Genomic DNA, 41,526 nt, shown 5'->3' with positions numbered 1-41,526 from the left:
TGTGCAGACAAGTGGTAGAGCGATCGGGCGGTTAAGATGAGCAGGGATTTCGCCCCTCCGAAGTATGCCCAGGTGATGGGCACGATTCAGGAGCGCATCGAGGCCGGGCAGTACGCGGCCGGCGACATGCTGCCCTCGGAGACGCAGTTCGTCCGGGAGTTCGGGGTGGGCCGCACGACGGTGGTGCGGGCGCTTCAGACGCTGGCCATGCAGGGCTGGATCGAGCGTGAGCATGGCCGCGGCTCGTTCGTGAAGGGCCGTCCCGAGAGTGCCGCCGATCGCGTTCGGCCGGGCTTGGCGGTGACCGAGCAGGCCGAGAACGGCGAGACGGTCACCGACGTCGCCCGGGTTCCGGCTCCTCGTCACATCGCCCGCCTGCTCGGTGTGGAGGACAAGACACCGGTGATCTCACGTCGACGCGTGGCCAAGCAAGGCGGCCGGGTGTCGGCGGTGGAGACCCTGTGGTTCCCGCTGGAGATCGCGTTGGGCACCGACGTCGACAAGCCCGAACCACTGGCACGCGGAGTGCGCCATCACCTCCAGGCGGTCAAGCACCTGCGGTTCGATCATGTCACCGAGCGGCTGACCGCGCGCAACCCCACCAAGGAAGAGGCCGAGTTGCTCGGCTCTGCCAAGCCTGTCCTTGGGGTGCTGGCCACCGTGCATGACGCTGCGGGGGCGGTGCTCCTAGTGATGAGTGTGGCTCTCCCCGGTGACCTTCACGAACTCCAGGACGTCTACCAGGTGAGCTGACTAGGCGTTGTGCCAAGCATCTGTGACACAGGAAGCCTCGAAGTGCCACCAACCGTCTTCCTCGCCATGTGTCAGTAGCGCCTTTATCTGGCCGACTTCTGCGTCGGCCGGCACGTTGAAGGCAACCAGCGGTAGTTCCGTACTGAAGACCTCTCCGCCCAGACCGAACGGCGCCAACCGCTCGTGCACTGCCTTGGCGCTTGGCCCGAGCGGACCGCTGGGAACGGGCAGGACCCGCACGGTGCAGCTTCCCGATGCCTCCACGCGCTTTTTGGCCCAGTGGAGACCGTCGGCATCGGTAGCGAACCGCACGATATCTCCCTCGGCCACCCCCTCCTGTAGGAAGGGGACGTTCTCCAGACGGGCGGTGTCCTCGCTGAGCCGTGTGGCCCAGAGCCCTTCGGTGCTGTAGGGAAGCCAGCCCTCTCGCGGTATGAACCGGAACCAGACCTTGATCCGGTTGTTCTCGGCGGTGTTGTGCTCCGGCGAAGTTGCAGAGGTCATGAGCGACATGATCGTGCATTCTCCTTGAGCGCTGAGCACCGTTATGGCACCGGATGGGGCGGGCTGGAACATCCGGCTAAGCCTCCATCTCACTCAATCACTTGTGCGGACGAGTGAGAGAAGCTAACCTCAACTCAGTCGGACAAGTGGACGACCGAACATCGGACTGTCCCGATCGAAAGGACTATCGACATGGCCATCCAAGGCCCCATCCCCGTCAGCTTCACGCAGGTCTTCCCGCATGGCTGCTTCGTCGTCGGCGAGGTCGAGCAGGTCAAGGACTTCGACGCCTCGTCCAAGGGACGCACCGTCTATGCCAAGGACAAGAACACCGGCGAACTCGTCTGGCAGGTCGCGGTCATGGACGCCGATCCGACCGTCAAGGCCGGACAGAAGACGGTGGCGGTCAAGATCCTGTCCCCGACTCAGCCCGTCGTCCCGGCCGCGCTGCCGGGCCTGCCGTTCGTGCCGGTCGAGTTCGACGGCATGACCGCCACCCCCTACGTCGGCCAGAACACCGGTCGCCTGGCCTGGTCGATCCGGGCAACGACGATGCGCGCTCCCCGCTCGGTTGCGGCTCCCGCTCGGCAGAGTGCTCCGGCCTCGGCCAAGGAGACGGCCGGTAAGGACGTGGCCGCGTGAGTGAACACCAGCCCTACACCCGTGCCTCGATCTCGCTCGATGCAGACGGTACCCGGCTCGACATCTCGTTCCGTACCCCGGACCTGTCGGTCATGGCGCTGGGTGCCAAGAGCGGGCGGCCGTTCCTGAACCTGTCCACCGCACAGGCACAGGTGGTGATCTCCACCACCGGCGGCGGACCGGTCACCGAACGGGACGTGACCCTCGCCCGGCAGCTCGCCGACGCCACCGCGCGCTACCTCGCCGACTGCGAGCGCCTGCACACCGAACAGCCCACCAACCCCGACCAGGCCGAGCAGGACAAGGCGGCCTGACACGTAAGCGGGGCCGCCAGAAGCGCCAACTTCCGGCGGCCCCTCGGTTCTCCCTCTCACGCGAATTCAAGGAAGGCCCCCAGCCTAATGTTCAAGAAACTGCCCGGCGACGAGGCACAGAACCTCGTCTCCACCACCCCCGATACCGCCGTCGTCTTCCGCCCGGCCGTCCTCCGCACCCCGGCGATCCTCACGATTCTGATCTTCACGTGGCGGCTGCTGGCCGCTGTCGTACGACTGCTGTGGCGCCACCCCATCGCCTCAGCCGTCGCCCTCACCCCCGGTGTGCTCACCTACTTCTACGGCTGGCGCTGGGGCCTTGGCCTCGTCGTCCTGGTTCCGCTCGGCCTCACCGCGTGGTGCCTCCTCGCTCGTCCGTCGTTCCTGCGCCTGGTGGGCTGGCGGCTGCTGGCCTGGTGGCGTCGGGTGTGGATCTACCGGCGGCACTGGCAACCAGTGATGATCATCTCCGGACTCGGACGACACTTACGCGGCCGGGACTACCTTCCCCGTATCATCCGCGTCACCTGTACCTCGTGGGCCGACCTGGTCACGGTGCGGATGCTCACTGGGCAGTCGGTCAAGGACTGGTCTGACCGCATCGACCACCTCGCCCATGGGTTCGGTGCTCAATCCTGCCGGGTCTCCATCGCAAGAGCTGGCCGGCTGCTGCTCGTCTTCCCTCGTCGTGATCCCCTCGCCACACCACTTCCCGCCGTACCGGTCCCGGCTGAGGCGTCGGTGGGTCCGGTGGAGGTCGGCACGTGCGAGGACGGCAAGCCCTGGCTCCTGAAGGTCCACGGCACTCATGTCCTGGTCGCCGGGGCTACCGGGGCAGGCAAGGGCTCGGTCATCTGGTCGACGATCCGCGGCCTGCTACCCGCCACGCGTGCGGGCCTGGCGCAAGTGTGGGCGCTGGATCCCAAGCGGATGGAACTGTCCTACGGGCGTGACCTGTTCGGCACCCGCTACGCCGCGAGCCCGGCCGACTGCGCCGACCTCCTGGAAGCCGCCGTGCAGATCATGCAGGAGCGGGCCGACCGCTACGCCGGACTTCAGCGCTCCCACACCCCCACCGTCGATGACCCGTTCGTCCTGGTGGTCGTCGACGAGGTGGCGTTCCTGACCGCCTACCAATCCGACAAGGGCCTGAAACTGCGCATCTCCGCTGCCCTGGCCACCCTCACCACACAGGGCCGCGCGGTCGGCTTCGGTGTGATGGCCGCTCTTCAAGACCCGCGCAAGGAGGTCATGAACATCCGCAACCTGTTCCCCGACAAGATCGCGCTCCGGCTGGATGAGTCCGAGCAGGTGGACATGGTCCTCGGTGACGGCGCACGGGATCGGGGCGCGCTGGCCGATCACATCTCCCCGATCCCAGAGCAGGGCGCCGGTATCGGCTACGTCCGGTTGGAGACCTCACCCGACCCGATCCGGGTCCGCGCCGCGTACGTCTCCGACAGTGACATTCGCGCGATGGTGCTGGGGGTGGCCGCGTGAGGGTCTGCTTCTACGGCACCGACGAGGAGATCACCCGCGTGTGCGAGCGGCCCATCCTGGCCGTCCTGGGATCGCACCACGCCCAACCCGTCCTGGCCTTCGAACTGCTCAACATCCGCGTCACCACCGACCCCTACCAGACCACGTTCCGGCTGTCGGCCGACCTGTCCGAAGTGGAGAGGGGCGAGCGTGACTGAGCTGGCCTACATCCTCGACGGTCTGCACTGTGCGACCTGCGGCGCGGTCAACACGCTGTGGCTGGACCTGATCCGCAGCCTGGTCGAGTGCCGCGAGTGCGGACAGGGCGCACTCCTCGACCCCGACCACGAGCAGGAGGCAGACGCGTGAGCAACCCCAACGACCGCGGCCTGTCGCGCGCCGAACGTCAAAGGATGCCGCTCGCGCTGGACGTGGCGGTGGAGATCGCCAAGCACAACGGGGTGTGCATCCGGCCGGTGGTCCTGCGGCGGCTGGACACCCGCACCGGATTCACCGAGGACGTCAACGTGCCCTGCGGGGCCACCATGGACGCCAAGTGTCCCTCTTGTGCTCGGCGCAATCGCTACCTGCGGATGGCCCAGTGCCGGGAAGGCTGGCACCTGGAGGCCGAACCCTCGATCACCCCTGATGAGCCCAACGAGGAACAGCTTTGGCTGGTGGAGTTCCGCGCGGACATGCAGGCTCAGCGTGATGCCGCGGAAAAGGCCGGCGACGACACCACCGACCTGGACGCGATCCTCACCGGGCTGGATGCCGAGATCACCGCGGCCGGGATGCGCGGCACTCTGCTCGGCCGTACCACCGCCAAGCGCAACCGCTCGACTCGGCGACGCCAGGACGCCCCCGACCTGCCCAGGAAGGTTCGGCAGAACACCACCCTGGGACGAACGTTCACCAGTTCCGACGGGATGGTCTACCGGCCGTCGCTGTTCGTCACGCTCACGCTTCCCTCCTACGGCAAGGTGCGCAACGGCGTGCCCGTCGATCCGGACGGCTACGACTACCGGCGGGCGGTCCGGGACGCGCTGCACTTCTCCAAGCTCGTCGACCGCTTCGTGCAGAACCTTCGCCGGGTCGCGGGCTATGACCTGCAGTACTTCTCCTCCGTCGAACCGCAGAAGCGACTCGCGCCGCACCTGCACATGGCCATCCGGGGCACCATGCCGCGCGCTGAAGTCAAGGCGATCGCGGCGGCCACCTACCACCAGGTGTGGTGGCCATCGGTCGACGAAGCCCGCTTCGAGGGCGATCACCTGCCGGTGTGGGTCGAGCGTCCCGCGCGGGAAGACGGCACGCCCTACCCGGATGGACAGGATGGCGACTACCTCGATCCGGTCACCGGGGAAGTGCTGCCCACCTGGCGCGAAGCGCTCGACCGGCTCGACGCCGACGAGGAGGCCGAGCCGCTGCACGTGGTCCGCTTCGGCGACCAGGTCGACGTTCAGGGTGTCCTCGGTGGCACCCCGGATGCCGACCAGTGCATCCGCTACCTGAGCAAGTACCTGACCAAGAGCCTCGGCGACGCCCTCGACGCCGACAACCCGGCCCAACGCGACCACGCGGCCCGCATGGTCGAAGCGCTCCGCTACGAACCCTGCTCCCCGGCCTGCCCGAACTGGCTGCGCTACGGAGTCCAGCCCAAGAGTCCCAAGGCGGGCATGGCACCGGGCCGATGCCGGAGCAAGGCACACAAGCCTGAACACCTCGGCTACGCGGGCCGTCGTGTCCTGGTCTCGCGTAAGTGGTCGAACAAGACCCTGTCCGAGCACAAGCGCGACCGGCGCACCTGGGTCATGGAAGCGCTCGGCCTGGCCGACGAGCCCACCGACCCGCACCGCTACGTCTGGAAGCCCGTCCCGGCCGGCGACGGCAACATTCCCTCCCTGGCCCTGCGACTGCTGCGCATGGTCGCCGAACGCCAGCGCTGGCGAGCAACCCTGCTGGCCCTGAAAGAGAAAGCGACCGGACAAGACCTTTCGGCAACGAGGGAGGCGGCATGAAGAAGAAGGACGACGACGAGCTCATGACCGTTCCGGAGATCCTCGACAAGCTCGGCGGGGTCTCTGTCCGGACCCTTTACCGCTGGCGCGAGATCGGCAAGTTCCCCCGCGGCCTGCGACTCCCCAACGACGAGATCCGCCTCCACCGCAGCGAGTTCGAGGCGTGGCTGGAAACCCTCCGGGAGGCGGCGTGAACACTTCATACGACGTCAAGTTCTTCGAGATCAGCAGGAACAAGTCGAGCAAGACGCCTTCGTACGTAGTGCGCTGGGCGGTCGCCCGGAAGCGCTCCTCGAAGACCTATCGCACCAAGGCGCTCGCCGAGAGCTTCCTGTCGGACCTGCGGCAGGCGGCCAAGCGGGGCGAGGCGTTCGACATCGAGAGCGGCCTCCCTCTCTCGATGATCAAGGCCAAGAACGCTCGGACCGTCCTTGAGTTCGTCGCGGCCTTCATCGAGATGAAGTGGCCCCACGCGGCGGCCAAGAGCCGGGACAGCATGTCGGATGCACTCGCCACGGTCCTCCCCTCGCTGACCAAGGACCGTCCCGGCCGCCCCGATGTCGAGATCATGCGGACGGTTCTCCGGAAGCACCTCCTCCTCCCGGAGAGCAAGAGGGCAGAGATTTCCCCAGAGATGGCACAGGCGGCCCGCTGGCTTCAGTCCGCGTCGCTTGACCTGACCGCCCTGAACGACGCCAAGACGGTACGGCTGGCACTCGACGCGCTCGCCCTCCGCCTCGACGGCAAGGCGGCGGCCCCGAATACGATCGCCCGTAAGCGGGCCGTCTTCCATACCGTGTTGGAGTACGCGGTGGAATTGGAGGAGTTGGACGCCAACCCGCTGCACAAGGTCACGTGGAAGCCGCCCAAGGTCACCGAGACCATTGATCCCCGTGTGGCGGTCAATCCCCGGCAGGCGCAAGAGCTGCTCACGATGGTGACCTATGTGGGCGGACGCGGTCGTGGTCGGCGGCTCATGGCGCTGTTCGCCTGTATGTACTACGCGGCGCTACGCCCGGCTGAGGCGGTGGGCCTGCGACTCCAGGACTGCCACCTTCCGCCCAAGGGCTGGGGGCGACTGACGGTCGACGTCTCCCGGCCAGAGGTCAACACGCACTGGACGGACAGCGGGGACGCCCACGAGGAACGGGGACTCAAGCACCGGGGCCGTGCCGACGTGCGCCCGGTGCCGATTCCGCCGGAGCTGGTCGCGATTCTTCGAGAGCACATCAAGGAGTACGGGACCGGCGCGGACGGGCGGATCTTCCGTAGCGAGCGTGGCGGCGTGATCGCCTCGACGGCCTATACAGAGGTGTGGCAGGAGGCTCGGAAGCTGGCCTTCACCCCAGCTCAGGTGGCCTCTCCCCTGGCTCGTAGACCGTACGACCTGAGGCACGCGGCGGTCTCTCTCTGGCTCAACGCTGGCGTCTCGGCTCCTGACGTGGCGGAGCGGGCCGGGCACAGCGTGGACGTCCTGCTGCGGGTCTACGCCAAGTGCCTCGACGGTCACAAGGATCTGGCGAACCAGCGGATCGGTGACGCGCTGGTCGGCTGAGGTGTTCATCGCACGAAGAGGGTCCCGGAAGCCATCCGGGGCCCTTTCGCTTGTTCTGCACCCTGTGGAGCCGTCACATGATCACCACTCGGCCAGCCGATGGCGCCACCATGCGCCGGACATCGACGAGCGTCCGCCGTCCGCCCCCGGATCAGGCAGGGTCCGGTCGCGGAACTCCGTGTCCAGCCGCTCCACGATTCGCCAGAGCTCAGATCGAGCGAACGAAGGGAGGGCGTGAAGGGCTTCTTCCAGGAGGTCACGGGCTTCTACCGGGTCGCAGCACGGCAACCCGTCCGGACGGAGGTAGAGGTACCGGCCAGAGTGCCGGAGAAACCCTACGTACTGGTCCAAGGCATCGGCCAGGGCGTTCAGCCACAGACGCTCGGCTTCCAGCCGTCGTATCGCGGCATGGGTTTTGTGGGAGATTCCAGGTATCTGCCTGGCCGGGGTGGGGGCGGGTGATCGAGGGCACCCTGAACGCAGAGTGCTGGGCGGCCTACGCGGCACGGTTCCTTCGAGTCAGCATGCGGCACATCCTGTCACGTCTCAGCAGGCCATCGAAAGGCCGATTCCCGCCCCCGAACCGGCCGGAAAGCCCTGCATGACCTGGGAAAACATGGCCAAGATCATTGCACGCATATTGGTGGAGTGGTGACATGCGACTGCTCACGACTGCGTTCGGCTGCATGTCCCGGAAAAGCAAAAGAGCCCCTCGCGGGGCTCTGAGCTGGGAAGATCCAGTGTGGCAGGTGCAGGACTTGAACCTGCGTAGGCTGAGCCGACGGTTTTACAGACCGCTCCCTTTGACCACTCGGGCAACCTGCCGCGTCCTCCGCGTACTGCGGCGACAGGAAAAGAATAGCGGACTTCCAGGGGTGACGTGACATCCGCGGAGGGCACCCGCCGATAGATGGGCACACTGGGACTTTTGGGGCGGGCGTTGTCGCTCGTGCCGGTCTTGAGCGGGGCGGGCGAGGCAGGAGGGACGTCGCGATACGGGCGTGATACGGGGTTCGGCGGCGGGTATCGGGCGGGTGAGGCGGGTGGGCCGGGGGTGACCTGAGGGAGAGCCGGCCGTGGAGTGGGACGGCGGAGCGGGGTAACGGAGTGGGACGACACGCTGTGAGCGAGGCGGGACACACTGCCGCCCCAGCATTGACAGGAGATGCTGGATAGGCTGATCCGTTACGTACGCGTCTACCGAACCTGCTCGCGGACGCCGCCGCGGTTCGCGGACCGCGATATTCGGGAGCCGGGCAGCGGGTGATAGTTCCAGCAGTTCAAAGGGGATTGGGCTTTGGCGGATTCATCGTTCGACATCGTTAGCAAGATCGATCATCAGGAGGCCGACAACGCGCTGAACCAGACGGTCAAGGAGGTCGGGCACCGGTTCGACTTCAAGGGTACCGGCGCGACGATCGCCTGGTCGGGTGGTCAGAAGGCCGTTGAGATCAGGGCCAACAGCGAGGAGCGCGCCAACGCGGTCCTCGACGTGTTCAAGGACAAGCTGATCAAGCGTGGCCTGTCGCTCAAGATTCTTGATGCGGACGAGCCCAAGCTGTCCGGCAAGGAGTACCGCCTTCTGATCACCCTCAAGGAGGGCATCGACCAGGAGCAGGCCAAGAAGATCTCGAAGATCATCCGGGATGAGGGGCCCAAGGGGGTCAAGGCCCAGATCCAGGGTGATGAGCTGCGGGTGAGTTCCAAGAAGAGGGACGAGCTGCAGGAGGTCATCGCCCTTCTCAAGGGCAAGGACCTGGAGGTCGCCCTCCAGTTCACCAACTACCGGTAGACCGAGGGCCGGGCGGAGCCGTGACTCGCACGGTTACCGCCCTCCACTCTTGGATGCACGCTGCCGAGAGTGGAGTCGACGACAGGCGCTTCGGGCCACTCTCCTCCGGACGCGTTCAGAGCGATCATGAGGCTTGAGTGGCCCAGAGCCACCCGGTATCGGATGGTCCACCGCGACCCCGAAAACGCACCGCCATGCTCAGCGGATGCCCGCGACGGTTCCAGCGATGGACGCACGCGCCCTTCAGGCCGAGGCGAGGTGACGGCCCAGTCGTCTGATGGTCTCCGCGGCGAGCAGGGCGTGGCCCCGCATCGAGGCATGGATCATGTCTGAGCTGTACGTCGAGATGTCGGCGCAGGCGGGGTGGCTCCACATGTCGACGACCAGCGCGCCGTGCCTGGCGGAGACCGCGCTCACCCGCTCGTTCAACCTCAGCAGTTTAGGACTGAGCGCCTCAAGCTGAGGGATGGCCGAGGCGATGTTCATGAGGCGGTACGTGATCACTGTCGCACCGGCCGTCCGTAATCCGCCGATGATGGCGTCCAGCTCGCCCTCGACCGCGTCCATGTCGACCACCGGGCGGAACAGGTCGTTGCCCCCGCAGATCACGGCCGCGAGGTCGGGCCCGAACTCCAGTGCCCGGCCGAGCTGCTGTTCCCGCACCTCGGCGGCGACCAGGCCGCGCAGGCCGAGGTTCATATAGGCCAGGTCGGGCCGGCACCGGGCCAGCGCCTCCTGGGTCCGGTCCGCCCAGGGCAGGGTGCGGTAGCCGGGGGCAGGCTCGCCCAGCCCTTCGGCGAGGCTGTCGCCGAGCACCGCGAACCGCTTCCACGGGGCGGTGGCGAGGAGCCTGTCGGCCTCCTTCGCCGGGAGGTGGAAATCATCGGTCGAGACGTCTTCGGTCACGTTCACCGCCTTTCTGGGCATCGGTCCGGCCCAGCTGGGGGCCGATCCGCCTGCCGACAGCATAAGAACGAACGATCGTGCTATCAACATCCATCAAGCTGGAAGTTATATGATTGATTTAACAGAACGCTCGTGCTTAAAGTTTGATTCGCGAAGGACATGCTCGACAGCTGTTCCGGCGCTGCTCGGCTCCGGGCCACGGCGGGCCGGTCGCGCCGGGGAGCACGGCTCGGGCAGCCCACCGCGTATGGTCTCCGCACCGGCTGTCGCCGATCAGTGGCGAGCCGCTTGGACGGGAACGGTTGAGATGACACAGGACGGGCGTGTGGTGCGCGGGGACCAGACCCGGCAGCGAATCCTGGACCGCGCGATGGCCATCGCGTCCCAGGACGGGCTCGAAGGGCTGTCGATCGGGCGCCTCGCCACCGACCTCGGGGTGAGCAAGAGCGGGCTGTTCGCACACTTCGGCTCGAAGGAGGAGTTGCAGATCGCGGTCATACGGGCTGCCGAGGAGGTCTTCACTCGCGAGGTGGTCAAGCCGGCGCTGCGGACCGCACCCGGCCTGCCACGCCTGGTCGAACTGTGCGGGGGCTGGCTCGACTACTCAGAACGGCGGGTCTTCCCCGGCGGTTGCTTCTTCTACGCGGCGGGTGCGGAGTTCGACTCACGGCCTGGCCGGATCCGCGATCTACTGGCCCAGGCACGCCGCGACTGGCTGCGCCTGTACGAGCAGACCATCCGGGACGCCCAGCAACTCGGCCAGCTCGACGCGGATGTCGAACCGGCCCAGCTGGCGTTCGAGTTCGACGCGCTCGCCACCGCGGCGAACTCGGCCGCGCTGCTGCTCGACGACACCTCGGCGTACCAGCGCTCGCGCGCCGGGATCCGTACCCGGCTGCGCGCCCTGGCCACCCGGCCGGAAGAGGTTCCCTGACGACTCCACAGCGAGGCCCGGTCCGGGTTACCTGAAATGCCGGTGGCCGAGAACCGGCCCCGGGCCCCCTTCCGCTTCAGCGACGCGACCGTCTCCCCGGATCTTTCGCCGGCTCTTGACGCAACTTTTCCCGCCGGGGCCCCATCTATCAGGGGGACGGAAGGAAAAACCGATGAGACCCTCACACGGATTCGCCGTACTCGCAGTCGCCGCCGTAGCGGCCACCGGCATGATCGCCACTCCGGCAGTGGCGAAGACGGACAACCCGGCCAGGTACGCCTGGCTCAAGAGCTGCCCCAAGGGAGACAGCAGCGTCCCCTGCGGCTCGTGGATGCTGACCCTGCGCAGCGGGAAGACCGTCACGCTGCCCGACGCGCAGGTCCACCCCAGGTCCGCAGGTGGCAAGGTGGACAGGACCGCCAGCAACTCGATCTCCATCAGCGACGACGGCCGCTTCGTGAACTACTTCAAGGGCGGCGAACTCGTCGTCCGTGAAGTGAGCAGCGGAAAGGTCCGCCCGCTGCCGGGCGATACCGCGAGCCTGCCCAAGGGGATCGGCCAGAGCGACGTGGACACGACGCTCTCTCCTGACGGCTCGGCCATCGTGGTCGACTACTATGACGCCGCGAACAGGCTGCCGACCCTGGTCATCAACCTGAAGACCGGCGAGACGGCCAAGCTGCCGCCGAAGAACAGCCTGATGGGTTTCAGCCCCAGCGGGAAATACCTGCTCACCTCCCGGTTCACCGATGACAACACCACCGAGTTCGTGGTCTTCGACGCCGAAGGCAACAGGACGGCGAGCCAGATCATCCCGCAGATCGTGTCCAACAACGCGCCTGTCGCACTGGCCGACGACGGGAACACCGTGGCCCTGGTCATCTCCAGCGAATCGAGCGGGCCCCGCCTGCGTACCTATGACCTGTCCTCTGACACCGTCTCCGAGGCGATCGGAATCGGCATGCCCAAGGGCGAGGCCGCGCAGCGTCTCTCCTGGGACACGGCCGGCTCGCTCACCCTCTGGACCAGCCGCAGCGACCAGGAGGGCGAGCTGGGCTCCGCCGTGAAGCGAACGCTGAACGCCGAGACCGGGAGCACTCGCAAGCTGGACTCCTTCAGACTCAGGAAGAACGTGTGGGTCTGGTGGCTGCCCGGCGAGTGACCGTGAATTATCTTCGCTTTTATGGGGAAAATTCATGACAAGATCAATGACCGGCTGCGCGAGTTCATCAAAGCGCAGCCGGTCTATTTCGTGGCGACGGCTCCCGAGCAGGGCGGTCACGTCAACATGTCCCCCAAGGGATACGCCGACACCTTCGCCGTTCTCGACGACACCACCATCGCCTACCTGGACCTGGACGGCAGCGGGGTGGAGACCATCTCCCACCTCCGCCAGAACGGCCGGATCACGGTCATGTTCTGCGCCTTCTCCGGCCCTCCCAACATTCTTCGCCTGTACGGCACCGGCCGGGTCGTCGTACCGGAGAGCCCTGACTTCGCCACGCTGATCAAGAACTTCGGCCCGCACCCGGGTGTGCGGTCGATCATCGTCGTCGACTGCGACCGCATCGCCGACTCCTGCGGCTTCTCCGTGCCGTTCATGTCCTTCGACAGTGACCGGACGCTGCTGGACGAGTGGGCGGGCCGCAAGGATATCCAGGAGCGGCGTGCCTACCGGGCGAAGAAGAACCGCGAGAGCATCGACGGCATCCCCGGTCTCTCCTCCGAGGAGACCGACCCGGTCACCCAGCACTCCTGAGACCACGGGCCCAGCCGGACCGGACCCCGAGGGCCGGCCTTTTCGCCCTGGTCCGACCGGGCTTTCTCCGAGGTCGGGTGACACCCGTGATGCCAAGCGACACGAGGGTGTCAGTGCGCGGGCGTTCGGCTCGTCGTGCCTGATGCTCCCAGACCTGCGGGTGGGCCTGTGCGTTGTGTCAGAAGGGGCCTTCGGGGAGGATCGGACCGGATTTCGGCGGAAGCCGTAGATGAGGCTCGGCGTGCGGGTGGTGGCGCGATCAGGACTGGCTGGCCGGTGACCCACTGCGCCGCCTCCGCCGCCGGGCGCGCGCACCGGACCGGCCCCGGGCGCTGCCTCGGGCCGAAATGGAGGCGTTGCCGACCCGCCCGGACCTGGCCCTGCGCGAGCGCGCTCAGCGGATCGACGCCGAGCCGGCCGGGCTCGGCGGCCGGGAGACGCAGGTCACATTCGTCTATGTCACAGGGGGTCGGGCTACCCCGTCTCAGGGGGTGTAGCCATCAACGACCACAGAGGAGCACACCATGGACGCGCGACTCAACTACTTCGCCGACCCGACCGCCGGCAAGGTCCTCAAGTACTTCATGTCGGCGGGCAAGGCGCTCAAGGACTCGCCACTGCCGACCGCCACGCAGGAACTGGTGGCGCTTCGGGTAAGTCAGATCAACGGCTGCGCCGTCTGCATCGACATGCACACCAAAGAGGCCGTCGCTGCCGGTGAGACCTCGGTGCGGCTGAACCTGGTCGCCGCGTGGCGGGAGGCCACGGTCTTCACCGAGGCCGAGCGTGCCGCACTGGAGCTGGCGGAGGAGGGGACCCGGGTCGCGGATGCGGCCGGTGGGGTCAGCGACGAGGTGTGGGCGTACGCCGCCAAGCACTACGACGAGGGGCAGCTCGCCGCCCTGGTGCTCCTGGTCTCCTTCATGAACACGGCGAACCGGCTGAACATCATCACCCGGCAGCCGGCCGGCGACTACGTGCCCGGGCAGTTCCACTGAACGGCATCGGCAACCGGCTCGGGGTCCGGCTGCGGGCTCCGAGCCCCCGGGCTCGGGGGCGTGTGCCGATGGCTCGGATGATCACCAGAAGATGCCTGCGCCGGCGAGTACGGCCGGGTGAGAGGGGTTCAAGGGGAGGAGATTCGGCGTGAGCAAGGTCGAGGAGTTCGAGGAGCTGCGGCCGCTGCTGTTTTCGATCGCCTATCGGATTCTGGGCAGTGTGGGCGAGGCCGAGGACGCGGTGCAGGAGACATGGCTGCGCTATGACGGCTTGGCGACCCGGCCCACGTCGACCAAGGCTCTTCTGTCGGCCGCGGTGACGCGGATCTCGATCGATGTGCTGCGCTCCGCGCGAGTGCGGCGGGAGGCGTACGTGGGCCCGTGGTTTCCCGAGCCGCTGCTGAGCGATCCGTATCAGGATCCGGCGCGGTCGGTGGAGCTGGCCGACTCGGTGTCGATGGCGGCGTTGCTGCTGCTGGAGCGGCTCAGCCCGCTGGAGCGTGCGGTGTTCGTGCTGCGGGAGGTGTTCGGCTTCGGGTTTGACGAGGTCGCCGCGGCGGTGGGGCGGTCGGAGGCGGCGTGCCGGCAGCTGCTGGTGCGGGCGCGGCGGCATATGGAGGCCGGGCGGCCGCGCTTCGAAGCGGTCCGCAAAGAGCGGGAGGAACTGGCGTCGCGGTTCTTCGACGCCCTCCGCGAAGGCGACGTCGCCGGCCTGCGGGAACTGCTCGCCGCCGACGTATCGATGGTCGGTGACGGCGGCGGCAAGGCCCCGCAGCTGGCCAGGGCCGTCATCGGCGCCGAGAACGTGGCCCGGCTGCTCGCCTCCCTCTTTCCCCAGATGGCCCGGATCGACGTGACGTTCGAGCCGCACGAGGTCAACGGCCAGCCGGGCGCGATCTTCCACGACCGGGACGGCAAGGTGCTCCACATCCTGGCGCTCGATGTACTCGACGGGCAGATCCAGACGATCCGCTCGGTGATCAATCCCGACAAGCTCGGGCACGTGGGCCCGGTAGCGGACGCCTGGGCAATCGACCATGAAGTAAGACAGGCACGCCGGCGCACGAAATGACCGCAACACCGGCGGGGCATTTCGCCATCCCGGGGATGAGGCAAGGACCGGCCGGAGTGCACGCTGCCGCACCGCCGCTGACACCGAGGGTCCGGTGGGAACGGAACGGTGAGTCCGGCTTGGCGTCACATTCGTTGACATGATCATCGTGAGTCGGTGTGTCACCAGGCACAACGAGTGTGTTTCCAAAAGCCGGCGTTCGCCCGTACCCTGCTGCGCGCGTCGGCGGTATCGGCTGTCAGCGGTTGTGGTCGGCCCTGCGCCACCATGCCGCGGTGGCGAGCACGCCCGCTGACACTCCCGTGTCGCTTGGCACATGACGGCACCGCCGGCCAGCCTTGACCGAGGCGTACAGTAGCCCGTACGTAACGGACGCCCCCCGAATGTCCGGAAGACTCGGGGGGTCCTCAGTGGGATTGTTCCGCCGCTTGAGTGTTTGCGTCGTCGTGGTCGTCGTGGTCATGGGGGCGGGCGTCCCCGCCCAGGCCGGGGGCGCGAGATCTCCGGTCCGGTACGCGGGGCTCGACGGATGCGTCTGTGCTCCGTGGAAGCTCTGGGTGCGCGGCGGCAGGGTGGTCAGCCTCACCGACGCCCGGGTGTTCTCCAGGGGCAGGCAACGGGCTCCGCTGGCCCTGTCGCCCAACGGGAGGTATGTCACTTATTTCCAACTCGGCGACGGGGCGCTGGTGGTACGGGAGATGACGACCGGCGAGATACGCACGGTGCCCGGCGTGAAGTGGTCGAGCGCCATGCGCGCGGCGCGGATCGAACTCTCTCCCGGCGGGCGGTACGTGGTGCTGGGCGTCCGGTGGGGGCACCGGATCCTGGACACGTACAGCGGTAAGAGTGTCCCGGTGCCGCCGGGGTTGCGGCCTTGGAGCTTCAGCCCCGACGCGAGGTTCGTGCTGGTGGTGGATGACTCGTTCCAGGCGGGGATCTACTCGATGTCGCCCTTCGCCGAGTGGGGACGCGTCCCGGTGGGAGGCGCGCTCGGTCCTGACGGGGAGACCGTGGCCCATTTCACGGCGCGTGACGCGGGGATCGGCCTGTGGGACGTGTCCGCGGGCAGCGCGCTGAGGCGCGGCCCCATCCCCGTACCCCGTGGCAGGACCCCTACCAGGCTGCGTTGGAACAGCAAGGGCCACCTCGACCTGCAGACGGTCACCTCGCGCAGGTTGAGGAGAGGGGGAGGCACTCGCTACGCCTGGTACCGGGTCGACCCGGAGTCAGGCCGGACGGAGCGGATCGGCGGCTTCATCGTGCCCGGATCCGTCCACAACCCGATCATCACCGGTCTGACGCCCTGACCCGCCTCATCCGGCGGGGTCGGCGGCGGCAACCTGCCAGGGGCTCTCGCGTCAAGCGGTCAGCGGCGGTACCCGGCCATGCGCTCCAGGCGGGCGACACGCTCGGCGGTGGGCGGGTGGGTGGAGAACATCCGGCCGAGCCCCGCACCGCGGAAGGGGTTGGCGATCATCAGGTGGGAGGCGGAGGCGATCCGCCCGTTCTCCGGGAGGGGCAGATGGCGGGTGCCCATCTCGATCTTTCTCAGTGCCGAGGCGAGTGCCAGCGGATCGCCGGTCAGCCGAGCCCCTGACTCATCCGCCTGGTATTCGCGGGAGCGGGAGATGGCCATCTGGATCATCCCGGCCGCGACCGGGCCCAGCACGATCATGAGGAGTGCGCCGATGAATCCGGGACCCTCGTCGTCCTCTCCGCCGCCGAAGAACAACCCGACGTAGCCGAGATAAGTGATCATGGTGGCGAGCGCTCCGGCCACCGAGGAGATCAGGATGTCGCGGTTGTAGACGTGGGAGAGCTCGTGCCCGATGACACCGCGCAGCTCGCGCTCGTCGAGTATCTGAGTGATCCCGTAGGTGACGCAGACGGCGGCGTTACGAGGGTTGCGCCCCGTCGCGAAGGCGTTGGGCTGCATGGTCGGCGAGACGTAGAGCCGGGGCATGGGCTGGCGGGCCTGCGTGGAGAGCTCGCGCACGATCCGGTAGAGCAGCGGCTGCTCGACCTCACTCACCGGCCGGGCGCGCATGGCCGACAGCGCGATGCGGTCGGAGAAGAAATAGGCGGCACCGTTGGTCACCAGCGCGACCAGAACCGCGATCTGCACGCCTGCGCCGCCTCCGAACCACGCCCCCACCGCGATGATCACCGCGGACAGTGCGCCGAGAAGGACCGCGGTACGCAGACCGTTGTGGTGCACTACACCCCCCTTTCGGTTGATGCCGATTCACCTGTGACAACGTTTCCAGCCAGGACAAACGTTCCCAGGTGTTTCAGCCCGCGGCGATCAGTGCTCCGGGGACGAGGTCGAGGACCAGTTGGGGGGCGACCGAGAACGCGACCGCGACGATCCCGGCCACCGCGATCGCCACACCGGCGGGCATCCATCCGGCGGCGCGGCCGGCCGTTTCCGTGCCCTCGGTGGCCGGAGTGAAGATCCGCACCACCCAGGCGATGTAGTAGTAGAGGCCCACGACCGTGTTGACCGCCATCACCACGGCCAGCCAGCCGCCGCCACCGCTGAGGAGCTCCCGGAACACCACGATCTTGGCGAAGAGCCCGGCCAGCCCCGGGGGCAGGCCCGCCAGGCAGATCAGGAAGAAGGCCAGTGCCAGCCCGGCCGCCGGGTTCCGGAACGCCAGGCCCCGGTAGTCGTCCAACTCCCCCCTGCCGGAGCGCCTCGACACCAGCGTGACCACGGCGAACGCCCCGAGGTTCATCGCCGCGTAGAAGACCAGGTAGGCGATCGAAGCGTTCACCGCCTCGTGGCGCCCGGCGCCGAGGGGAGCGAGGATGTAGCCCGACTGGGCGACGGACGACCAGGCGAGCAGCCGCACGGCATGGCGCTGGCGCATGGCCAGGAGGTTGCCCACGGTCATGGTGAGCGCGGCGATGATCGCGATCAGCGGGACCCAGATGGCGCCCTGGCCGCCCAGGGCGACGACCAGGATGAGGATCAGTCCGGCGAATCCGGCAGCCTTGGAGATGACGGAGAGCAGGGCCGCGACGGGGATGGGCGCCCCCTGGTAGACATCGCCCGCCCACGCGTGGAACGGCACCGCCGCGATCTTGAAGGCGAACCCGGCGAGGAGCAGCACCATCGCCACGGTGACCACGGCGGGCAGGTCGTAGCCGATCTGCAGCGAGGAGCTGTAGGCGGTGTCGGCACCGTCCAGGACGAGCCTCAGGCCTGGCGCCCCGAGAACACGCTGCTGCAGAGCCTGGGCGATCCGGCCGAGGTAGACGGTTCCGGTCGTCCCGTACAGCAGGGAGACCCCGAAGAGCATCACCGCCGTGGAGACCACGGAGACCAGGAAGAGCTTGACCGCGGCCTCGGAGCTCCGGCCGTCGTAGCGTCTGAGCGCGGTGAGCGCGAACACCGGCAGCGAGACGAGCTCCAGGGCGACCACCAGCATGATCAGGTCACGGGAGGCGGGCAGGGCGACGGCACCCGCCAGCGTGCAGAGCAGCAGGAAGTACCACTCGCCGACGGGGATGTCCCCGAAGGAGAGCTCTGCCGCCGAGAGCAGCACCACGACGATTCCGGCCGCCAGTGCGAGTCCCGCGAAGACCAGTGTGAAGTCGTCGACCACGAACGAGCACGGCGCCGCGGCGGCCGGATTCACCGCCTGTTCGGTGTTCAGGGGGGCGATGGCACCGATCACCGCGTGAGGGGAGCCGAGCAACCCCTCCGGCACGCAGAAGGTCCGCAGCGGGTCTCCGGTGCGCAGTGCCTGCGAGACCACCACCGCCAGGGCACCGATCACCCCGGCCAGGGTGACCGCGCCGAGCGCCGGCCGGACGTACGGCCTGCGGGGCAGGAAGGCGTCCAGGAGCAGCACCAGCCCGGCGGTGAGGGCGAGGATCAGCAGCGGCGCGACCGCGTAGTAGTCGATCGACTGGATCACGGTGCCCCCACCAGGGTCCGGACCACCGGATCGGTGAGCAGGAGGAGTGCCTTGGGCCAGAGCCCGAACAGCAGGATCAACACGATCAGCGGCACCCAGGCGGCCAGCTCGTAGCCCATGACGTCGGGCATCCGCGGCCTGCCCGCGCTCGCCGCTCCCGGCGGGTGCGTGCCTCCCCCGCCCGCGGCCACCGCGGCCGCGGGGAGGTCCTCCCCGTCCGCCCTGGATCCGAGGGCGTCGTCCTCGGATCCGGCCGGACCCGTGGAGGGGAGAGCATCCGTGCCGGCCACGGCGAGGATCGGGACGTGGACGGTCTCGGTGCTCCGGCCGTGGGTGACGCGGGAGAGCATGAGCAGGAAGTAGGCGGCGGTCAGCACGGTGCCGAGACCTCCGAGAGCCATGAAGACCAGGTAGAGGGGGCCGGACAGGCCCGGGGCCGGTTCGAAGGCGCCGAGGAGGGCCAGCATCTCACCCCAGAAACCCGCCAGCCCCGGCAGCCCGAGTGAGGCGACGCAGGCGAAGGTGAGCAGGGAACCGAGGTGGGGAAGGCGGGTCAGCATGCCGCCGCCGAGGGCGGGCATGTCCGAGGTGCCGTAGCGCTCCTTGATCGCCCCGGCGACGAAGAACAGCAGGGCGGTGATCAGGCCGTGGGCGATGTTGCCGAACAGCGCGCCGTTGATCCCGACGGGGGTCAGCGTGGCGAAACCGAGGAGCACGAAACCCATGTGGCCGACCGAGGAGTAGGCGATCATCCTTTTGAGGTCGCGCTGGGCGAGGCAGGCCAACGAGCCGTAGATGATGCCGATCACCGCGAAGGCTCCGAGCCAGGGTGCCACGGCGGCGGCCCCGTCGGGCAGGACCGGGATCGCGATTCTGGCGAAACCGTACGTACCCATCTTGAGCAGCACCCCCGCCAGGAGCACCGAGCCGACGGTGGGCGCCTCGGTATGGGCGTCGGGCAGCCAGGTGTGCAGCGGCCACATCGGGGTCTTGACCGCGAGACCGATGCCGACGGCCAGGAAGGCGATGATCTGCACCGGGCGGGACATGCCCGTCCCCCGCGCCTGGGCCAGAGCGGTCATGTCCAGGGTGCCGGTCTGCGACCAGATGATCAGTAGGCCGAGCAGGAGGACCACCGAGCCCAGCAGGGTGTAGAGGATGAACTTGATCGCCGCCGCCCGGCGGGCACGTCCTCCCCAGATGGCGATCACGAAGTACATCGGGATGAGGACGACCTCGAAGAACACGAAGAACAGCAGCAGGTCGAGCGCGAGGAACGTGCCGATCATGCCCACTTCGAGGACGAGCAGCGTGAACACCAGTGCCCGTGGCCGGTTACCGCCGCGTCCGGGGCTCAGCAACTGCCCGGGGCCGTCGGCGCGGCCCCGGCACAGGTAGACGAAGCAGAGAAAGGTCAGCAGCGTGGTCAGCACGACCAACGGCAGTGAGATCCCGTCCACGCCGAGGTGGAACCTGAGGTCCAGGCCGGGGATCCAGGCCAGGTCGGTCACGAACTGCACGCGGGCGGCGTCACCGTGGTCGAACGCGGCGGCCAGCACCACCGACAGTGCGAAGGTGACCCCGGAGACGACCGGCCCGTGCACCCTGAGCAGCCGCTTCCTTGCCGCCGTATCCGCACCGGACGGCACGAGCAGCACGGTGGCTCCGGCGAGCGGCACGCCGAGAAGTGCGATCAGGAGCCAGCTCATGGCGCGGCCACCTCACAGAAATTCGGCCCCGGATTCGGCTCTGGGTTCGCTTCCAGGTTCGGCACTGAGTTCGGTCGCCGGGGAGAGGTCAACGGCGCGTCACCGCCAGACGGGTGGAGAGCGGTACGGCGGCACCCACGCCGCCCCGGAGGGACAGAGAGCTCACCCGAAGATCACCGCCCCGGCCGCGATCAGGAGGACGCCCGCCAGCAGGCCGGTGACGTAGAGCTGGGCGTTGCCGTTCTGCACCAGGCGGACCAGCCCCGCCAGTCTCAGGGTCGTCCGGCCCGAGCCGCGTACCGTGCCGTCCACCACGCGGTTGTCCGTGCGGACGACGAGGCGCGCGAGGAGCAGCACGGGCCGGACGAGGAGCCCGGTGTAGACGGAGTCGACGTAGAAGGCCCGCTCGCAGGGGACGCGGAAGGGGCCGAGCATGCGGGCCGGGTCGGTCTGGGGCGCGGAGCGCCACACCGCGTAGACCGCCCCCGCACCCAGCAGTGCCACCGTGAGGCTGAGGGCGGCGGTGCCCCAGTGGACGTCGCCGACGCGGACGAAGCCGAGGAGCAGGGCCGGAACGGCCAGCACGACGATGGGCCAGCGCATACTGGCCGGCGCCTCATGTACGGCGGGTACGGCGGCGTGGGCCTCGCCCGCCACGGGCTCGGGCCGCGGGGCACGCTGGCCGAAGAAGGTGCGCAGCCACGCGCGGGTGGCGTAGGCGCCGGTCACCGCGATCGTGGCGAGGGCGCAGCCGTAGAGCAGCAGGGCCGCGGCATCGGTCAGCGGGCCCGCGGACAGGGAGTGCTCGATGCCCGTCAGCATCTCGTCCTTGCTGAAGAAGCCGCTGGCCGGAGGCAGGCCCATCAGGGCGGCGAAGCCGATCGTCATCGCGGCGAAGGTGACCGGAAGCCCCCTGCGGAGACCTCCCATCGTGCTCATCAGGTTGGAGCCGACCGCGTGGATCACCGCTCCGGCGCAGAGGAAGAGCAGTGCCTTGAAAGCCCCGTGGGTGATCAGGTGGAAGATCGCGGCGTCCCGTGAGCCTGCGGCCAGGGCACCCGCCATGTAGGCGAGCTGGCTGATCGTGGAGTAGGCGAGGACGCGCTTGAGATCGTCCTGGGCCAGGGCGGCGAGGGCCGCGCCGAGCATGCCGAGGGCGGCCAGGACCGCGAGCACGTCCAGGGTGGGCCGGGCGCCGAGGAAGGCGGGATAGAGCCGGGCGACGACGAAGATCCCGGCGGCGACCATGGTGGCCGCGTGGATGAGGGCGCTGATCGGTGTCGGTCCTGCCATCGCGTCGGGGAGCCAGACGTGCAGCGGAACCTGGGCGCTCTTGCCCGCGACCCCGGCCAGCAGCAGCATGGTGGCGGCGATGAGGGTGCCGGACGACATCTCGGGGACCCCGGCGATGACGTCGGCGATCCTGAAGCTGCCGGCCGCCGTCCCGAGGACGAAGATGCCGAACAGGAAGCCGACGTCGCCGATCCGGGTGACGAGGAACGCCTTGATCGCCGCTCGCGAGTTGGCCCGCTCCTCCCACCAGTGCCCGACCAGCAGGTACGAGCACAGGCCCATGATCTCCCAGCCCACGTAGAGGACCAGGAGGTCCGCCGCGTAGACGACCAGCAGCATGGCGCTGGTGAACAGGCTGATGAAGGAGCTGTAGGACGGGTAACGCCGGTCACCGCGCAGGTAGCCGATGGAGTAGATCTGCACGGCCAGCGCGACCACGGTGACCAGCACCGCGATCGACGCGGCGAGGCCGTCGACGAGCAGCCCGACCGAGATCGGCACCGACCCCGTCTCGATGACGGTGAACGTCGCGGTGACGCCGTCGGCCGCGACCTGGCCCCCGCTCCCGATCGGGACCCGCGGCTCGATTCCACCCTGGCCGGTGGCCGCCCAGGTGGCGTAGGCCAGCCAGATCGCCAGGGCGGTGGAGATCGCGGTGGGCAGCACGGCGATCCAGGCGGCCCGGCGGTTGGCGCCGGCGTTGAGGTCTGTGCCGGGGGTGCGGGACGTCGCGCCGCGAAGCCCCCGGGGGAAGCGGGAGCCGAGAAGCCCGGTGGCCGCGGCGAGGAAGGGCAGCAGGATCACGAGCGAGGCGACAGTGATCATGACGCGTCACCCGGCCTGGTGTCCGTCTCGGATCCGGCGGGAAACCGGGACTGCCGCGTGCGGGTCGCGGTCCGGGTGTGGCCCTGGGGCAGGCTCCGGGTCTCGGCCGGGGTCTGCTCCGGGCTCTGGGGCCGAGGTGGGGAGTGGGCACCGGCCTCGCCGGGGAGTGCCTCTCCGGCGGGGCCGGTGGATCCGGGATCGGTGGGCTGGATGCCATCGGGTCCGGGGTCGACCGGCCCGGGGTCGGTGGGCTCGGCCAGGGAGCGGAGGCGGTCGAGGTCGATGGTCCGGCGGTTGCGGTAGAGCGCGAGAACGATCGCGAGACCGAGACCGACCTCGGCGGCGGCGATCACGATGACGAACAGGGTGAGCACCTGCCCGCTGTGCAGCCGGTCGCGTAACCAGACGTCGAAGACGACCAGGTTGAGGTTGACGGCGTTGAGCATGATCTCGACGGACATCAGCACGAGGATCGTGTTGCGCCGGGCGAGCACGCCGTACACGCCGATGGAGAAGAGCAGTGCCGAGACGACCAGGGGGTAGACGACGTGCACCTTCAGTCCCTCCCGCGAATGTCGGTGCGGGACAGGACGATGGCGCCGATCAGTGCCGCCAGCAGCAGGACCGAGAGCACTTCGAACGGGAGCACCCAGTTGCGGAAGATGCTCGCGCCGAGTTCCCCGGCCGAACCGCCGCCGGGCTCAAGCGGGACGTAGGCCATCCGGAAGCCGTCGACGACGACGGTGACCAGCACGGCCGCGGTGGCGATCGCCACGATCACGGCGGTCGGCCGGTTCGAGCTGTCGAGGTCGGCGCTCCTGCCGATCGGAGCACGGGTGAGCATGATGCCGAACAGCAGCAGGATGACGATCGCGCCGACGTAGATCAGCACCTGGACCCAGGCGACGAACTCGGCGGTGAGGACCAGGTAGCCCCCGGCCAGCGCGCCGAAGCAGACCACCAGCCACAGGGCGGCGTGGACGAGTTGTCTGGTGGTCACGGTAAGCAGCGCCGACCCGACGGCCACCGCGCCCAGCAGGAGGAAGACGATCTCCTGCCCGGTCGGCGACAGATAGGACGGCGCCTCGGTCATGTCTCCTCCTCGGGCTCTCCACTCGGATCCGTGGAAGAAGTCTGCTCCGGCGGGGCCGCTTTCGGAGGAACGTCACCCTTGCCTGTGGATAACTTCTCGGTGGACGACTCGCCTGTGGACGGAGTGTCCTTCTTAGGGAGGGCACCCGGCGGCCGGATGGCCCGGACGCTCGCGTGTCCCGCCGAGGGACCTGTCCTGGCCGGTCTGCCGGGTGGCGGAACACGTCGCGCGGGTGGCTCCTCGGGAACTCCCGGGGCCTCGGGCGCGGGAGTCGCGGCAGCCTGGGGAGCCGGCGTGGGACGGGGGCGGACCGGGCGGGAGGTGGCCGCCAGTTCCTTCGGCGGCTCGGCGCCCGGCTCGTGGGCCGGGGGCGGCGGAACGGTCTGGGCCCAGGCGGCCAGCTTGTCCTTCTCGTGAAGGAGGTTGCGGATGTCACCCTCGGCGTACTCGAACTCCGGAGACCAGAACAGCGCGTCGAACGGGCAGACCTCGATGCAGATCCCGCAGTACATGCAGAGGGAGAAGTCGATCGCGAACCGGTCGAGCATGTTGCGGGCGCGGGGACGGCCCCCCTCGGGGGCGGGGAGGGTCTCCTTGTGGGAGTCGATGTAGATGCACCAGTCGGGGCACTCGCGAGCGCAGAGCATGCACACCGTGCAGTTCTCCTCGACCAGCGCGATCACCCCCCTGCTCCTCGGGGGCAGATCCGGCCGGACTTCGGGGTACTGCTGAGTCACCGATCTGCTCAGCATGTGGCGAAGGGTGACGGAGAGTCCCTTCACCAACCCCACTCCTGGTATCCGTGCCACAACTCAACATCATGACGCACAGTGGGGCGCTCGGGAATGCGGTGGGCCCTCCAGACCGTCACAACACAGAGATCACCCGGGTTATCCACAGAAGTTATCCACAGACTGTGTGTTCGATAATCGCCCCCCAACCACCGAGCCAACACCGAAGAGACTGCGGACATGCTGAAAAAATCGTATTGTTCGGCACATGTCCCACCAGTACGGACCGGCCTGGCAGCCGCGACCACCGGCACGATCCAACACCGCGTGGAGCGTGGTGTGGGCGCTGGTGCCCCTGTTGACCTGCGGTGTCGGGACGCCGTTCGTCATCGGCCACGCCGCGCGCCGGCTGCGGAGCCCGCTGCTGGCCCTCGCCACCGCCCTCTACGCCCTCGGCATCGGCACCTTCGTGATCGCCGCCGGGATCTACGGGAGCTCCGATCTCATCCCGGTCTGGCTGGACACCATCGGAATGATCGGCCTGTTCGGCAGCTGGCTCGGCGGGCTGGGCCACGCGCTGATCCTCAGGGGAGCAGTGTTCCGGCCACGGCCGTTCCAGGAGTTCCACCCGCGGCCGGCCCCGGAGTACGGGCGCCCGCCCCAGCCGATGCCCCACCAGACCGGCCCCACGGTGGTCTCGGTCCAGCACCCGCCCGCGCAACGGCCGGCGCAGCGGCACCCGGGGCCCGCGCAGCACGGCGGATACCAGCAGGCACAGCACCATCAGCGTGACGACCGGCCGCCCCAGTACGTGCAGAGCCACTTCACGCAGGGCCAATTCACCCAGGGCCAATTCCCGCAGGGCCCGCCCACCCACGCCGTACCGGGCCAGAACCCCCAAAGCCCGCAGAACACCCCGGCCCCCCAGGGCTGGCTGGGGCCCTACCGCCTGATCGGCAACCTGGGGAAGGGCGGTCAGGGAACGGTCCACCTCGCGCTCACCCCGCAGGGGCAGAAGGTCGCGATCAAGGTGCTGCACGAGCACTTCAACGGCAACCAGGTGGTCAGGGAGCGATTCCTGCGGGAGGTGGAGGCGACGCGCAGGGTGGCGACCTTCTCCACGGCCCGGGTGCTGGACGTGAACATCAACGAGGACCAGGCGTACGTCGTCAGCGAGTACGTGGAGGGCGTCTCCCTGGAGCAGCTGGTCCGCGACAAGGGTCCGCGCGACGAGGACGGGCTGACCCGGCTGGCCCTGGCCACGGCGGGCGCGCTGGCCGCGATCCACCGGGCCGGCGTGGTGCACCGGGATTTCAAACCGGCCAACGTGCTGATCGGCGCCGACGGACCCCGCGTGATCGACTTCGGCATCGCCCGGGCCCTCGACCAGGTCACCGCGACATCGGGCAACATCATGGGCACCCCCGCCTACATGTCGCCCGAGCAGCTCGCGGGCGAGACGATCGGCCCGGAGACCGACGTGTTCAGCTGGGCCTCGACCATGATCTTCGCCGCTTCCGGCCGGGTGGCCTTCGGTGAGGACACCATCCCCGCGATCCTGAACCGAGTGATCAACCACCAGCCGGACCTGACGGCCCTGCCCCAGTCACTGCGCCCGCTGGCCGCGGCCTGCCTGGACAAGCAGCCCCGCAACCGGCCCACGGCCTCCGACATCATGCTGCGGATCGTGCAGTAGACATTCCCGGCCGGCGGGTCAGGGGACCGCGTCCTTCGCCTCCGCCGTCAGGTCCAGGTACTCCTCGTGGGTCAGCGAGCGAGCCTGGAACCCAAGGCCGTTGCCCGCGGCGAAGCGCTCGACGTCCCCCGCGTTCCAACGCCCCGGCAGGTGGAACAGCCCCCCGCCCACCAGCAGGCCGGTCACGCCGGACTCCGCCGAGTAGAGCAGCAGCTCGGAGGCGTCCAGCTCGCGGGTCCTACGCGCGGTCTCCAGCAGCAGGCGGCCGTGGACGACCACCAGGCGGCAGTGCGGCTGGCCCCCGCGCCTGAGCACGCGCCCCTGGGCGGTCTGGTCGCGGGACCTGCGGCGGCCGACCCCGATCACGACGACGGCCCCGACGACCGTCAGCCCGGCCAGCACCAGGGCGGCGACCCCGAGCGGCTCCATTCCCCAGGTGACGTCTCCCTGAGTGACGTCTCCCCTGGTGACGTCGGCGCGGGTATTGGTCAGGTTGAGGAGCACCAGCGCCACGAAGGCCGCCCCGTAGGCGAGCACCGCCCACATGAGCACGTACAGCAACTGCTCGCGCCACCACACCTTCGGCGAGCTCAGCGGCGGCCTGAGGCTTCTCGCACCGGGCACGCGCAGGCGCGGCAGGGGCGCGGGCGCCCTGCGCCAGGTCACCGCGCGCCACCTCGGCGACCTGCGGGCCAGCGCGACCCTGGCCTGCTGCGGGGTGTCGAACGCCCGGAACTCGAACTCCAGCCCGTTGCCCGCGGCGAACGCCTCCACCGCTCTCCTCGACCGGGACCCCGGAGCCTCCAGCATGACCAGGCCGGACTCGTCGAGCACCGCCAGGCCGTATCTCGTCCTGCCCCGGCCGGGGTAGCCGAAGATCAGCAACCTGCTCGCCCGGCCCGCACCGGCGAGCGGCAACCGCACCGGTGAGTGCTCCGGCACATCGACGACCAGTTCGTCGTTTTCCACGGCAAGCGCGAGGGTCATCCGTTCCGTCCTTGGCAAGTGATGTCGCAGGGTGCACTGCTCCCTGCCCAGGGTGAGCGCTTCGAACGTCAGATCATCCGTACGGTGGGCCGAGCGGGAAACCGGTGCGGGCGCGCGGTGCGAGGTTACCCGGCGATGACCCTGACGACCCCCGTCAGCGCGAGCTGGACCAGCGCCAGCGGCACCAGACCGACCCAGGCGAGCCTCTGCAGCTGGTCCTCGCGGAGCCTGGGATAGCTCACCCTCAGCCAGATGACCACGAAGACCAGCAGGAAGACCTTGATGAGCATCCACACCGGCCCCGGCAGGAGGGGGCCGTGCCAGCCGCCCAGGAACAGCACGCTGGTCAGCGCGGAGATCACGATGATCCCCGCGTACTCGGCCAGCATGAACAGGGCGAACCTGATGCCCGTGTACTCGGTCATCGGGCCCATGATGAGCTCGGAGTCGGCGATCGGCATGTCGAACGGCGGGCGCCGGAGCTCGGCGAGTCCCGCGACGAAGAAGACCACGCCGCCGATCGCCTGCCAGGGCAGCCACCACCACTGCCAGGCCTCCACGATGCCCGGCAGGGAGAGCGTGCCCGCCGCCATCGCGACGCTGGAGGCCGCGAGGACCAGCGGCAGCTCGTACGACATGAGCTGGGCCGCCGAGCGCACTCCGCCCAGGACCGAGTACTTGTTGCCCGACGACCAACCGGCCATGATCGAGCCGAGCACGCCGACCCCCATCACGGCGAGGACGAAGAACAGCCCGGCGTCCAGGTCGACCCCGACCAGCCCCGGCCCGACCGGGATGACGACCATCACCAGGAGATAGGGGACCAGCGCCACGCCGGGGGCCAGGGTGAAGACCCTGCGGTCGGCGGCGGCCGGGATCACCTGCTCCTTCTGCATGAACTTGACCCCGTCGGCGATCAGCTGCGCCCAGCCGTGGAAGCCTCCGGCGTACATGGGGCCGAGGCGCGCCTGCATGTGCGCCATGACCTTGTGCTCCATCTGCCCGGCGACCAGCGGCAGCACCAGGAAGACCGCGACGATCACGACCAGCCGGACCGCGACGTCGAGCACCTCGGCGATCATGCTTACCTCCGGTCCTTCGGGGGGAGAAGCCTGCCGGGTCGCCGGAATGTCTCAGCCGCCACGCTCGCGCCCCCAGTCGGTGGGCACCCCCGGCGGGAGCGTCTTGCGGCGGCTCGGCGAGCCGTGGTCGGACTCGCCGGGTTCCTTGGCTCCCGGCCACGCCTTGGCGACCCTGGCGGCCAGTACAAAGTCCTTGCGCAGCGGGAACCCCTCGAAGCCCTCGGGGAGCAGCAGCGGGACGAGGTTCGGGTGGCCCTCGAAGACGACGCCGAACATCTCGAAGGTCTCGCGCTCGTGCCAGTCGGCTCCGCGGAAGACGCCGACCGCGCTGGGCAGCCGGGGGTCCTCGCGCGCCACCCTGGTGCGCAGCAGCAGGTGGGCGTGAGAGGCCGGGGCGAACAGGTGCGCGACGACCGCGAAGGCCTCCGGCGGCTCGTCCACCGCGGTCAGCCAGTCGAAGAACTCGTACCCCTGGGATCTGGCGGATTCCAGCAGGGCGATCCAGTCGTCGGCGTCCACGTCGACGGTCCGGTAGCCGAAGGACTCCGACACCCGGGCGCCCTCGCCGTGGGTGAAGGGATGCAGGTCAGGCATAGCGGTCACCCAGGTTCTCGGCGGCGATCTTCTCCTGGAGCATCATGATGCCGTGGAGCAGCGCCTCGGGGCGGGGAGGGCAGCCGGGGACGTAGACGTCCACCGGGATGATCTGGTCGACGCCCTTGGTCACGCAGTAGGAGTCCCAGTAAGGACCGCCGGAGTTGGAGCAGGCACCGAAGGAGATCACGTACTTGGGCTCGGGCATCTGCTCGTAGAGCCGCTTGACCGCGGGGGCCATCTTGTCGGTCACCGTGCCCGAGACGATCATCAGATCCGCCTGCCGGGGACCGTTGGCGAACGGGATGACCCCGAACCTGATGAAGTCGTGCCTGCTCATCGAGGTCGCGATGAACTCGATGGCGCAGCAGGCCAGACCGAAGTTGAACGCCCACAGCGAGTAGCGACGCCCCCAGTTGAGGATGAAGCGCATGGGTTTGGGGGCGAGCCGTGATGCCGGGCCCACCGTGGGCATCGGGAGATCTGCCATGGCACGCATTCTCCTTCAGGGTCGGTGCTCGCGCTCGCCCGGTTCAGGTCCAGGTGAGCACGCGCTTGCGCCAGGCGTACAGGATGCCGAGCGCGATGAAGCCGAGGAAGACGAACATCTCGGCCAGGGTGGTCGTCCCGAAGCCCGGCTCGGCGAAGATCGTCGCCCAGGGGAAGAGGAAGACCGCGTCAACCGCGAAGATCACATAAAGGTAGGTGAACACGTAGTAGCGGACCTGGGACTGGGCCCAGCCGTCGCCGACCGGGTCGACGCCGCACTCGTAGGTGAGCAGCTTCTCGGCGGTGGGGCGGTTGGGACGGAGCGCCCGGTTGACGAGCAGCGCCCCGGCGACGATCAGCAGGCCGATCGCGAACAGCGCGAGGACCACCACATAAGAGCCGAAATATCCGCTCATGGCCTCTCCTCTTCGGGGCCTGCCGCACGGCCTCGTCCGATCTGCCGTACGCCCTACCTATAGCAGTATCCGTCCTTCCCGTCATGCGGCGAAGCCCACGTACCCAAGACCACTAAAGCCTCCGTGCACTTAACCTCAAATCAGGGTAAATGCACTGTTACCGCACCTAAGGTGACTTCATGCGCAACCTGCGATTCGCCGGAGGAATCGCCTGGATGGCCGTGACGATCGCCGGTTGCGGCGCAGCCGTCACCCCCTCTTCCGCGAAGGCCCCCATGCCCTCGGAGCCCACATTGATCAATTATGTGGACCCCTCGGTGGTCCAGGGCCTGAGCACACGGACCCTGTTCTCCGGAGAGACGGGAAACCGGCACGTGCACGCCGTCTATCCGGCCGTCCCCGGCGCCCCCCGCCTCACCGAGAAGCTCCGCGGGACCGTGCGCGAAGAGCTCGACGGGTTCACCCGGCACAGCGCCCCCGCCGACGCCCTGCCCAAGCCCGAGTTCAACGTGGACTGGCAGCTCGCCGCCGCGTCCCCCGAGGTCCTGGGGGTACGGCTGCGCATCGGTCACTCCATGGAGTCGGGCTGGAGCGAGGCGCGCACCACCGTCTGGTACGACCGGGTGAAGGGGCGCGTCCTCGACTCCGCCGACCTGCTCACCGGCCGTCCCGCGCTGGTCACGCTGGCCGGGATCGTCAGGGGCGAGCTGAGGCTGCGGGGACCGCTGGTGACCCCGAACGCGCTCAGGCCGGACCGGGAGATGTTCGACTCCCTCGGTTTCAACCCGCGTGGCGACCTCGTCGTGGAGTTCGACGACGAGCAGGTGGGGCTGGGGGTCGCCGGCCGGGTGGCGGTCGCCGTACCGTCCGCGACCGCGGCGCCGCTGCTGTCGGAGATCGGGCTGCGGGCACAGCGCTCGGCCGTGCAGGCGAAGAAGGCTCCGGCCCCCACGTCGCGGGAGGAGATCAAGGCCGCGAGCACCGACAAGCCGCCGGCGCGCAGCTCCATGGCGGGCAGCGTGGACTGCGCGAAGCTCAAGTGCGTGGCGCTGACCTACGACGACGGGCCGGGCCCCGAGACCGCGCGGCTGCTCGACACCCTCCGCGCCCACGGGGCGAGGGCGACCTTCTTCACCCTCGGTTCCAACGCCTCCGCCCGGCCCGACCTGCTCAGGCGGATGCGCGACGAGGGACACCTGGTGGCCAACCACACCTGGTCCCACCGCGATCTCACCATGCTGCCCCCCACCAGGATCGCCGACCAGCTCACCCGCGCGCAGCACTCGATCGCCCAGATCATCGGCCAGGTCCCCACCCTGATGCGCCCGCCGTACGGCGACAGCGACATTCAGGTGGCCTCCGTCGCGGGCCGCCTGAACATGGCCGTGGTGCGCTGGAACGTGGACCCCGAGGACCGCTGGGACCCCGACCCCCGGGCGATCGCCGGCCGGACCGTCGCCCGGGTCGAGCCCGGAGCGATCGTCCTCCTGCACGACTCCCACCCCGCGACGGTCGACGCGGCCCCGGAAATCCTGCGCCGGCTCTCCGCGGCGGGCTATACCTTTGTCACCGTCCCCGAGCTGTACGGATCGCGCGAGATGGTGCCCGGCCGGACCTACGACTCCGGGGGCGTTTCGACGGCGCCGGACCGGTAGCCGATGTCATAACCTGGAGCTATGGGGCCATAGCCTGAGGCGATGAGAACGCGGCCGCGACGGGACATATAGTTGGGCAGCGTGACCTCAACTGTCCTCTTCGCCCGCCTGCACGTTGACCTGTGCCGGCTCGCGGCGGGGCTGTGTCGGGACGGCCGTCCGCGATCGTGACCTCCACGTAGGCCGTGATCCGGCCGCAAAACGCGACATCCGCGCCCCAGGTTTCGACTCAGCGGCCGCAGAGGATGCGCGACACGGGTCGCCCTTCTCCGCCGAGTGGAACGCGAAAAGCCTACGCGTGACCCCCGAGGATCTAGCATGGAAAAAAGAATGTGCCACGAACAACGGCGCCCTGTCGCGTCGAGGAGGACTGAGCTGTGACCAAGCAGGTTCAGCAACTCGAACGCGTGATCATCCGTTTTGCCGGGGACTCCGGCGACGGCATGCAGCTGACCGGCGACCGTTTCACCGCCGGGACGGCTGAGTTCGGCAACGACCTGTCGACACTCCCCAACTTCCCCGCCGAGATCCGCGCCCCCGCAGGCACCCTGCCGGGCGTGTCGAGTTTTCAGCTCCACTTCGCCGACCACGACATCCTCACCCCGGGTGACGCGCCCAACGTCCTGGTCGCGATGAACCCCGCCGCGCTGAAGGCGAACCTCTCGGACCTGCCGCGTGGCGCCGACATCATCGCCAACACCGACGAGTTCACCAAGCGCAACCTGCAGAAGGTGGGCTACGCCGTCAGCCCGCTCGAGGACGACTCGCTCGCCGCGTGGCGGGTCCACTCGGTGCCGCTGACCTCGCTGACCGTCAAGGCCCTCGAAGGCTTCGCGCTGTCCAAGAAGGACGCCGAGCGCTCCAAGAACATGTTCGCCCTCGGGCTGCTGAGCTGGCTCTACCACCGGCCCACCGAGGCGACGATCCAGTTCCTGGAGACCAAGTTCGCCAAGAAGCCCGACATCGCCAAGGCCAACATCGCCGCCTTCCAGGCGGGCTGGAACTACGGCGAGACCACCGAGTCCTTCTCGGTCTCCTACGAGGTCAAGCCGGCCAAGCTGCCTCCTGGCGTGTACCGCAACATCTCCGGCAACCAGGCGCTCGCCTACGGCCTGATCGCGGCCTCGGTGCAGTCGAGGCTGCCGCTCTTCCTCGGGTCCTACCCGATCACCCCGGCCAGCGACATCCTGCACGAGCTCTCCAAGCACAAGCGGTTCGGCATCCGCACCTTCCAGGCCGAGGACGAGATCGCGGGCGTCGGCGCGGCGCTCGGCGCCTCCTTCGGCGGCGCCCTGGGCATCACGACGACCTCCGGGCCCGGTGTCGCGCTGAAGGCCGAGACCGTCGGCCTCGCGGTGACCACCGAGCTGCCGCTCATCGTGGTCGACGTGCAGCGTGCGGGTCCCAGCACCGGCATGCCCACCAAGACCGAGCAGACCGACCTCCTGATGGCCATGTACGGCCGCAACGGCGAGTCGCCGCTGCCGATCATCGCCCCCTCGACCCCCTCCGACTGCTTTGACGCGGCGGTGGAGGCGGCCAGGATCGCGGTGAAGTACCGCACCCCGGTCATGCTGCTCTCCGACGGCTACCTCGCCAACGGCTCCGAGCCGTGGAAGGTGCCCGACGCCGCCGATCTGCCCGACATCTCCACCGAGTTCGCCTCCGGGCCGAACGCCGAGGACGGCGTGACCTTCCTGCCGTTCAAGCGCGACCCCGAGACCCTCGCCCGCCCCTGGGCGATTCCCGGCACCGCCGGCCTGGAGCACCGGATCGGCGGTATCGAGAAGGCCGAGGGCACCGGGAACATCTCCTACGATCCCGACAACCACGACCGGATGGTCAGGATCCGCCAGGCCAAGATCGACGGGATCGCCCACGACATCCCGGCGCTTGAGGTGGACGACCCCGACGGCGACGCCCGCGTGCTGGTGCTCGGCTGGGGGTCCACCTACGGACCGATCGCGGCGGCCGCGCGGCGCATCAGGAAGGCCGGCGGCAAGGTCGCCCAGGCCCACCTGCGGCACGTCAACCCGCTGCCCGCCAACACCGGCGAGGTCCTGCGCGCGTACGACAAGGTGCTCCTGCCGGAGATCAACCTCGGCCAGCTCGCGCTGCTGCTCCGTGCCCGCTTCCTGGTCGACATCATCAGCTACAACCGAGTGCGTGGACTTCCGTTCAAGGCCGAAGAACTTGCCGGCGTGATCCAGGACGTGATCGACAGTGAGTAGTGGTACCGAATTGTCCGTCCCCGGAACCGGCGGGGGGCTTTCGCTGGTCCCGAAGTCCGAGGTCAAGCTCGGCATGAAGGACTTCAAGACCGACCAGGAGGTCCGCTGGTGCCCCGGATGCGGTGACTACGCCATCCTGGCCGCGGTCCAGTCGTTCGTGCCCGAGCTCGGCCTCAAGCGCGAGAACATGGTGTTCGTCTCGGGCATCGGCTGCTCCTCGCGGTTCCCGTACTACATGGACACCTACGGGTTCCACTCGATCCACGGCCGCGCCCCGGCGATCGCGACCGGCCTGGCCGCCTCGCGTCCCGACCTGTCGGTCTGGGTGATCACCGGTGACGGCGACTCGCTGTCCATCGGCGGCAACCACCTCATCCACGCGCTGCGCCGCAACGTCAACCTGAACATCCTGCTGTTCAACAACAGGATCTACGGTCTCACCAAGGGGCAGTACTCCCCGACCTCCGAGGTCGGCAAGATCACGAAGTCCACCCCGATGGGCTCGCTGGACAAGCCGTTCAACCCGATCTCGCTGGCCATCGGCGCCGAGGCCTCCTTCGTGGCCAGGACCATCGACTCCGACCGCAAGCACCTGCAGTCGGTGCTGCGCGAGGCCGCCGAGCACCGGGGCACCTCCCTGGTCGAGATCTACCAGAACTGCAACATCTTCAACGACAACGCCTTCGAGCAGTTGAAGGACCCGGAGCGGCGGGACGACATCACGCTCCGCCTGGAGCACGGCCAGCCCATCGCCTCGGCTTCCAAGGCGGTGCGCCGGGCGGCAGACGGCGGTATCGAGGTCGTCCCGAGGTCGTCGGTGAGCGAGGACGAGATCCTCGTGCACGACGCCCACCGCGCCGACCCCTCGCTGGCCTTCGCGCTCTCCCGGCTGGACGAGCCCGCCTTCGAGCACGTCCCGATCGGCGTCTTCCGCAGCGTCGCCCGCCCCTCCTACGACGAGCTCATGACCGAGCAACTCCAGGAGGCCGTCGACGAGCGGGGTCCCGGTGACCTGAACGACCTGCTGCTCGGCGGAGACACCTGGCGTATCGGCTGACAGCACACGGCAAGGCCCGCTCCTCGGAGCGGGCCTTTTCGCTTTTCCCTGGATTCTCGGCAATGCCTGCCGATATCCGACGTCGCGAGGTATGAATTATCCGGTCCTTCCCCGAGAACCCCGCTCGAACAGGGAGAGCTCACATGCGAAGCCCGGTACCGGCACATGCCTCCGTGCACGGAGCAGAGGATCACTGGCGTGGGAGACGGGTGCTGGTGACGGGGGCGGGCGGCTTCATCGGGGCCCACCTGGTGCGACGCCTGGGCGCGCTCGGCGCACGGGTGCACGCGGTCGGCCGCCGGGTCAGGGAGAGCACGGACGGCGAGACCTGGCACGTCGCCGACGTCGCCGACGTGGACGCGGTCAACGGACTCCTCGACTCCGTCCAGCCGACCGTGGTGTTCCACCTGGCCAGCGAGGTAGCCGGGGCCAGGGACCCCCGGCTCGTGCTGCCGATGCTGCACAGCAACCTCACCGGCGTGGTCAACCTGCTCACGGCGGTCGCCGGCGCCCCGGGGACCCGGGTGGTGCTGGCGGGCTCGCTGGAGGAACCCAGGCCGGAGGAGGGGGACAGGGCGCCGTCCTCGCCCTATGCGGTCTCCAAGTGGGCCGCGGACGGCTACGCGCGGATGTTCCACCACCTGTGGGGCGTACAGGTCAGCAACCTGCGAATCGGCATGGTCTACGGGCCTGGCCACCAGGACACCCGCAAGCTGGTCCCCTATGTGACGCTGTCACTGCTGCGCGGCCAGGAGCCCGAGCTGGGCAGCGGGACGCGCGAGCTCGACTGGGTGTACGTGGACGACGTGGTCGACGCCTTCCTCGCAGCGGGCGAGACCCCGGACGCGGCGGGCCGGGCCTTCGACATCGGTACGGGGACGGGCACCTCGATCCGCGACACGGTGGACCTGCTCTCCCGGATCATCGGCGGCCGGATCGGCCCCCGCTACGGCGCGCTCACCGACAGACCACTGGACAGCGCCAGGATCGCCGACCCGGCCCCCGCCGCCGAGACCCTCGACTGGCGGCCCACCGTCGGCCTTGAGGAGGGGCTACGGCGGACCGTCGCCTGGTTCGCCCGCGAAAACGGCTGAGCGAGTGGCTTGACTGAGCCACCCCGCGCCCGCAAACAGGCGTAATACGACGACGGAAGCCCTCGGCCAGGTTGCCGAGGGCTTCTCTCGTTCCAGGAGCGACGTTGACTCATTTGGTGAGTCGGCGGTACTTCCATGGGTGCGCTCCTTCACGAAGGCGAGAACAGGGAGCCCTGCTGGACCCGCCGGTATCGCGCGTCTCTGCTCCTGGGTGAGCTTCCCACCAGTTCGACGACGCCCTCCTCTCGCATGATCGACAGCCAGCGGCGTACGGTCTGGTCGCCCAGGCCGGTGCGCGTTGCCAACTCGGCACGGGACAGGGTTTCGTCACCGAGTGCTTCCAGCAGCTGAGGGCGTCGGTCTGCTCGTGATGACGCGGGCGTCCCGACGGCAGCCGACCGGAGCAGGCGCGGGGGCAGCTCGTAGCGGGCCCATCTCCGTGCCCCGCTGCGGTCAAGGTCCTTGAAAGCGTACGGCCAGCTGACTCTCAGCCGTGTGATCAGCGACTCCACTTAGCTAGCATGTTAGCTGGCATGTGGAGGCGAAAGGGGCGATTCTCGCCATCTTCTCCTGCTGGGAGAACCTGGCAGGCCTCGTGACTCAGGACGCCAGGAACACCTCGTCCAGGTGCCATTCGAGGGTCTCGGGGTCGGGGCGGTCACGGCGGTGCCGAGGAAGGGCTATCTGGCTTCCGGCACGCCGATAGAACTGCTCGCCGTTGCCGAACTCCTCGCGAAGCCGTGGGCTGACCCGCAGCCGATACGTGGGATCGAGCGCCAGGTAACCGCGGTCGAAGAGGGTGTGGATATCCGAGCGCAGCAGCAGCCCATTGTCCAGACGGTGCTCACCCCCGGCGGAGACGGGACGGATGTGGGCGGCCTGCAGGACGGGACGGATCCTGTCGCCGGTGATGGCGCAGCGCCGGTCGTAGGCATTCAGCACGACGGCCCGGAACGCCTGCTGGCCGAGCCGCGCTTGGCGCCACCGGGGACGGTCCGCACCCGCAAACAGCCGCAAAAGGACGAGCTGGTAGGAGCAGAGCAAGCGGCTTGCTCCTCTGATCAGAAAAGTGCCTCCTTGCTGCTGTCTTAATGCCAGGGTTAAGCTATGGATGGAGCTGGGTGGCAGGTCGTGCTGGTTGCCGAGGTCGCCGACTGGTACGACCGGCTATGCCAGGACGACTGGGACAGCGCCGAGCAGGTTGAAAACGCCATAGACATGCTGGCGCAGGTCGGGCCGACACTGGGCCGACCGCTGGTGGATCGCATCAAGGGAGCCGATAACCACCATCTGAAAGAGTTGCGACCTGGCTCGTCGAAAGGAAGCGAGATCCGCATTCTGTTCGCATTCGACCCGGTTCGCCGGGCAGTGCTTCTGGTCGCGGGCGACAAGGCCGGCAACTGGGACCATTGGTATGACACGAACGTACCGATGGCAGAGAAGCGGTACGCCGAGCACATAGCGGAGCTGGCTAGCAGGGAGTACGAATGAGCGCGGTCAACTGGGACGAGGTGAAGCAGCGGGCGCGGGAGCGGCGCCAGGCTGCGGGACTGCCCGTGCAATCGGATGCCGAGAAGTCCGCCGCGATGGAGCAGCTCGCCGCGGAGGTCAGGGCGCACAAGCTCGCGGAGATCAGGCGTGAGCAGGATCTGACCCAGCGCGACGTGGCCACCACCATGGGGGTCTCCGGCCCAAGGGTCTCGGCCATCGAACACGGGGAGGTCGACCGCGTCGAGGTGGCGACCCTGCGCTCCTACGTCGAGGCCCTCGGCGGGCGGCTGCGCGTGGTGGCCGATTTCGGCGACGTCGAATACACCGTGGCATAGCCCGTACGACGCCAGAAGCCCTCGGCCACCTGGTCGAGGGCTTCCCTGTTTCCGGGAGTGGAGTCAGAAGTCGAACTCGCCCTTCTTGGCGCCGTCAATGAAGGCGTCCCAGACACTCGCGCTCACCACGAACGGCGCCCGCTCGGGAGCCTCGGTGTCCCGCAAACCCACCCGACCACCCGACAACGGCGCAACCTCTAGGCAGTTGCCCTGGTCGGATCCGCTCTTGGTGGCCTTGCGCCAGGCCGCGCTCTTCAGCTCATCACTCAGGTCCACGGTTTCTCCGCCTCTCCGCTGTTGGCGGTACAGACGGGAAAGCCCCTGGCGAGAACCTTCCCGTGTTCCGAGGTTGGGGCTAGAAGTCGAACTCGCCCTTCTTGGCGCCGTCGACGAAGGCGTCCCAGACACTCGCGCTCACCACGAACGGCGCCTGCTCAGGAGCCTCGGTGTCCCGCAAACCCACCCGACCACCCGACAGCGGAGCCACCTCCAGGCAGTCCCCACCATTGGGCCCGCTCTTGGTGGCCTTGCGCCAGGCCGCGGTCCTCAGCTCTTCACTCAGATCCACGTTTTTTCTGCCTCTCTGATCAAATCGATCGAGACATGCTGAGAGTGTGCCTCAGCTCGGATGGTGTCGTACGTAGCCTGGATGGCTTCGACATCCTCTGGCCGATTGGTAACTTGACCGTTTAGTGCAGATTCGAGATACACAATATCCACGCTTCCTTGAATCTGCGCAATGACGAAACCACCAAGAACCCCCGTGGTTACCCCAAGAGCCAGCGGAAGCACCTGGATAACGATCTTGGGCGACGCGAAGCTAATGAGCAGGCGTTCAATCTGAGCGCGCATGACTTCCTTGCCGCCGATCGGGCGGTACAGAACACCCTCATCCAACACCACACGCAGCATCGGCGGGGCAGCCCGAGCGAAGATGGTTTGCCGCTCCATTCGAGCCGCCACGAGTTTCTCTACCTCATCATCCGTTACGCCGGGTTTTCCGCGCAGCACTGCTCGCGCGTATTCCTCGGTCTGAAGAAGGCCAGGAACGACGAGCGGTTGCCAGGTGTGCAGCGTATGCGCTGCCGGTTCGACCTCTAGCCAATCCCGGAACCATCGAGGGCTCGCCGCGTGGGTGATGTACGTCCAGTACTGGATGAGTTCCCCGTTCGCACCCAGAGCGTCATCGCAGCGTTGTGCCAGGTTGTGGCTGGGATTGCGCTCGCCCCTCTCGGTGAAGCTCAGCAGGCTCCTGCTGAACTGAGTCACCTCGGCCAGGTCGTCCTGGGTCATTTTTGCCTTTTTTCGGTACTTGCGGAGTTCCGCGCCGAAGAGAACCCATTTTTCGTTTTTCGGGTTGGATTTGGGGTTCATGGACATTTCGGCTCCGTCCCACGGGGAATTCCACATCGCGGCACAAGGGACACAGCTTTCCACAAATTGTCACATTGATGTGCCTCGACTTTCGGTGCCTAAAGTAGCCATTCGAGAGCACTCTGTGAAGAGGTTCGGGAGAGCAGAAACATCGCCGGGGCGGCCCTCCCCTGCGCTCGGGAGGCACCCCTTCAAAGCCATCGAAAAAATCACCGTATATGTCCGGATAAGGGGAATGGAAATGTTCGTCGATTCAGTGGAAAACGCACTCTCGGCCGCGCTTCACGCCTTTGCCGGATACACACCTGTCACCGCTGAGTAAGTCCTCCGGAGGGGGCGGACGTCACCTCCCTCGACGTCACCTCCCGCAAGGCGGACACCCCCGGCGCATCGCCCCTAACCCACAAACAGAGCGGGGCCTGCCACGGCACGGCACGCCACGACAAGCCCCTCGACCGGACTACGGAGGTCCGATCTGATGCACAACCCTAGAGGAAACCCCAGGCCGATCCGGGTACGTTGGCACGCGAACCGGCCGCCGATGCCCCTCGGCTGCCGCTGGTGCGGCCATCCCCCATACGCACACGAGGCCGCCAGCCTCCCGCACCGCACGCACCATCACTGGGAGCAGCCCACCCCCACCCAGGTACACGCCCGAATGACCACCCGCCGCCGCCTCGGCCTCTCCGGCCACCCGGCGGCCCACCCCACCCACCGCCCCCTCATCCCGCCACCCCCGATCACCTCCCCCGGCCAGGCCACGGCCTTCCCCGAACACCCCCCGACGCCCCCTGCCAAGGAGGTTCCGGCAACCTCCCCCGAACACCCTCCGTTGCTCTCCACCGAGCAGGTTCCGATGCTCCCCTCCGGGCACACACCATCCCCCGGCCGGCACCGGCGACCGGAGTCGGCCGTGACCACGGCCGCCGTGCCGTACCGGCGTGGAAGGCCGCTGGGCACCCGTACCCCCTCCGGTAAGCACACCCCGTACCGGCAGGGAGCGACGGCATGAACGGGCGCGACCCCCAGGTCCGGCAGAGCGGGCGGCACCGGCGAGGAACGGCCACCGCGCAGGTCGTCTCCCGGCCCTGGGACCTGGCCGAGCGAGCCCGCGCCGAGCGGCTCGACCAGATCGAGCCCGCCTGGACCGTCTGGTACGGCCCCGGCACCCGGCGCTTCCACGCCGTCGCCGGCTGGCCCGCCCCCGAACCCCTGATCGTCCAGGCCGACACCGCCGACGAGCTACGCGACCTGATGCGCGAGGCCGAACACAGCACACCGCCACCCCAAGGAGGGCCCATGCCCGAGACCCCGGACACCCCACCGGCCCTGGACGACTCGCGGACTCCAGTCGGCCCGCGCACCGTCTGCTGGGACCTGCCACATGACCTGCCGATCATCGGCAAGACCCGCGCCATGGTGCGCGAGACCCTCGCCGCCTGGGCGCTCCACCACCTCGTCGACGACGCCGTCCTGGTGGTCGGCGAGCTGCTCGCCAACGCGATCATCCACGGCGAGCCCGTGGTCAGGCTCTCCCTGTGGACCGGCGCGGACGAGTTCCAGATCCAGGTCACCGACCGGGGTCCCGGACGGCCCCGGCACCTCGCCCTCGGCGTCGAAGCCATCCACGGCCGCGGCCTGACCATCGTCAGAGCCCTCGCCCACGACACCGGCGTCACCCCCCTCCCCAACCATCCGGGCAAAACCATCTGGGCCCGCTGGCGCCTTCCCCTTCGAACCCGCCCGCCCGGCTATCCGGGCATCGCTGTGGGAGGAGCCGTCCGGTCGGGAGGCTACGGCCCGGGAGTGGGTGGAGCGCTCCCGGGAGCAGAACGCGGAGCCGAACCGGCGGCTGGTGGCTGAGCAGGAGGCGCTGCCCCGGTCTGTGATCACTGGGGACGGTTGAGGAGATCCTGGGCGGTGCGCGCGACGGGCGAAACAGGTGGCCCGATCGATCAGGAATCGAGAAGCGCGGGTCACAAAGCCGCAGCTAGCCTGATTGTCATGGACATCACCATTCACACGAGCTTCCTCCCGCATGACGACCCGGACGCGTCCCTGGCCTTCTACCGTGACGCCCTCGGCTTCGAGGTCCGCAGCGACGTCGGACAGGGCAAGATGCGCTGGATCACGGTCGGCCCCGTCGGCCAGCCCGGCACGTCCATCCTCCTGGCGCCGCCGGCCGCCGACCCCGGGATCACCGACGACGAGCGCCGCACCATCGCCGAGATGATGGCCAAGGGCACCTACGGCTGGATCCTGCTGGCCACCCCCGACCTCGACGGCACTTTCGAGAAGCTGCAGGCCGGTGACGCCGAGGTCGTCCAGGAGCTGGTCGAGCAGCCGTACGGCGTCCGCGACTGCGCCTTCCGCGACCCCGCGGGCAACCTGGTCCGCATCCAGGAGCTCCGCTGAGCCGTCCGGTCATCGATTCGGCCACGATGGCCGGCGTCGCGACCACCGGCCTCCATCCCGCCACCGAGCAGTTGCTCGACCGACTCGTCGACTCCGGCAAGCCGGTCATCGAGCACCTCGCCGCCTGCCCCGGCATGCGGCCCAACCGCTCACGGACATCGACGAAAAAGGAGTTCTCCCATGTGTCACCCCTCGTGGGGGCGCGCACGCGCCGCGGCGCAGCGCCTGAGCGACCTCGCGCGACTGCGCCGCGTCCGCGACCGGATCGACCGGGAGTACGCGCAGCCGCTGAACGTCGAGGCGC

General features: G+C 68.5%; 44 protein-coding genes, 1 tRNA gene and 2 pseudogenes. 27 read left to right on the top strand and 20 right to left on the bottom strand.

Annotation, left to right across the window (positions count from 1 at the left end):
* Window positions 1-36: 36 nt before the first annotated feature.
* On the top strand, window positions 37-753 hold the full coding sequence (locus tag ABT130_RS32800) for a GntR family transcriptional regulator (RefSeq protein ID WP_350962010.1): 717 nt from the start codon (window positions 37-39) through the stop codon (window positions 751-753).
* Here the strand turns inward: ABT130_RS32800 and ABT130_RS32795 are convergent, their stop codons facing one another.
* Entirely contained in the window at window positions 754-1,266 is a 513-nt protein-coding gene (locus ABT130_RS32795) for a DUF4265 domain-containing protein (RefSeq protein WP_350962007.1), read from the bottom strand.
* 183 nt (window positions 1,267-1,449) lie between these two features.
* Here ABT130_RS32795 and ABT130_RS32790 point away from each other — a divergent pair, with 183 nt between their 5' ends.
* From ABT130_RS32790 to ABT130_RS32755, 8 genes are all read left to right on the top strand, one after another.
* Window positions 1,450-1,899 (top strand): plasmid replication, integration and excision activator, encoded by a 450-nt coding sequence (locus ABT130_RS32790; protein ID WP_350962004.1) that lies wholly within the window; start codon window positions 1,450-1,452, stop codon window positions 1,897-1,899.
* The gene (locus ABT130_RS32785) at window positions 1,896-2,213 is read left to right on the top strand and encodes a hypothetical protein (RefSeq protein ID WP_350962001.1); all 318 of its coding nucleotides are present in this window, start codon (window positions 1,896-1,898) and stop codon (window positions 2,211-2,213) included. Before ABT130_RS32790 ends, ABT130_RS32785 begins: the two co-directional genes overlap by 4 nt.
* Before the next feature lie 87 nt (window positions 2,214-2,300).
* Window positions 2,301-3,713: an FtsK/SpoIIIE domain-containing protein gene (locus tag ABT130_RS32780; protein ID WP_350961998.1), complete on the top strand. Its 1,413-nt coding sequence runs from the start codon at window positions 2,301-2,303 to the stop codon at window positions 3,711-3,713.
* Window positions 3,710-3,910: a hypothetical protein gene (locus tag ABT130_RS32775; RefSeq protein ID WP_350961995.1), complete on the top strand. Its 201-nt coding sequence runs from the start codon at window positions 3,710-3,712 to the stop codon at window positions 3,908-3,910. The genes ABT130_RS32780 and ABT130_RS32775 overlap by 4 nt, the downstream gene beginning before the upstream one ends.
* Window positions 3,903-4,061, top strand: a complete 159-nt coding sequence (locus ABT130_RS32770) for a hypothetical protein (RefSeq protein ID WP_350961993.1) — start codon at window positions 3,903-3,905, stop codon at window positions 4,059-4,061. Before ABT130_RS32775 ends, ABT130_RS32770 begins: the two co-directional genes overlap by 8 nt.
* Window positions 4,058-5,713: a replication initiator gene (locus ABT130_RS32765; protein ID WP_350961990.1), complete on the top strand. Its 1,656-nt coding sequence runs from the start codon at window positions 4,058-4,060 to the stop codon at window positions 5,711-5,713. Before ABT130_RS32770 ends, ABT130_RS32765 begins: the two co-directional genes overlap by 4 nt.
* Window positions 5,710-5,907, top strand: coding sequence for a helix-turn-helix transcriptional regulator (locus tag ABT130_RS32760; protein ID WP_350961987.1), 198 nt, complete (start codon window positions 5,710-5,712; stop codon window positions 5,905-5,907). Before ABT130_RS32765 ends, ABT130_RS32760 begins: the two co-directional genes overlap by 4 nt.
* Entirely contained in the window at window positions 5,904-7,268 is a 1,365-nt protein-coding gene (locus ABT130_RS32755) for a tyrosine-type recombinase/integrase (protein WP_350961984.1), read from the top strand. Before ABT130_RS32760 ends, ABT130_RS32755 begins: the two co-directional genes overlap by 4 nt.
* Window positions 7,269-8,011: 743 nt before the next feature.
* Here the strand turns inward: ABT130_RS32755 and ABT130_RS32750 are convergent.
* Window positions 8,012-8,093, bottom strand: a tRNA-Tyr gene (locus ABT130_RS32750).
* 472 nt (window positions 8,094-8,565) lie between these two features.
* Here ABT130_RS32750 and ABT130_RS32745 point away from each other — a divergent pair.
* Window positions 8,566-9,060: a YajQ family cyclic di-GMP-binding protein gene (locus ABT130_RS32745; protein ID WP_030925087.1), complete on the top strand. Its 495-nt coding sequence runs from the start codon at window positions 8,566-8,568 to the stop codon at window positions 9,058-9,060.
* Window positions 9,061-9,303: 243 nt separating this feature from the next.
* Here ABT130_RS32745 and ABT130_RS32740 read toward each other — a convergent pair whose 3' ends face one another.
* The gene (locus ABT130_RS32740) at window positions 9,304-9,966 is read right to left on the bottom strand and encodes an SGNH/GDSL hydrolase family protein (RefSeq protein ID WP_350961981.1); all 663 of its coding nucleotides are present in this window, start codon (window positions 9,964-9,966) and stop codon (window positions 9,304-9,306) included.
* Window positions 9,967-10,273: 307 nt separating this feature from the next.
* Here ABT130_RS32740 and ABT130_RS32735 point away from each other — a divergent pair, with 307 nt between their 5' ends.
* The 6 genes from ABT130_RS32735 to ABT130_RS32710 all read left to right on the top strand — a co-directional run bounded on the left by ABT130_RS32735 (window position 10,274) and on the right by ABT130_RS32710 (window position 16,036).
* Window positions 10,274-10,900 carry a TetR/AcrR family transcriptional regulator gene (locus ABT130_RS32735; RefSeq protein WP_350961978.1) on the top strand — a complete coding sequence of 209 codons (627 nt, stop codon included), beginning with the start codon at window positions 10,274-10,276 and terminating at the stop codon, window positions 10,898-10,900.
* Between the two features lie 172 nt (window positions 10,901-11,072).
* The gene (locus ABT130_RS32730; protein WP_350961975.1) at window positions 11,073-12,062 is read left to right on the top strand and encodes a hypothetical protein; all 990 of its coding nucleotides are present in this window, start codon (window positions 11,073-11,075) and stop codon (window positions 12,060-12,062) included.
* A 21-nt stretch (window positions 12,063-12,083) separates the two neighbouring features.
* Window positions 12,084-12,659, top strand: coding sequence for a pyridoxamine 5'-phosphate oxidase family protein (locus tag ABT130_RS32725; RefSeq protein ID WP_350961972.1), 576 nt, complete (start codon window positions 12,084-12,086; stop codon window positions 12,657-12,659).
* Window positions 12,660-13,183: 524 nt separating this feature from the next.
* Window positions 13,184-13,657: a carboxymuconolactone decarboxylase family protein gene (locus ABT130_RS32720; RefSeq protein ID WP_350918180.1), complete on the top strand. Its 474-nt coding sequence runs from the start codon at window positions 13,184-13,186 to the stop codon at window positions 13,655-13,657.
* A 148-nt stretch (window positions 13,658-13,805) separates the two neighbouring features.
* Window positions 13,806-14,729, top strand: coding sequence for an RNA polymerase sigma-70 factor (locus ABT130_RS32715; protein ID WP_350961969.1), 924 nt, complete (start codon window positions 13,806-13,808; stop codon window positions 14,727-14,729).
* A 428-nt stretch (window positions 14,730-15,157) separates the two neighbouring features.
* Window positions 15,158-16,036 carry a WD40 repeat domain-containing protein gene (locus tag ABT130_RS32710; RefSeq protein WP_350961966.1) on the top strand — a complete coding sequence of 293 codons (879 nt, stop codon included), beginning with the start codon at window positions 15,158-15,160 and terminating at the stop codon, window positions 16,034-16,036.
* Window positions 16,037-16,095: 59 nt separating this feature from the next.
* Here ABT130_RS32710 and htpX read toward each other — a convergent pair whose 3' ends face one another.
* The 7 genes and pseudogenes from htpX to ABT130_RS32675 all read right to left on the bottom strand — a co-directional run bounded on the left by htpX (window position 16,096) and on the right by ABT130_RS32675 (window position 24,327).
* Complete coding sequence (gene htpX / locus ABT130_RS32705) at window positions 16,096-16,947, bottom strand: zinc metalloprotease HtpX (protein WP_350918189.1); 852 nt, start codon at window positions 16,945-16,947, stop codon at window positions 16,096-16,098.
* Between the two features lie 73 nt (window positions 16,948-17,020).
* A complete protein-coding gene (locus ABT130_RS32700; RefSeq protein WP_350961963.1) occupies window positions 17,021-18,655 on the bottom strand; it encodes an NADH-quinone oxidoreductase subunit N in 1,635 nt (544 codons plus the stop codon).
* The gene (locus ABT130_RS32695; protein WP_350961960.1) at window positions 18,652-20,364 is read right to left on the bottom strand and encodes a complex I subunit 4 family protein; all 1,713 of its coding nucleotides are present in this window, start codon (window positions 20,362-20,364) and stop codon (window positions 18,652-18,654) included. The genes ABT130_RS32700 and ABT130_RS32695 overlap by 4 nt, the downstream gene beginning before the upstream one ends.
* Before the next feature lie 162 nt (window positions 20,365-20,526).
* The gene (locus tag ABT130_RS32690; protein WP_350961957.1) at window positions 20,527-22,482 is read right to left on the bottom strand and encodes an NADH-quinone oxidoreductase subunit 5 family protein; all 1,956 of its coding nucleotides are present in this window, start codon (window positions 22,480-22,482) and stop codon (window positions 20,527-20,529) included.
* Window positions 22,483-22,733: 251 nt separating this feature from the next.
* Window positions 22,734-23,036, bottom strand: a pseudogene (gene nuoK, locus ABT130_RS32685) (NADH-quinone oxidoreductase subunit NuoK); the annotation flags it as partial.
* A 2-nt stretch (window positions 23,037-23,038) separates the two neighbouring features.
* Window positions 23,039-23,575 (bottom strand): NADH-quinone oxidoreductase subunit J family protein, encoded by a 537-nt coding sequence (locus ABT130_RS32680; protein WP_350961954.1) that lies wholly within the window; start codon window positions 23,573-23,575, stop codon window positions 23,039-23,041.
* Window positions 23,572-24,327, bottom strand: coding sequence for a NuoI/complex I 23 kDa subunit family protein (locus tag ABT130_RS32675; protein WP_350961951.1), 756 nt, complete (start codon window positions 24,325-24,327; stop codon window positions 23,572-23,574). The genes ABT130_RS32680 and ABT130_RS32675 overlap by 4 nt, the downstream gene beginning before the upstream one ends.
* Window positions 24,328-24,574: 247 nt before the next feature.
* Here ABT130_RS32675 and ABT130_RS32670 point away from each other — a divergent pair, with 247 nt between their 5' ends.
* Window positions 24,575-26,002: a serine/threonine-protein kinase gene (locus tag ABT130_RS32670; protein WP_350961948.1), complete on the top strand. Its 1,428-nt coding sequence runs from the start codon at window positions 24,575-24,577 to the stop codon at window positions 26,000-26,002.
* Window positions 26,003-26,020: 18 nt separating this feature from the next.
* Here the strand turns inward: ABT130_RS32670 and ABT130_RS32665 are convergent, their stop codons facing one another.
* From ABT130_RS32665 to ABT130_RS32645, 5 genes are all read right to left on the bottom strand, one after another.
* A complete protein-coding gene (locus ABT130_RS32665) occupies window positions 26,021-26,989 on the bottom strand; it encodes a hypothetical protein (protein WP_350961945.1) in 969 nt (322 codons plus the stop codon).
* A gap of 125 nt (window positions 26,990-27,114) precedes the next feature.
* Window positions 27,115-28,071, bottom strand: coding sequence for an NADH-quinone oxidoreductase subunit NuoH (gene nuoH, locus ABT130_RS32660; RefSeq protein WP_350961942.1), 957 nt, complete (start codon window positions 28,069-28,071; stop codon window positions 27,115-27,117).
* 51 nt (window positions 28,072-28,122) lie between these two features.
* A complete protein-coding gene (locus ABT130_RS32655; RefSeq protein WP_350918216.1) occupies window positions 28,123-28,665 on the bottom strand; it encodes an NADH-quinone oxidoreductase subunit C in 543 nt (180 codons plus the stop codon).
* Window positions 28,658-29,155, bottom strand: coding sequence for an NADH-quinone oxidoreductase subunit B (locus ABT130_RS32650; protein WP_451934916.1), 498 nt, complete (start codon window positions 29,153-29,155; stop codon window positions 28,658-28,660). The genes ABT130_RS32655 and ABT130_RS32650 overlap by 8 nt, the downstream gene beginning before the upstream one ends.
* A 43-nt stretch (window positions 29,156-29,198) precedes the next feature.
* Window positions 29,199-29,570 carry an NADH-quinone oxidoreductase subunit A gene (locus tag ABT130_RS32645; protein ID WP_350918219.1) on the bottom strand — a complete coding sequence of 124 codons (372 nt, stop codon included), beginning with the start codon at window positions 29,568-29,570 and terminating at the stop codon, window positions 29,199-29,201.
* A 179-nt stretch (window positions 29,571-29,749) separates the two neighbouring features.
* Here ABT130_RS32645 and ABT130_RS32640 point away from each other — a divergent pair, with 179 nt between their 5' ends.
* The 4 genes from ABT130_RS32640 to ABT130_RS32625 all read left to right on the top strand — a co-directional run bounded on the left by ABT130_RS32640 (window position 29,750) and on the right by ABT130_RS32625 (window position 35,607).
* A complete protein-coding gene (locus tag ABT130_RS32640; RefSeq protein WP_350961939.1) occupies window positions 29,750-31,225 on the top strand; it encodes a polysaccharide deacetylase family protein in 1,476 nt (491 codons plus the stop codon).
* Window positions 31,226-31,602: 377 nt separating this feature from the next.
* The gene (locus ABT130_RS32635) at window positions 31,603-33,456 is read left to right on the top strand and encodes a 2-oxoacid:acceptor oxidoreductase subunit alpha (protein ID WP_350918224.1); all 1,854 of its coding nucleotides are present in this window, start codon (window positions 31,603-31,605) and stop codon (window positions 33,454-33,456) included.
* Window positions 33,457-33,466: 10 nt separating this feature from the next.
* Window positions 33,467-34,513 carry a 2-oxoacid:ferredoxin oxidoreductase subunit beta gene (locus ABT130_RS32630; RefSeq protein WP_350961936.1) on the top strand — a complete coding sequence of 349 codons (1,047 nt, stop codon included), beginning with the start codon at window positions 33,467-33,469 and terminating at the stop codon, window positions 34,511-34,513.
* A 143-nt stretch (window positions 34,514-34,656) separates the two neighbouring features.
* The gene (locus ABT130_RS32625) at window positions 34,657-35,607 is read left to right on the top strand and encodes an NAD-dependent epimerase/dehydratase family protein (protein WP_350961933.1); all 951 of its coding nucleotides are present in this window, start codon (window positions 34,657-34,659) and stop codon (window positions 35,605-35,607) included.
* 149 nt (window positions 35,608-35,756) lie between these two features.
* Here the strand turns inward: ABT130_RS32625 and ABT130_RS32620 are convergent, their stop codons facing one another.
* Both ABT130_RS32620 and ABT130_RS32615 read right to left on the bottom strand, forming a co-directional pair.
* Window positions 35,757-36,119 carry a hypothetical protein gene (locus ABT130_RS32620; protein WP_350961930.1) on the bottom strand — a complete coding sequence of 121 codons (363 nt, stop codon included), beginning with the start codon at window positions 36,117-36,119 and terminating at the stop codon, window positions 35,757-35,759.
* A gap of 88 nt (window positions 36,120-36,207) precedes the next feature.
* A complete protein-coding gene (locus ABT130_RS32615) occupies window positions 36,208-36,651 on the bottom strand; it encodes an HNH endonuclease (RefSeq protein ID WP_350918236.1) in 444 nt (147 codons plus the stop codon).
* Between the two features lie 87 nt (window positions 36,652-36,738).
* Between ABT130_RS32615 and ABT130_RS32610 the strand changes: the two genes are divergently transcribed.
* Window positions 36,739-37,098, top strand: coding sequence for a type II toxin-antitoxin system RelE/ParE family toxin (locus ABT130_RS32610; RefSeq protein ID WP_350918239.1), 360 nt, complete (start codon window positions 36,739-36,741; stop codon window positions 37,096-37,098).
* Window positions 37,095-37,433 (top strand): XRE family transcriptional regulator, encoded by a 339-nt coding sequence (locus ABT130_RS32605; protein WP_329089275.1) that lies wholly within the window; start codon window positions 37,095-37,097, stop codon window positions 37,431-37,433. The genes ABT130_RS32610 and ABT130_RS32605 overlap by 4 nt, the downstream gene beginning before the upstream one ends.
* A 63-nt stretch (window positions 37,434-37,496) precedes the next feature.
* On the opposite strand, the gene ABT130_RS32600 is transcribed toward ABT130_RS32605, so the two are convergent.
* The 3 genes from ABT130_RS32600 to ABT130_RS32590 form a co-directional block, all read right to left on the bottom strand.
* Window positions 37,497-37,709: a DUF397 domain-containing protein gene (locus ABT130_RS32600; protein WP_350961927.1), complete on the bottom strand. Its 213-nt coding sequence runs from the start codon at window positions 37,707-37,709 to the stop codon at window positions 37,497-37,499.
* 79 nt (window positions 37,710-37,788) lie between these two features.
* Complete coding sequence (locus ABT130_RS32595; protein WP_350961924.1) at window positions 37,789-38,001, bottom strand: DUF397 domain-containing protein; 213 nt, start codon at window positions 37,999-38,001, stop codon at window positions 37,789-37,791.
* Complete coding sequence (locus ABT130_RS32590; protein ID WP_350961920.1) at window positions 37,992-38,813, bottom strand: helix-turn-helix domain-containing protein; 822 nt, start codon at window positions 38,811-38,813, stop codon at window positions 37,992-37,994. Before ABT130_RS32590 ends, ABT130_RS32595 begins: the two co-directional genes overlap by 10 nt.
* A gap of 652 nt (window positions 38,814-39,465) precedes the next feature.
* On the opposite strand from ABT130_RS32590, the gene ABT130_RS32585 reads away from it, so the two are divergent.
* From ABT130_RS32585 to ABT130_RS47835, 4 genes and pseudogenes are all read left to right on the top strand, one after another.
* Complete coding sequence (locus ABT130_RS32585) at window positions 39,466-39,819, top strand: hypothetical protein (protein ID WP_350961917.1); 354 nt, start codon at window positions 39,466-39,468, stop codon at window positions 39,817-39,819.
* Window positions 39,816-40,670, top strand: coding sequence for an ATP-binding protein (locus ABT130_RS32580; protein ID WP_350961914.1), 855 nt, complete (start codon window positions 39,816-39,818; stop codon window positions 40,668-40,670). Before ABT130_RS32585 ends, ABT130_RS32580 begins: the two co-directional genes overlap by 4 nt.
* Before the next feature lie 141 nt (window positions 40,671-40,811).
* Entirely contained in the window at window positions 40,812-41,222 is a 411-nt protein-coding gene (locus ABT130_RS32575; protein WP_350918256.1) for a VOC family protein, read from the top strand.
* A gap of 180 nt (window positions 41,223-41,402) precedes the next feature.
* Window positions 41,403-41,526: pseudogene (locus ABT130_RS47835) on the top strand (AraC family transcriptional regulator); the annotation flags it as partial.

Origin of the sequence: Streptosporangium sp. NPDC001681, assembly GCF_040298085.1 — a bacterium.
Taxonomy (GTDB): domain Bacteria; phylum Actinomycetota; class Actinomycetes; order Streptosporangiales; family Streptosporangiaceae; genus Streptosporangium.
The sequence above is the reverse complement of the archived record's forward strand: the minus strand, read 5'-3'. Positions and strand labels throughout refer to the sequence as shown.

Bases quoted from the DNA above. Each gene is read 5' to 3' on its own strand.
- ABT130_RS32800 (WP_350962010.1), top strand. From the start codon at position 37: ATGAGCAGGGATTTCGCCCCTCCGAAGTATGCCCAGGTGATGGGCACG.
- ABT130_RS32795 (WP_350962007.1), bottom strand. From the start codon at position 1,266: ATGTCGCTCATGACCTCTGCAACTTCGCCGGAGCACAACACCGCCGAG.
- ABT130_RS32790 (WP_350962004.1), top strand. From the start codon at position 1,450: ATGGCCATCCAAGGCCCCATCCCCGTCAGCTTCACGCAGGTCTTCCCG.
- ABT130_RS32780 (WP_350961998.1), top strand. From the start codon at position 2,301: ATGTTCAAGAAACTGCCCGGCGACGAGGCACAGAACCTCGTCTCCACC.
- ABT130_RS32760 (WP_350961987.1), top strand. From the start codon at position 5,710: ATGAAGAAGAAGGACGACGACGAGCTCATGACCGTTCCGGAGATCCTC.
- ABT130_RS32735 (WP_350961978.1), top strand. From the start codon at position 10,274: ATGACACAGGACGGGCGTGTGGTGCGCGGGGACCAGACCCGGCAGCGA.
- ABT130_RS32730 (WP_350961975.1), top strand. From the start codon at position 11,073: ATGAGACCCTCACACGGATTCGCCGTACTCGCAGTCGCCGCCGTAGCG.
- ABT130_RS32725 (WP_350961972.1), top strand. From the start codon at position 12,084: ATGGGGAAAATTCATGACAAGATCAATGACCGGCTGCGCGAGTTCATC.
- ABT130_RS32720 (WP_350918180.1), top strand. From the start codon at position 13,184: ATGGACGCGCGACTCAACTACTTCGCCGACCCGACCGCCGGCAAGGTC.
- ABT130_RS32695 (WP_350961960.1), bottom strand. From the start codon at position 20,364: ATGAGCTGGCTCCTGATCGCACTTCTCGGCGTGCCGCTCGCCGGAGCC.
- ABT130_RS32690 (WP_350961957.1), bottom strand. From the start codon at position 22,482: ATGATCACTGTCGCCTCGCTCGTGATCCTGCTGCCCTTCCTCGCCGCG.
- ABT130_RS32680 (WP_350961954.1), bottom strand. From the start codon at position 23,575: ATGACCGAGGCGCCGTCCTATCTGTCGCCGACCGGGCAGGAGATCGTC.
- ABT130_RS32675 (WP_350961951.1), bottom strand. From the start codon at position 24,327: ATGCTGAGCAGATCGGTGACTCAGCAGTACCCCGAAGTCCGGCCGGAT.
- ABT130_RS32670 (WP_350961948.1), top strand. From the start codon at position 24,575: ATGTCCCACCAGTACGGACCGGCCTGGCAGCCGCGACCACCGGCACGA.
- ABT130_RS32665 (WP_350961945.1), bottom strand. From the start codon at position 26,989: ATGACCCTCGCGCTTGCCGTGGAAAACGACGAACTGGTCGTCGATGTG.
- nuoH (WP_350961942.1), bottom strand. From the start codon at position 28,071: ATGATCGCCGAGGTGCTCGACGTCGCGGTCCGGCTGGTCGTGATCGTC.
- ABT130_RS32655 (WP_350918216.1), bottom strand. From the start codon at position 28,665: ATGCCTGACCTGCATCCCTTCACCCACGGCGAGGGCGCCCGGGTGTCG.
- ABT130_RS32650 (WP_451934916.1), bottom strand. From the start codon at position 29,155: ATGGCAGATCTCCCGATGCCCACGGTGGGCCCGGCATCACGGCTCGCC.
- ABT130_RS32645 (WP_350918219.1), bottom strand. From the start codon at position 29,570: ATGAGCGGATATTTCGGCTCTTATGTGGTGGTCCTCGCGCTGTTCGCG.
- ABT130_RS32640 (WP_350961939.1), top strand. From the start codon at position 29,750: ATGCGCAACCTGCGATTCGCCGGAGGAATCGCCTGGATGGCCGTGACG.
- ABT130_RS32625 (WP_350961933.1), top strand. From the start codon at position 34,657: ATGCGAAGCCCGGTACCGGCACATGCCTCCGTGCACGGAGCAGAGGAT.
- ABT130_RS32605 (WP_329089275.1), top strand. From the start codon at position 37,095: ATGAGCGCGGTCAACTGGGACGAGGTGAAGCAGCGGGCGCGGGAGCGG.
- ABT130_RS32590 (WP_350961920.1), bottom strand. From the start codon at position 38,813: ATGTCCATGAACCCCAAATCCAACCCGAAAAACGAAAAATGGGTTCTC.
- ABT130_RS32585 (WP_350961917.1), top strand. From the start codon at position 39,466: ATGACCACCCGCCGCCGCCTCGGCCTCTCCGGCCACCCGGCGGCCCAC.
- ABT130_RS32580 (WP_350961914.1), top strand. From the start codon at position 39,816: ATGAACGGGCGCGACCCCCAGGTCCGGCAGAGCGGGCGGCACCGGCGA.
- ABT130_RS32575 (WP_350918256.1), top strand. From the start codon at position 40,812: ATGGACATCACCATTCACACGAGCTTCCTCCCGCATGACGACCCGGAC.